Source organism: Streptomyces sp. NPDC017943 (assembly GCF_044328425.1).
In the GTDB taxonomy this organism is placed as follows: Bacteria; Actinomycetota; Actinomycetes; order Streptomycetales; family Streptomycetaceae; genus Streptomyces; species Streptomyces djakartensis_A.
In genome coordinates, this window is sequence record NZ_JBIRHH010000003.1 from 82,978 (window position 1) to 126,572 (window position 43,595).

Below are 43,595 nucleotides of genomic sequence, written 5' to 3' on the forward strand. Positions count from 1 at the left end.
GCTCAAGTCCGCCCCCGGCAGGCTGTTCCGCGCCCTGGACCGTCTGCTGCGCACAGCCGAAGGCCAGGACGAGCGGGACGTGGTGGTCGCCGCCGCGGTGGAGATCGCCCCCCAGGTCTCCGGCCGGGTCCTGCTGTCCGTGCGCGAGCACTTCCAGAACCGGGGGCGGGACGGCGGACGGCTGCGGCTCTTCGTCAACAGCCGGGGCCGGGGCTGGGTCGCTCCGGATCTGCGGCCCCCGGTACCGGCCGCCGACCGCGCCCGCCTGATCGGCGCCCTCGACGCCGAGATACGCCGCAGACTTCCCGCCACGGGCCGGCTGCTGGTCGATCCCGACGTACTCGACGTGGCCCTCCCCATCAGCGGCAAGGCGTCCGCGGCCGGGCTCGGAGTGCTGCCCCGCGGTTCGCTCTCGGCGGTCGACGGTGAGCGTCTGCGCTTCTTCGTGTACTGGAAGCAGACCCGGCAGCGCACCGACTACGACCTCTCGGCCCTGCTGCTCAACAGCGACTACAGCACGGGTTCCTGGCTGTCGTACACGTCCCTGCGGGCTGTCGGGGGCAGGCACTCGGGCGATGTGACCGAGGCGCCCGAGGGGGCGTCGGAGTTCATCGACCTGTCGCTGGGCCGGGTGCGCGGCGCCTTCGTCGTGCCGCAGGTCAACATCTACGCAGGAGAGGGTTTCGAGGAGGCCGAGGAGTCGTTCTTCGGCTTCATGGTGCGCGACGGCGAGCAGAAGGGCCGGCCGTTCGAGCCGCGCACGGTGCGGGCGAAGTCGGAGCTGCGCGGGGTGGGACGGGTGGCGTTGCCGCTGGTGTTCCGGCGCGAGGACGACGGCCGGTGGTCCGCGAAGTGGCTGCACCTGTACCTGAAGGGCATCTCGGCGGCCAACCGCGTCGAGGAGAACCAGGTGTCGGTGTCCAAGGTGGTGCGCTCCCTGGTGGAGCGTGAGTACCTGACGGTGCGCTATCTGGCCGGTCTGCTGTCCGACGGCGCCACGACCGTGGAGCTGTGGGACGAGGGGGCGGTCCCGGACGAGCCCGTGACGTACATCGGTCCGGAGCGTCCCGAGGGGCTGCCCGCGGGCTCCCGGGTCGTCACCCTCGAGAACCTGGGGGACCTGATCCCGGACTGAGTGCTAGCGTTGCCTTCGGCGAGGCCATGAAGGGGCTTCCTTCTCACATTCCTTTGCAGCAAGTTCCTTCGCTCTCCTCGCCCTCGACGTCGCCCCGGGCGGTGTCCGCGTCCACCGCGCGGGCACCGCCCGAGCCGTTCCACGGCCTCCGGTGGAGGCGGGGCACCTGGCCGGCCCCAGGAACGCGTCAGGGGCCCGGCTGGTGCCGGGCCCCTGATGTGCGCTTTGCGAGATGCAGACCTGCGGCCTCTGGGGTGTGAGCCTCACGGTTGCCGAGCGGCTCCCCGACACGTCGGTGGTGTCACTCCGCGACGGGGCTCCAGGGGCCGGCCGGGGCGTCAGCCGCGGACGATGTTCTCGGCCTGGGGGCCCTTCTGGCCCTGGGTGACGTCGAACGTGACCTGCTCGCCCTCGACCAGCTCGCGGTATCCGTTGCCGGCGATGTTCGAGTAGTGAGCGAAGACGTCCGGTCCGCCGCCGTCCTGGGCGATGAATCCGAAGCCCTTTTCGGAGTTGAACCACTTAACGGTGCCGCTGGCCATACAGAATCCTTCGATCTCGCCGGGAGTACCGGCCTGGTGAGTGGCGGGTCCCTCCGCTCCGGGAACAGACCCGTGATCCGTTCTACCCCGAAGTCGGCTCGACTATTCGATCATCGACACAAAAGTCGCCACTTTCATGCTCCCGGTGCCTCCGCGCCCTCCCACACCGCCTCGGTGACACCGCATCCTGGCGGGCCGCCGCCCCGAAGCCGGCCGGACGGGCCGGGGCTCGAGGTGGCCGACCGGGCCGCCGTTCCCCGCGCCGTCCTACGAGCGGCGGCGTCCCGCCTGCCGCTCGCGGCCCTCGTCGCGGGCCTGCTGGAAGGCGTCGGCGATGGTCTCCGCGGCGCCGGACAAGGCACCCTTCGTCTTGCCGCGGGCACCGGACTCCGTGACCTTGCCCGCCAGTTCCGTGAGGCCGGCCGGCTTGCGCGGTCCCGCTTCCAGGTCGAGGCGGTTGCACGCCTCGGCGAAGCGCAGATAGGTGTCCACGCTGGCCACCACGATCCGTATGTCGATCTTGAGGATCTCGATGCCGACGAGGGAGACGCGCACGAAGGCGTCGATCACCAGGCCGCGGTCGAGGATGAGCTCGAGAACGTCGTAGAGGCCGCTGGAACCGCCCCCGCCACCCTGCTGTGTCGCGACGGTCATCGCGTCTCACCCCTCGTCTGCGTGGTCTCTCGGCGTGGTCCTGTCCGGGCCGCCCCGCTGGGAGGCGGGCATGGCATGCGAATGACCCCTATTCGCCGCATCAAACGCGCGTACGACTCAGGGAGCGGTGGCCGGGACGGGTGCGCCAACCTCGCGCCGAGGTCATCCGGGACGGCTTCGGAACGGATCGAGAAGATCGATCGATCAACCCCGGGGCCTCGCACCCGACGGCGGGCTCTTCGATCAACCACCTGGCCGTGCGCCGTGCGGGTGGCACGGTCGGTGCGGCGGCGTCCGAACGGGGGACGCGGGCGGCCGGTCGCATCCGGCACCGCCCCGGGTGCCGAACCCTGAGTGGGTGATCCCCACGGGGCGGGGACGGTGGCGGCGGGCGCAGCGCCGGACCTCACCGCCCGCATGCAGGCCCCGGCCCCTCACGGAAAGCCACGCCATGCCCACCTCACACTGGATCTTCGGTGACCAGCTCGGCCCGCATTTCCTGTCCCCCGCCGGTGCGCAGGGCCCCGAGCGCGGGGCGCCCGTCGTCATGATCGAGGCGCGGTCCGTCTTCCGGCGCCGGCGCTTCCACCGCGCCAAGGCCCACCTGGTGCTCTCGGCGATGCGCCACCGCGCGGCGGAGCTGGGTGAGCGGGTGACGTACGTGAGGGCGGAGACCTACCGCGAGGGCCTGCGCCGCGCGGTGGGGGACGCGCCGGCGACGGTGTGCCACCCCACCTCCTACGCGGCGCTGCGGCTGGTGCGGTCCCTGCCGGCGGTGCGGGTGCTGCCCGCACGCGGATTCCTGGTCGCGCACGAGGAGTTCGCGCGGTGGGCCGAGGGGCTCGGCGGACGGCGGCTGCTGCAGGAGAACTTCTACCACTGGGTGCGTGAACGGCACGACCTGCTGATGGACGGCGGCCACCCGGCGGGGGGCCGGTTCAACCACGACCACGCCAACCGCGAGCCCCCGCCGCGCGGCGCCACCACGCTCGACGTGGCGGCGCCGTACCGGCCGCGGGAGGACGACATCGACGCCGAGGTGCGTGAGGACCTCGACCGGTGGGAGCGCGAGGACGGTGTGCGGTTCGTCGGCCGGGACGGACCCCGCCGCTTCCCCGCCACCCGGCGCGAGGCGCTGTCCGCGCTGCGGCGCTTCGTGGCGCACCGGCTGGCCGCCTTCGGGCCGTACGAGGACGCGATGCTGGCCGGGGACCCGGTGATGGCCCACAGTCTGCTGTCGTCCTCGATGAACCTGGGGCTGCTGCACCCGGCCGAGTGCGTCGAGCACGCCGAGCGCGCCTGGCGGGAGGGTGCCGTCGCCGTGAACAGCGCCGAGGGGTTCGTCCGCCAGGTCGCGGGGTGGCGGGAGTACGTCTGGCAGCTGTACTGGCATTTCGGCGAGGACTACCGGCACGGGAACGCCCTGGGGCACACCGGGCCGCTGCCGGCCTACTTCGCCGAGCTCGACGCCGACGCGGTCACCGCCCGGTGCCTGTCCGGAGTGCTCGCGCAGGTCCGCGACACGGGCTGGACGCACCACATCCCGCGTCTGATGGTGCTGGGCAGCCACGCGCTCCAGCGCGGCTGGGACCCGGCGGCCGTCACCGACTGGTTCCACCGCTGCTTCGTCGACGGCTACGACTGGGTGATGCTGCCCAACGTGGTCGGCATGTCCCAGTACGCCGACGGGGGCCGGATGACGACCAAGCCGTACACCTCCGGGGGCGCCTACATCCACCGCATGAGCGACCTGTGCGGCGGCTGCGCCTTCCGGCCCACCGATCGCACCGGCCCGCGGGCCTGCCCGTACACCGCCGGGTACTGGGCGTTCCTGCACCGGCACCGCGACCGGTTGTCCGGGAACGCGCGGATGCGGCGCGCGGTGCAGGGGCTGGACCGGCTGGGCGATCTGGAGGAGGTGCTGCGCCAGGAGGCGGACCGGGGCGACGAGGCACCGTGACGGCGGGCGGCGGCCCGGCCGCCGGCCCCCTGCACGGGAACCCGGCGACCGGGGCTGAGCCCGGTCAGGCGGCGGGGAAGGCGTCCGGCGTCCTGATGCGTTCGCGGATCCAGACGCCGGCCGGCTTCAGCGGCGCGGTGCCCGTCCAGGGCCCGGACCGGTCGCACGTGCCGGTCTTGAAGACGGCCCCCGAGCGGTGGTCGTCGGAGAAGTTCCAGTTCACCCAGCTGATCTTCTTGGCGGCCATGAGGTCGAGGTAGCGCTGCGACATGGCGAAGTCGTCGGCGCCCTCGCCGGCGTAGTTCTGCGTGCCGAACTCGGTGACGAAGACGGGCAGCCTGTCCGCGGCCCGGGAGAGGGTCGCCAGGTACTCGTCGCGGTGCGAGGAGGCGTAGAAGTGGAACGTGTACATGATGTTGGACGCCTTGACCGGGTTGTTCACGACCTCCGTCTCGTTGCCGCCCTCGGAGACGCCGAACGAGGACCAGGCGCGGGTGCCGACCAGGACGGGGGCGTCGTGGTCCACGGCACGGATCGTCGGGATGATCTGCTCCGCGTAGCTCTTGATCCGCGACCAGCTCACCCCGCTGGGCTCGTTGGCGATCTCGTAGAGGATGTTGTTCCTGTCCTTGTTGCGGGTGGCGATGTCGGTGAAGAACTGCCGCGCCCGGCCGAGGTTGGCGTGGGGGTCGCCCGGGGTGAGCATGTGCCAGTCGACGATCACGTACAAACCGCGGTCGCTCGCCTGCCGGATGAGGGAGTTCGCCAGCTCGGTGAAGTGCTGGGGGTCGGTCTCGTATCCGTCCTCCTGCACATAGGTGGAGACACGCAGGACGTCGGCCTTCCAGTCGTCGGCCAGGGCGTTGAGCGAGCCGCTCGTCAGGCAGTGCGGGTACCACTGGGTGCCGTGGGTGCTCATGCCCCGCAACTGGACGGGGTTGCCACGGCTGTTGCACAACTTGGTGCCACAGACCTTGAGCTGGCCGTTGGCGGAGACCGGGGTGGTGGCCGCGGTACGGGGAGCGACGGCCGCGCGCGCGTTGCCGGTCGGCACGAGAGCGAGCAGGAGCAGCAGGACACTGCCGAGTGCGGCGGTTGCGACTCCTCGGCGGAGCGACGGGTGTGGGGCCCTCATATGAACTCCGTTCAGGCGCGTGACTAGTAGGAAACTTTCCTAACAAGAGAGAAGCAGAGGCCCTCCCAGGCATCAAGAGGCCGCGGGCGTCCACACAACGAGCCGTGTTCACAAGGGTGTTCGGATACGTGGAAGGGGAGGAGCAGCGGCGGCCGCGCTCCCGGGAACCCTCACCCGAAAGGGTCAAAGCCGGGGCGGTGGGAGGGTTCCGTGCATGACACGCCGAGGGCAGGGTGAGACATTCGGCATGACCGAACCCTTACCGGCTCGCCCGGCCACCGCACCGGTCGTCTTCACGGCCGACTTCACGTCCACCGCTCAATGGGTCGCCGGGCGTTCGTGGGCGTATCCGGACGGAGGCCCGATCAATCCGCGCGACGACAAGCTGGATCACCTGGTGTCCGATGCCGCGTACAGCCGGTCGGGGGTGCTGCGCGCCCGGCGGCGGCGCGACGGACGGTGGAACACCGGGCTGCTGACCACCGAGGGGAGCCAGGAGGAGTTCACCGTCCGGGCCGGGGACGTGCTGGAGGCCCGGGTCAGGCTGCCCGAGGAGATCGGCGCCTGGCCGGCCATCTGGACCTGGCGCGACGGCGACCAGGAGATCGACGTCTTCGAGTACCACCCGGACAACCCGGATCTGCTCGAGTTCACCAACCACGTGCGCGGCACGAACCGTTACCACCGCGACGAGGCGGTCCGTCCGGGCGCGTGGGTGGACCTGTGCACCGAGTTCGGCGCCCGCTCGGTGCGTTGGTGGCTCAACGGCAGGCAGGTCTTCGCCGACGGCCGGGGGGTGGGGCGGAGCTGGCACGCCTACCTCATCGTCAACCTGTCGGTCTGCGCGGGCCGTTACCACCCTCCCCCGCAACCGGGGACGACCGAGATGTCGTACGAGGTGAGCCGGCTGACCGTACGGCGGCCCGGCACCGTCGCCGCCGCTCCGGCCGACGCGGAACCCGCCTAGCCGGTGGTGGACACGCCTGAGCGCTCCGGCCGGCCGGGAGGGGCCGACCGGAGCGCTCCGAGGGAAGTGCCGCCGGGGGCGGCCGCCCCCGTGGGCGCGCCGCCCCGGCGTGGGATCAGCGCCCGGCGAGCAGTTCGAGCGTGTCGATCACGCGGTTCGAGAAGCCCCACTCGTTGTCGTACCAGGCGACGACCTTGACGTGGCGGCCGTCGACGCGCGTGAGGGCGGAGTCGAAGATCGAGGACGCCGGGTTGCCCACGATGTCGGTCGACACCAGCGGGTCCTCCGAGTACTCGAGGACGCCGGCGAGCGGCCCCTGCGCCGCCTTGCGGTAGGCCTCCAGCACGTCCTCGCGCGACACGTCGCGGGCGACGGTCGTGTTCAGCTCGACGATCGAGCCGACCGGCACCGGCACGCGGATCGAGTCACCGGACAGCTTTCCGTCGAGGCCGGGCAGCACCAGGCCGATCGCCTTGGCGGCGCCGGTCGTGGTGGGCACGATGTTGACGCCGGCGGCCCGGGCGCGACGGGCGTCGCGGTGCGGTCCGTCCTGCAGGTTCTGCTCCTGCGTGTAGGCGTGCACCGTCGTCATGAACCCGTGCTCGATGCCGGCGAGGTCGTCGAGCACCTGGGCCAGCGGCGCGAGCGCGTTGGTCGTGCAGGAGGCGTTCGAGACGACCGTGTGCAGCTCGGGGTCGTAGGCGTCGGTGTTGACCCCGAACGCCAGGGTGACGTCGGCGCCGTCGGAGGGCGCGCTGACCAGCACCTTCTTGGCGCCGGCGTCGAGGTGGGCGCGGGCGGCCTTGGCCGCGGTGAAGCGTCCGGTGGCCTCCAGGACGATGTCCACGCCGAGCTCGGCCCAGGGCAGCTGCGCCGGCTCGCGCTCGGCCAGCACCTTGATCCGGCGCCCGTCGACGACGAGGAAGTCCCCGTCGGCGGTCACCGGCCGCCCGAGCCGGCCGGCCGTGCTGTCGTAGGCGAGCAGCCGGGCGAGGGCGGCGGGCTCCGTGAGGTCGTTGACGGCGACGACCTCCAGGGCGCTGTCGCGCTCCAGCAGTGCGCGCAGCACGTTGCGTCCGATGCGGCCGAAACCGTTGATGGCGATGCGAGTCATGAGTGGTGTCCCTTCCCTTCGCCCACCAGGCTCGCTCGCCGGCGGCCGCTCGGACAGTGGCGGTATCGCCACGGTTCAAAAGGATCCCGCCACGGGGGGTGTCCTGGCCTGCAGCGACGGAGCGAGGAGCGGGGTGGGGACGGGGCTACTCGCCCCGGGTGAAGGTGCGCCGGTACTCGCTCGGGGTGGTGCCGAGGATGCGCTGGAAGTGCAGACGCAGGTTCGCACCGGTGCCCAGGCCGATGTCGGCGGCGATCTGCTCCACGCTGCGCTCCGAACGCTCCAGCAGTTCGCGGGCCAGGTCGATGCGGGCGCGCATCACCCACTGCATCGGCGTGTAGCCGGTCTCCTCGACGAAGCGCCGGGAGAACGTCCGCGCCGACACGCCCGCCTGGCGCGCCAGGATGTCGAGGGTGAGGGGCTCCCCCAGCCGGTGCAGCGCCCACTCGCGGGTGTCGGCGAACCGCTCGCCGAGCGGTTCGGGCACGCTGCGGGGCACGTACTGGGCCTGGCCTCCGCTGCGGTAGGGCGCGGCGACCAGTCGCCGGGCGGCGTGGTTGGAGGCGGCCACGCCCAGGTCACCGCGCAGGATGTGCAGACAGAGGTCGATGCCGGAGGCGGCGCCGGCCGAGGTGAGCACGCGGCCCTCGTCGACGAACAGCACGTTCTCGTCCACGCGGACGTCCGGGTGCTTGGCCACGAGGGCGCGGGTGTAGTGCCAGTGCGTCGTGGCGCGCCTGCCGTCGAGCAGACCCGTGGCGGCGAGGGCGAAGGCACCGGTGGAGATCGCCGCGAGCCGCGCCCCGCGCTCGTGGGCGGCCACCAGCGCGTCGACGACGGCCTGCGGCGGGTCGTCACGGTCGGGGTGGCGGTATCCGGGGACGAAGACGATGTCGGCCCACTCCAGCGCGTCCAGTCCGTGGGCGACGTGGTAGGCGAGTCCGTCGCCGCCGGTCACGAGCCCGGGCGTCGCCCCGCACACCCGCACCTCGTACGGCATGCTCGCGCGGGTCGTGAAGACCTGGGCGGGGATGCCGACGTCGAGCGGCTTCGCACCTTCGAGCACGAGAACGGCGACACGGTGCAGACGGGAGGCAGACGACACAGGTCGAAGGCTACGCGGGGTGTGCGGGCGAGCGGCGCAGCGGCCGGGGTGCCGGCTGGGCCGGGACGGTGCCCCGCCCGCCTGGACGGACGCAGGCGGGCGGGACACCGGCCGGGCAGGTCACCGGCCGGGCAGGTCACCGGCCGGGCAGGTCAGGTCACCGAGCCACCCGGCCGCCGGGCCGCCGGGCCGCCGGGCGGTGCTCCTTCAGGTGGCGGTCGAAGAACCGGGTCCCGTCCTCCAGCTCGAACCAGGGTGTGCCGGTGTGGCCGCCCAGGTTGGCGTGCAGCGTCTTCTCCTTGGTGCCGAACGCGTCGAACAGGTCCAGGGCCCGCTGCCGGGGATTGCCTTCGTCGTCCCACTGCAGGAGCAGCAGCAGCGGGACGGTGACCTGCCGGGCCTCCTCGCGCTGGCTCCGGGGCACGAACCCGCCCGCGAAGAGGCCGGCGGCGGCGATGCGCGGCTCCGTCACCATGAGCCGGATGCCGAGGGCTGTCCAGCCCGAGTATCCGACCGGGCCGTCGATCCCGGGCAGCGCGAGGAGCGCGTCCAGGGTGGTCCGCCACTCCGGGGCGGCCTTCTCGACCAGCGGGCCGATGAACGACTCGAAGATCTCGTCGACCGGCTCGCCGGCCCGCATCGCCCTGCGCAGTTCGGCGCGGGCCTGCTCCTCGGCGGCGGAGCGGGGGCGGTCGCCGCAGCCGGCGGCGTCGACGGAGGCCACCGCGTAGCCGCGCGCCGCGGTGTGACGGGCCCGGGCGACCAGCCGGGGCTCCGCCTTGGGCAGGCCGTTGTTGTGGGCCATCAGGATCAGCGGCACGGACGCCGGTCCGGGCGGCGTCCACAGGGTGCCGGGGATGTCGCCCAGGGCGAACTCGCGCGCGAGGACGCCGTCGTCGAGACGGGTTTCCGAGGTGAACTGCATGGTCGTGTCCTTCGGGAGTGCTGAGGAACGGCGCTCCCGGGCGACCTACCGCCCGACCGTGACCCCGCAGGAGAGCACCCATGTCGATACGTTCACGGGTACCACCTCCTCGGTCTGTCGCACGGCCTCCGGAAACGTAGCAGTGGCCGCCGCGGCCCGCCAACGGGTTTTCCGGAGCGGGGTGTCCACGCCGTACCCCCGACGGCACCGGCTCCTTGTGCCGCCGATCCGCGCGCTACGGGGACCGGATGCCGCGCAGCCGGTCGAGGCGGGTGATGACCGGGCCCGCCGTGACACCGTGCAGCACCACGGAGACCAGCACGGTGAACACCACCACCGACCACAGCTCTCGCTCGGGGACACCGAAGCCGTGCTGCCCCAGGCCGTAGGCGAGGTAGTAGAGCGAGCCGATCCCCCGCACCCCGTACGCCGCGACGACCCAGCGCTCCCGCTTCCCCAGGGGTGCCCGCAGCAGTCCGAGCCACCCGGTCAGCGGCCGGACCAGCAGCAGCACCGCGAGCGCGGCGACCGCGCCCTGCCAGGTCAGGGCGGACAGCCCGCCCGAGGCGATGAAGGCGCCCAGCAGGAACAGCACCGCGGCGGTGAGCAGGCGTTCCACCTGCTCGATGAAGTCGTGCAGGACGTTGTGGTAGCCGTGGGCCCGCTCTGCGGCGCGGATGGCGCACGCGGTGACGAACACCGCCAGGAAGCCGTAGCCCCCGGCGAGTTCGGTCAGCCCGAAGGACAGGAAGGTGGCGCCCAGGGCGACGAACCCCTCGCGGTGCTGGGACAGCCGCAGCGACCTGGACCGGGCCCGGAAGAACAGCCAGCCGAGCAGCCGGCCCACCAGGAATCCCCCCAGCACACCGACGGCACACTTGTAGGCCACGTCCTGCGCCGCCCACGAACCGATCCACTCGGTCGACCAGCCGGTGCCCGCGACGGCGGCCAGCCCCACGGCGGCGTACGTCAACGGGAAGGCGAGCCCGTCGTTCAGGCCGGCCTCGCTGGTGAGGGCGAACCGGGCCTCGTCCTCGTCGTGTTCGTCGTCCGTGGGCTCCCCCACCCGCACCTCCGAGGCGAGCACCGGATCCGTCGGGGAGAGCACCGCGCCGAGCAGGAGGGCCGCGGCCGGCGGCCAGTCCAGCAGCCACCACGCCAGGCCCGCGGTGATGAGGAAGGCCAGCGGCATGGTGATGCCCAGCAGACGCCAGGTCACCAGCCAGCGACGTCGGCCCACCGGCCGGTTGAGCGCCAGCCCCGCGCCCATCAGCGAGATGATGACGACGACCTCGGTGATGTGCTCGGTCACCAGCCGGTCCGTCACCGGGTCGACCGTGGGCAGCGGCAGGGGCAGCAGATAGACGCCGATGCCGCACAGCAGGAAGATCAGGGGCAGTGACAGCGGCCGCCCGGCCAGGACCCGCGGCAGTACCGACGCGAGCAACGCGCCCACTCCCAGCGAAGCGAAGACCGCGTCGGGATTCGTCACCTGTCGTAACCGCCCTTTCCTCACATGCCACCCGGCGCGGTGGTCACCCACCGGTACCCCGCGTCACGCAGGTCATGAACGCCGATGTGCGGCCGGCAGCCGGGACATGTGCGCGGGTCCGGGCGGGCCGGCCCCGCAGCGGTGGTGACGGCGTTCCGTTTTGTCCTCTGGCGGACGCGCGTAGACCCCGGGCATCATCGGTCCGCACCGCCTGCACCGCCGCCCCACAGGAAGCATGGCCCCCCGCAGGAAGGTCTCCCCATGAAGGCATTCCAGGTTCCGAAGCTCCGTTCCCTGCTGACCGCTCTGGCGCTCGTCGTCGCACCCGGCGCGGCCGTCGTCGGCACCGCCGGCAAGGCGTTCGCCGTCACCAAGATCAGTCACGCCACCGCGACCTCCATGTTCCGGGAGGTCGGCATCACCTGGTCGTCGTCCGGCAACTGCTCCAACCGCAACAACGCCACCTGTACGTCCTTCGAGCAGCTCAACCTCGCCACCGCACAGGGCGCGCAGACCCTCAAGCGGGCCAGCGGCTGCGCCCTGAACATCACGGGCGGCACCGAGACCGGGCACGCCTCGGGCACCTACTCGCACTGGAACGGCTACAAGCTCGACTTCAGCAAGTACACCTGCCTCGGCACCTACATCAAGAACACGTTCACCTACATCGGTGTGCGCGGTGACGGTGCCCCGCAGTGGCGCTCCGGCTCCGGCAACATCTACGCCGACGAGGGCAACCACTGGGACGTCCTGTACTACAACTGCGGCGGCTGCTGAGCCTGCTCGCCGCGAAGCCCGACACCGTCCCCGGCGGCCGGCACGGTCCGGCCGCCGGGGCGGTGCGGACGGGGGCCGCTTCGCCGGCTGCCACTCAGGCGGAGAGCTCCAGCAGCCGGAGCATCAACTGCTGCTCCTTGTCCGCCGCCTCATGCACGATCTTCGAGGCGCTGTTGAGGGATTCCCGGGACGACGACGCCCCCGCTTCGTTCACGAGGGCGGCCACCTCGGTCCATTTCTGCGACACGTCACGGTAGGCGTCCGCGGTCTCCTGGTATTCGTCGACCTCGGTGATCTCGGCGGTTTCCGCGAGGAATTCCGCCCACATCGTGCGGAAGAGGCCTCCACCGGTCCCGGCGTCCTCCATGATCGTGGCAATTTCCGCGAGACCTTCGGCGGGCGATTCGAGGTCGTCCAGCCACTGTGGCATCAGGTCGGCGACTTTGTGCATTCCCTTGTATCCGAAATTGGAGATCGGCGGGTCGAGGAAGGTCTCCGCCGCCGTCCTGATGCCTTCGCGGGCCGCTTTTCCGAGATCGGGGAGGCCGCCTTTCGGAAGGTCGAGGGTGAAGGCGCGATTGCGGGAACTCATCGGGCCGCGCGGGTTGCGCGCCGTCGCGAGGGATGCGCCGGACGCCCACTGCAGACCGAGCGGCCGGGTCTCGACCAGGGCGAACCGGTCGTCGTCGTCATGCCCGACACAGGCCACGTAGTGGGCCGCGAAGCGGAAGTCGTCGGTGGAGTAGTCGAGGCAGTAGCGGTCGAGCTTGAGTCCCACCAGGGAGCCGGACTCGAGCTCGGCCAGCAGATGGTCCCTCGCCCGCTTCGCCGACGACGTCTCGTGCACGGACAGCCGCAGTCCCAGGGCCTGCGCGAGGTTGTCCGTCAGGGTGTCGGGTTTGATGCGGCCCCCGACGAACGGCGTCGGCATCTGCTTCGTCCGCCAGTAGATGAACGACAGGCCGCCTGCGACTCCGAAGACGAACGGCTCCGACACATCCACTTCTCGCTGCCGCAGCAAATTCACGAGTGTGGTCGACTCGCAATGTCGACCGACGTACGGTTCTGCTTCCAAGAGCGCCACCTGGCCACGTCTCCCTTCCGTCGCGTAGAGCGTAGCGCAACCCCGGAAAGTACGATTGCGGACGCCGGAATCAGGAAGGTGTTCGCCGCGTCAGATGCGGGACACCAGGTAGGTGCCGAGGAACAGGTGATCCATTTCTGTTTTGAGGAAGCAGGACAGGGCGTCCGCGGGCGAGCAGACGATGGGTTCGCCGGCGACGTTGAACGAGGTGTTGATCAGGCAGGGAATGCCCGTCAGTTCGTTGAACTCGCTCAGCAGCCGGGCGAGCAGCGGGTTGCTCTCCTCGGTGACCGTCTGGATCCGTGAGGTGCCGTCGACGTGGCAGGCGCCCTGGATCCTCTCCTGGTACTCGGGCCGCACCGGGACCACGAACGTCATGTAGGGCGACGACGTCTTCTTCCCGAGTTCGAAGACCTCCGGCGCCAGGTGCTCCAGCACGACGGGGGCGAAGGGCCGGAACTGCTCACGGTGCTTGATGCGTTCGTTGATGATGTCCTTGATGTCGGGGAACCTCGGGTTGGCCAGGATGCTGCGGTTGCCCAGGGCGCGCGGGCCGTACTCCATACGTCCCTGGAACCATCCGATCACGCACCGCTCCTGCATCAGGGTCGCCGCCTCACGCGGCAGATCGGTGGGGTCCAGCTCCCGCCAGACGACCCGGTCGGCGAACTGCCGGAGCGCCGCCCGGATCTCCTCATCGCCGTAAGCGGGGCCCAGGTAGGGCGAGGTGCTGATCCTGGGGGGTGTGCCCGCCTGCCCGGAGGCGAACAGAGCCGCCCCGATGGCCACACCGACGTCGCTCGCGCCGAAGCTGACGTCCATCTCGGTGAAACGTGAACGCTCCAGCAGTTTGCTGTTGTTGACGCAGTTCAGGGCCAGCCCGCCCTCGAAGACCATGCGGGGCAGGTCGCTGCGGGCTTCGAGTGTGCGCACCTGCCCGGCGGTCACCGTCTCGAGCATGTGCTGCGCGGCGCCGGCCACGCGGACCCGGTAGTCGAACTGTTCCCGGCTGTTCTCGTCCCCGCCGAAGATGCGGTCGAAGAGTGCGTAGTAGGCGGGCACGGCGTTGGCCGGGTAAGGGATCTTGTAGGTGCCGTCCGGGCACATCTCGACCACGTGCTCGAGGAAGGGGTTGGGCTCGGGTGGCGCGCCGTAGCCGGCCAGGCCCATCACCTTGTACTCGTCGTTGTTCGGGACGAATCCGAGGTAGCGGGTCACCACGGAGAAGAGCATCGCCAGCGAGTGCCGGGAGTCGATGGTCATGTCGTCGAAGACCTTGACCTCTCCGTCCCGCACCTCCCCCATGATCGCGGACAGCCATTCGGCACGGCCGTCGCTGACCAGGAAGGCCGCGTCCCGGCCGCCCGCCAGGTGGTGTCCCGTCATCAGGTGTGCGAGGTGGTGCGGCACCCGGACGAGCTTGTCCGGGTCCAGCCGGTGTCCCGTGTGCTCCAGGAAGTCCGCCTCGGTCGCGGCCTGGCTGAACAGGGCCGCGTGCGTCTCGGCCAGGCGTTGCAGCCGCGCGAACTTCTGATCGACGGACGCCGCCAAATCCTCGGTGATCTCGGCGATCATCTTGTTCAGCACGTCCTCGGAGAACTGCCAGGAGAACGCGAACACGTCGACGTCGTCGAACGACAGCCCGGCCGAGTCCAGGCACCAGCGCATCGCGTTGACCGGGAAACTCGACGTCTTCTTCTCCCGGTTGAGCCGTTCCTCCTCCACGGCGGCGACCAGCTCCCCGTCGACGAGGAGGGCGGCGGCGGAGTCGTGCCCGTACAGCAGATGGCGGTCGATGCCGGTGGCGCGAAAGAGGCGTCCGAAGATTTCCGCAGACCTGCCGAACCCGTTGTAGCCCAGAACGATCACGAGGAGCTCCTTTCGCTATGGCCAGATCGTGAGGTAGTCCGAGATCACGGCGGACCGCCGGAAGTCCGGGTCGAGGACCGCGCCGCTCAGATCGGCACCGCTGAGGTCGGCGCCGTCCAGGTTCGCGCCCACCAGGCGGCAGCCGTTCAGCTCGGCCAGGATGAGGTACGCCTCGCACAGGTCGGCGCCCTCCAGATTCGCGCCCCTGAGGTCCGCGGACATCAGGTACGACTCGGTCAGCACCGCGTCGGTGAGGTCCGCGTCGGCGAGTTCGGCACCCTGGAGATCGGCGCCGTGCAGCCCCGCCTTGCGCAGATCGGGTTGGAAGGCGCCCTGTGCCCGTCGCCGGCGCGCGTGCTCGTTCCAGTGCCGGGGTCCCTGGAGCAGTATGGTCTCGTCCTCGGTGGGCATGTCTCGACCTCGCGTCTACAGAGGGGTGAGGGCGGTCAGCGCCCGCTTCTCGACGTCCATCGCGGACCGCGCCGTGTCCGACACGGCGTCCACGAGCGCCTTGAGATCGCCGCGGGCCGTGACGGTCCCCGCCGTCAGCAGCGCGGATCCGAGGGTCGACCACAGCCGGCCGCTGTCGAGGAACCGCTCGGCCGCCTCGGCGTAGCGCGCCTCGCCGGTGCTATCGGCGACCCTGTGCAGGTAGCGGCCGATCATCGGGCGGAACAGGCCTCCGCCGGTGCCGAAGGACTCGATCTGACGGCCCAGGTGCAGCAGTTGGCGCGCCAGGGCGTCGGTGCGGATCACCCGGCCGGTCAGGTCCACGTCCTCGACCTCGCCGCGTTTGGAATCCGGCCAGGACGGCGCGGTCGCGGCCAGTTGCCTCATCCCGGGTATGCCGAGGTTGCGGTTGCCCGGTTTGAGGACCTCACGGCACAGGGTGCGTACGGCCACCGGGCCGACGCGGTCGAGCTGCGGGGTGCGCCGGGGCGCGCCGAGGACGTAGACCTTCCAGTCCGGGTTGAGGGGCGGGGAGTTGCGGCTGGAGCGGGCGGCCTGCAGATCGGCCGTGCTCACGGTGACGGGTTCGTCGAACGCCGGGTCCGACACCTCGAACGCGTCGGCCCCGAGGGGGCGGACCACGTTGACGAAGTACCCGCCGAAGGAGGAGCGCCCCTCCAGTCCCCAGTGCGGCAGCAGCCCGAGGTCGACCCGGGTCATGACGGCCGGCGCCGACTCCAGCAGCTTGGCCAGGCCCGCCCCGGACCTGGGGGTGTGCATGACGACCTCCACACCCATCAGCCGGGAGGCCCTGAGCGGCATGACCGCCTGCTTGCCGACGACGATGTCCGGAGCCTGTCCGGCCGCCGGGAAGAAGGAGAACCCGAAGCCCCCGTCCAGCCCGAACACGGTCTCCTCGTCCGCCTCGTGTCCGGCGGCCGCGAGGAGGGCGCACTGGCAGGCGGACTCGCAGTGGATGCCGCGCCGGTGGACGTAGCGGCCGGTCGCGTTCATGACGTCACCCCTGTCCCCGTTCCATCAAGGACCGGCGCAGCCGCGGGTCCATCTTCTCCACCGCGTACCGGAACGTGTCGCGGGGCATCTCCTCGCGCCAGGTGCGCAGGAACGCGGCCACCTCGTCGGGGTGGACCTCGGCGGTCACCTTCAGCAGCCAGCCCGAGCCCTTCTGGACGTACACGTCTCGGTCGTGCATGAGCCGCGCGCAGTTGTCGAAGACGTGCGACGTCGGCAGTTCGAACACGGTGCGGCCCACCTTGCGCCGCACGAACTTCACGACGGCCACGTTCGCGGCGCGCCGGGCCCACGGGGAGGCCGACCCCACCCAGTCCCGGGTCCGCGGGATCAGCTCCAGGTGCCCGAGGAAGAACGGGTACAGCAGCTTCAGGCAGAGGTCGTCGCACTGCGCCCAGTTGGACACGTACGTCCGCAGCCAGTGCTCACAGCGGTCGAGCAGTTCGGCGCCGAGGCCGGTCCTGGCGACCTTGTGCAGGACGGCGAAGCCCAGCAGCACCTCCTCGTGGTACTCGGCCCGCGCCAGCAGTTCCTCGGCCAGGTGCAGCCGGGTCGCGGCGGGGACGGCGGGCCGTTCGCGGAAGTACTGGCCGGCGATCTCGGCCACGGCGGCGTTGCCGACCCCGAGGGCCCGGATCTCGTGCGGGAAGTAGCGCTGCATGCGTACCGCGAAGTCCGGGTCGGCGCGGGCCGCGAGGGCCTTCGCCAGTTCGTCCGCGGCGGCGGGGACAGGGGTCACGGGGTGCCGATCGTGAGTTTCAGGGGCTGGGCCGGCAGCGGCTTCGGTGCGCGTTCCAGCCGGGGTTTGCCTTGCATGACGTACTCGTACTCCTGTTGCATGTCGGCCACGGCCTGGACGGTCTCCCTCGAACGGTCCGTCAGGTTCTGCCCGCCCAGGCCCCACCACAGGTACCAGTTCTTGTGGCTCAGGTAGGCATTGCGGACGAAGTCCAGCGTGTCCCGGTCGGCGAGGATCGCCGGCTCGACGTAGAAGGCCGGGACGAACGTGCCCTGGCCCTCGCGCAGGATGCCCGCCTTGACGGCCTGCCGCTGGAGTTTGGTGCCGCTGAGGATGCGGATGCCGAGGTTGGCGTAGATCTGGGCCGGGTTGAGGTGGCGCTCGGTGAAGCGGATGGACTCCCTGAGCGCCTGCGGCGTCTCCCCCGGCCCGCCGAGGAAGATGCAGTGGGTGTGCTCGATGGGGCTGGCCGTGAACAGGCGGTCGATCTCCAGGACCCGGGCCATGTCGAAGCCCTTCATCAGGTCAGACAGGGCCTCGTCGGTGAGCGCGTCGGTGCCGAGGTCGACCCGGATGCAGCCCGCCGCGTGCAGGAGCTTCACGAACTCCGGTGTGACCGCGTTGGGCGTCAGCTGGCAGTACCAGGGCACGTCGAGCTTGGCGCGGATCATCTCCTCGCACACCTCGGCGGCGTACTCCATCGGGTAGTTGAAGGTCGCGTCGACGATCTCGAACTCCCGCACGGCCGGGTTCTCCGCCATGGCCCGCTGGATCTCGCCGACGACCTCGGCGGGTTCCTTGAACCGGTCGCCCTTGCCCTCGGTCTTGCGGATGATGCAGTACGAGCAGAACAGCTTGCAGCCCCGCTTGGTCTGCAACGTCTCGATGGCCGGCTGGTGGTCGCGGGTGAGGTCGGAGGCCGCCGAGACGCCCTCCTCGAAGTACCGCGGGTCGTACACGGACCGGTCGGGCTCCAGCGCTCCGAGGTCGAACGCCTGACTCGACTGGTTCTGGCAGAACTTGCCGTCCTCGTCGAGGTAGCAGAGCCCGGAGATCGACTCCAGCCGCCCGCCGTTCTCCAGGTGGTCCAGTAGCTGGACGATGCCGGCCTCGCCCTCACCGGCGATGCCGTAGTCGGGCTGGGCGTACTCGAAGAACGACAGCGGTTCGACCGAGAAGCCCGATCCGCCGAGGACGACGGTGGCGCTGGTGTACTTGCGGACGCACTGGACGATCTTCTCGGTCATCGGGCCGAAGAAGACCGGGTCGATGAACGTCAGGTTGTCCAGGTTGCGCACGGCGATGCCGACCACGTCGTACGTCCCGGTGGTCAGCTTCTCGCGGACCGCCTTCAGCTCGCGCGACTCCCAGAGCAGGTCGAGGACGTCGACGTGGTGCCCGGCGTGTTTGAGGGCGGCGCTGATGTAGGCCATGCCGATGGGCAGCGCCGGCCTCGGTACCCGGATCTTGTTGGTGGAGATGAGCAGTACGCGCATGGGCCTTCACTCTCGTCAGGACTGCCAGTACGTCGCCGGCTGCAGATCGCCGCTCAGGGTGGCCTTGGTGCGGTAGCGCCGCATGCGGTCCAGGTCGACCTCGACGACGCCGACTCCGGGCTCCTTGCCGAGGTCCACCATCCGTTCGTCGCCGTCGACGAAGTCGAACCGCTCGGCCTCCAGGAACAGCGGGTCCGCCAGGACCTGGCTGCGCCCCATGTAGCCGAATCCGGCGTACAGGTTGTTGCCGATCCCGGACGCGAACGCCACGACGCACTCGGCGTCCACGGCCCGGACCGGCAGGCGCATGTTCGCCACGTAGGCGAACATCTCCGGTACGAGCGCGGAGCACACGATGACGTCGACCCCGCGGCGGCAGTACTCCCGCGCGACCTCCGGGAAGTTGATGTCGTAGCCCTGCATCAGGCCGATGCGCCCGAACTCGACGTCGAAGACCGGGTATTCCGATCCTCCGGTGAGGTAGCGGGCCTCCAGTTCGTGGCAGTGCACGCGCCGGTAGCGGCCGAGCACGGTTCCCTCGGGGCCGCACAGGACCGAGGTGCTGTAGTACCTGCCGTCGTCGCCGCGCTCCAGCAGGCCGGCCACGAGGTGCACGCCGGCCTGCTTCGCCTGCTCGCACAGGAACGCGGTCTCCGGTCCCGGGACGGGCACCGACACGTCGGCGACCTCGAGGATGTTGCCCGAGGTGGAGAACGCCTCGGGCAGGCAGATCAGGTCGGCTCCCTGCGCGGCGGCCTCACCGATGTAGTGCTCGGCACGGCGCAGGTTCTGGGCCGGCTTGCCGAGCTTGGACTCCATCTGGACCACCGCGATCCTCGTCCCGGGCATCACATGCTCACCGGTTCGAGGGGGCGCGAGGAGATCACCAGGCCGAGGTCCTCCTCGACCACCTGCCAGTCCGACAGGCCCGCCTCCCGCAGCAGTCCGGCCGCCTCGTCCCGGGTGTAGGCGGCCTGCAGCGAGCGCATGAACTCGTCGCCGCCCTCCTTCACGAACTGCAGGATGAAGGTGATGTGCCCCTCCTCCGCGTGGCGGTTCATGTCCTCGATGATCACGACACCGTCGGGCTTGCAGATACGGGCGCACTCCTTCAGCGTCTCCACGGGCCGGCGCCAGCGGTGCAGCGAGGAGAACGAGAAGACGACGTCGGCGGAGTCGTCCGGGAAGGGCAGCCGGTTCAGCTTGGCCATCTCGAACTCCACGTCGCCGGCGCTGTTGGCCCACACGGCCAGCGTCAGGTTGTCCTCGGCGACGTCGACCAGGTTCTGGTTCTCCTCCACGCCGGACACGGCCAGGTCGGGCAGCTTGCCCGCGACGTGCAGCGACAGCAGGCCGGTGTTGAAGCCGACCTCGACCAGGTCGGTCATGCCCTCGCGGACGTTGGCCAGGATGCGGTCGCTCGGCCGCTTGTAGGCCATCAGCGCGGAGCGTCGCATGCCCAGGTCGTAGAAGCGCACCTGGTCGATGTCGTCGTGCGGCGAGGCCTGCGGTACGCGCTCGCCGAGGTTCAGCAGTCGGGTGTCAGCAGTGGTCACAGCCGGCCTCCTCGTCCTTGGGGCGCGTGGTGAGCTGGAGGGGGATCGGCTGGCGCGAGATGAAGTTGGAGATGTCCGCTCCCAGGTGCTGCGGGTAGCGCCGGTACTCCGGCGAGTAGAACGCCTTGGAGATGTTGTCCAGGTAGTACCAGCCCTTGGGGCCGGTCACCTCGATGCCGTTCTCGTCGGCGGTGATGAGTTCCTTCTCGATCAGGTCGTCGATCTCGGCGCGGAACATCTCCATGAAGTCCACGCCGTGGATGCGCCGGAAGCGTTCGCGGTCGACCCGTCCGGCCTTGACGCCGAGCACCATCGACCGTCGGATCGACTCCGACTTGGTGATGTGCTTGCCCATGGAGATGGGCAGCCGGCCCTCCCGCACCGTCTGGATGTAGCGGCCGATGTCGGGCTCGTTGAAGTACCAGTGGTCGCGCAGGTGCCCGGTGGCTGTGGGGCCGAGCGGGATGATGGGGATGTCCTCGCTCCAGGACGTCTCGCCGTACTTGGGCTGGTAGCCGGGCTTGGCGAAGCAGTCGCCGTAGTAGCCCAGGAACCCGTTCTTCGCCAGTTTCTCCGCGGCGAACAGGAACATGTCGTCGACCACGGCCTTCTCCGGCACCGGCGGTAGTTTCCTGCGCTTGGTGGAGACCTGGGCGAACTCCATGTAGGTGTAGAACGAGATGCAGGTGACCCCGAGGTCGATGGCGACGTCGAGGCTGTGCTCCCAGCTCTCCATCGTCTGGCCGTTGATGCCGTGCATCAGGTCGATGTTGATGTTCTCGAAGCCGCACCGGCGCAGCAGCCTGATGCTCTCCTTGAGCATCTCGGGGTCGTTGGGCCGGCCGATGTTCTTCAGTTCCTCCGGCACGAAGGTCTGCACACCCAGGCTGATGCGCCGGATCCCGCGCTCCAGCAGGACGGTGGCCTTGCGCTCGGAGATGTCGACCGGGGTGGTCTCGATGGAGAAGTCCGCGCCCTCCTCGATGTCGAAGCTGCTGTACATGTGGCCCAGCAGGTCGTCGAGTTGGGGCGCGGTCAGCGCGGTCGGGGTGCCGCCGCCGATGTAGCCGAGGGTGATGACGTGGTCCTGGATGTAGGGCCGCTCGGCGTAGTTGGTGATCTCCGCCTTCAGCGCGTCGAGATAGGTGCGGGTCAGGTCGCGGTCCGTCTGGTGCTTGATGTAGGGGCAGCTGAAGCACAGGCGGTTGCAGAACGGGATGTGGACGTAGACGCCCATGGGCTTGCGGGCGAACACCTCGTCCTCGTTCACCGGCACGTGCTTGGTCGGGTACTGCCGCACCCACTCGCTGTCGCGCTCCGGGTACTCCTTCCAGAACGGCATGCTCGTGGTCGTGGTGGTGATGCTCATGCGATGTCCTCCGGTTCGACTCGGTCGACGATGGAACGGACGACGTCCGCCAGAGTGGGCTGGAAGTAGGACGCGGAGCGCAGTGCGAGGCCGGCTGCGTGGGCCCGGGCGACCACCTCGGCCAGGGTGCCCTGGTGGTCGCCGTCGGCCAGGTCGAGCCGCACGCCCTGATCCGCGGGGCCGGCGCTGCGGATCGGGCCGTCCCCGGCCTGCGCCTGCTGCCCGGCCCAGTCGCGCAGCCGGGCGAGATGGGTGTCGGTGAAGGCCTCCAGGATCAGGCTGGAGCGCTCGCCCCATCGGGTCACGGCGTCGAGCGAGGCGTCCTGGACCTGCCGTCCCTGGTGGAGCACGACGACGGAGTCGGCCAGGGCGACCAGTTCGTCGCGGTGGTGGCTGGCGAAGAGCACGCCGACGCCGTCCTTCTTCAGGCCGCCCAGCAGCTCCAGCAGCGTCTCGCGCGCCGCGGGGTCCAGGCCCGTGGTCGGCTCGTCCAGGATGAGCAGGTCGGGCCGGTGCGCCACGGCGCAGATGACGTGCAGCTTGCGCTGGCTGCCGCCGGACAGACTGCGCACGTACTGGTGCCGGTACTGCTCCAGGCCGGCCAGGGCGATCAGCTCCTCGTAGCGGCCGGGGTCCGCCCGCCGGAGCTTGAGCTGGTGCTTGACGTAGGTCTCCACGCTGACGCCGTCCGGGAGGTCCTTGGCCTGCTGGACGTAGCCGATGTGACGGCCGATCTGGCCCCAGCGGCGGGGCGGGGTGCCGCAGACGCGCACCTCGCCGCCGGAGGGGCGCAGCAGGCCGGCGACGAGCCGGATCAGCGTGGTCTTGCCGGCGCCGTTGGTGCCGATGACGGCCACGCCTTCGCCCGCGTGCACGGAGAAGGTGAGGGAGCGCAGGGCGAAGCCGGGGCTCACCCGGTGGTCGAGGCGGGTGACCGACAGGACCGGTGCTGCGGCGCTCGTGGTGTCAGCCATGGCCGATCCTCCTGCGGAAGGCCCAGGCGGCGACGGACAGGGCCAGGACCGAGTAGGCCACCGCCAGCACCGACGCCCCGGTGGCCGAGACGTCCGGCGAGGTGGCGGCGCGGAACATGTCGACGTGCACCGCGAGGGGCAGCTTGTCGAAGACCTCGCCCAGGGTGCCGAGGTTGCCGAGGGGGAAGAAGATCCCGGCGAAGTACATGAGCGGGATCACGATGATGTTGACCACCGCCGGGAAGGAGATCTCGTTGGTGTAGGTCGCGATGAGGATGCCGAGCCCGGCGAAGGCCGTGCAGGCGGTGAAGAAGCCCAGGGTGAACATCGGGACGGACTCGATGCGGGCGTCGAAGACGCCGACGCCGAGCAGGAGCACCAGCACGAACTGGAACAGGCACTTGAGGACGACGCCGATGATCCGGGCCAGCAGGAACCCCGAGTACGACAGCGGGGAGAGGATGAGGTCCTCGATGGTGCGGCGGTTGCGGTCGATGATGACCGTGTAGCCGACGGTGTAGGTGCAGCTGAACATGATGCCGGCGCCGATGATGCCGGGGAAGACGAAACCGAAGTAGGTGGCGGCCGTCGGGGCCGGGCTCACCATCTGGTCGGTCGCCGCCCCGAAGGCCAGCACCATCGAGACCGACGTCAGCAGCGTGGACACCGCGAAGAGGCGGTTGTCGAAGAACTGCCGCATGTCCATCGCGACGAGGCCCAGGACGTCGCCGAGCCAGCCGGACTCCGGCTGCATACGCGTGGCCCTCATCAGGCGCGCCCCCCGTGGATCGTGGTCCAGGTCGAGCGCAGGTCGTCGTGGAAGGGCAGTCCGGCGCGGACCTTGCGCCGCTGCCGCCAGTGCACGTCCGCGTGGATCACCGTCTCCCCGCTGCCCGGGGCGGCCTCGGCGAGGATGTCCGCGTCGCGGTCCTCGCGGGCGTCCTGCACCAGACCGTCCACGATCATGCTGCGACCGACGTAGGTCATGTTCGCGAAGCGGTTCTCCCCCACCCCGCTGGCGAGCACCAGCGCGCACTCGTTGTCGGCGGCCCGGGCCCGGCACAGGGAGCGCAGCGGGTGGGAGAACGGCCCGAAGAGGTTCGCCACGCAGACGACGAGGTCGGCGTCCTGGGCGAGGTACTGCCGGCTCGCCTCGGGGAACCGCAGGTCGTAGCTGACCTGGAGGCCGATGCGCCCGACGGGGGTGTCGATCACCTCGCCGGGTGAGCCGGTGGAGATGTACGCGGACTCGCCCGCCCACACGCAGGCGCGGTGGTACCAGCCGAGCGTGTTCCCGTCCGGGCCGACCAGGACGGCGGCGTCGTAGACGTCCCGCCCCGCGCCGAGCAGGACGCCCGCGGCGATGTGGAGGCCGAGGGTGCGGGCCTGCTCGGCGAGGAACTCGACGACCGGACCGTCCTCGCCGGTCGCGTCGGTGCGCAGGGTGGGGAAGTTCAGGCCGGTGGCGAAGGTGGCCGGCAGGCACGCCAGGTCGGCCTCCCGCTCGCGGGCGGTGGACAGCAGCTTCGCGGCCCGCGCCAGGTTGTCGTCCCGCTGCCCGGGCTCGATCCGCATCTGCAGGGCGGCGAGCCGGGTCCGGGCGCCACGGAAGAGGCTCATCGCGGCGCCACCTCGGCGGCGGCGTCCCGGCAGGCCCGTTCCAGCTCGGGGAGGAACTCGTCCACCGTCTTCGGTGTCACGTGGCGGGTGACGACCAGCCGCAGCGTCTCGCCGAACCGCTTCGACGTGGAGACGATCCAGCCCCGCGTCTCCAGCAGCTGCGAGATCCGCACGGCGTGCGGCATGGTGACGACGACGATGTTCAGCTGCGGTTCGGCGAACAGCTCGTGTCCGGCCGCCCGCAGTCCGTCCACCAGGTGGCGCGTCACCTCGTAGTTGGTGCGGGTGAGGTCGAGGAAGCCGTCGCGCCCGAGGTGTTCCAGCACGGCGTAGGTCGAGACGGCTGCCGAGCCGGGGCGGGTGCCCAGCAGGGTGTGGTGGACCGGTGTGTCGATGAAGAAGGAGTCGACGGCGAAGCGTCCGGCGTCCTGTGCGCCGCGGAACAGGATCGCCCCGGCCGGGACGTTGGCCAGTCCGTACTTGTGCGGGTCGATGGTGATCGAGTCGACGCCCTCGACGGTGAAGTCGAACTGCGGCAGGTCGTGCCCGAGTTCACGGGCGAAGGGGATGATGAACCCGCCGGTGGCCGCGTCGACGTGCAGGTGCACGCCCCGCCCGGCCACGACCGGCCCGATCTCGTCGACCGCGTCGACCACCCCGAACTCGCTGCTGCCCGCGGTCGCGACGACCGCGACCGTGTGCTCGCCGATGCTGCGGGCCACCTCGGTGGCCGGCAGCCGCAGCGACTCGTCGACCGGCACGACGACCGGTGTGAGCCCCAGGAGGGAGAAGACCTTGGTGAAGGAGAAGTGCACGGTGCTGCTGACGACCACCTCGGGCCGGTCGGTCAACCGCCCCCGGGCGCGGGCCGACTCGCGGGCCACCAGCATGGCGATCAGGTTCGCCTCGGTCCCTCCGGACACCAGGCTGCCGGATCCGCCCGGATTGCCGACCAGGTCGAGCAGCAGCGCGACGACCTTGCGCTCGATGCGCTTGGTGCCGCGGAAGATGCGCACGTCACCGAGGTTGGTGTGCGCGGCGGCGGAGGCCATCTCCACCCCCAGGGGATGGGGTTCGGTGCAGATGGAGTTGAGCACTCTCTCCCACGGCACGTCGTCCGCCATCTCGGCGGCGATGCGCCGCCGGACGTCGGCGGCGGGGGAACCGGCTGCGCGCATCTCAACTCACCCGCGCCGTCAGGTCCGTGTACAGCTCGGTGCGCCGTGCCCACAGCCCGAACCAGAGGGTCTGCTGGAACCGCAGGTCGGGTTCGCGCAAGCGCCGGATCCTCGCCACGTCCCAGGGTGCCTCGACGACGTCCTCGCCGGTGCCCGCCTCGGTGAGGAACCCCTCGGGCACCGCCACGGCACTGCCCCCGCCGCACCGTTCGCTCAGCGACCCGGCGAAGGCGACGGCGACGGTGTTGAGGGTCGCGATGCCCCACACCGCGGCCCGCTGCGACTCCTGCTGCGTGCCGTCGAGCGAGCCGGCCACCAGCAGCAGTTCGGCGCCGGTGAGGCAGGCGATGCGGGGCGGTTCGATGAGCCAGAAGTCCGGGCCCAGGAGCAACCCGACCCGGCCGAAGGGCGTGTCGACGACCGGGAAGTCGTCGCCGGTGCCGGTCGTCCCGTCGGCGAGGACGGGTCGTTCGAGTCGGGCGCGTTCCGATCCGTCCGGATCCAGCAGCCGGGCCACCTGCACCAGGTCGCCGCCGGGCCCCTCCTCAGGCCAGGAGCCGGTGAGGACGTAGGTGCCGCGGGTGCGTGCCAGTGCCGACAGCCGGTCCAGGCACCGCTCGCGCAGCGCCGGGGGCAGCGCCCGGACGTCGTCGCCGGTGGTGAAGACGTTCTCGGGCAGGACGACGAACGTCGCCTGGTCGGTCACCCGGCCGTCCAGATCGTCGAGTACGGCGGAGGCCGTCGCCTCCGGTGTGGCCCGGCGGGCGTGCTGCGCTACGAAGATGGTCACGAACGGGTCCCCTCCTGTGTGCTGGTCGCGGTGACGGGCCCGCCCCGCTGCGGGCCGCCGCCCCCGGTCAGGGACGCCCGCAGTTCGGCAGCCAGGTCCCGGTCCGCTCCGACGTACGGGGTCAGCAGCGCCCGGTACGCCTCGGGCCTGCGCAGGTGCTGCCAGCGGCGGCCGTCGCCGGCCGCCGGCTCCTCGATGTCGACGACGAGGGTCTCCGGCTCGTCGCTGCCGGCCTGCGCGATCACACCCTGCGGACCGGCCACCAGACTGGTGCCGGCGAAGTGGATCTCCACGAGCCGGTCCCCGCGCCTGCCGCGCACGACGCCGACGGAGCTGGCGTAGACGATGTTGACGTCGTTCAGGTAGGCCGCCGTGCGCAGGGCGTTCACCATGAGCGGCTGGTTCTGCCCGAGGGTGCCGCCGGGGACGAAGACCGTCCGTGCCCCGGCGAGCGCCAGCATCCGGACGACCTCGGGGATCCAGAAGTCCGAGCACACGGCGATGCCGATCTGCCCGAACTCGGTCGACAGGACCCCGAGGGAGTCGGTCTGGCGGCACACCACCATCTCGTTGCCGAAGGCGTGTGCCTTGACCGCGCGCCCGGTGATGACGCCCTGCCGGCCGATCAGCAGGGACGTGTTGCGGTACATGCCGTCCTGCATGTCCTCGACGAGGGAACCGAGCAGGATGTGTGTGTCGAGCTTGCGGGCCAGGGACTGGAACCCGTCGACGACCGGCCCCGGGATGGGGGTGTCGGTCAGCCCCCTGCGCCCGTCCTGCCCCGGCATGTACCACGGCGGGCCGAGCAGGAACTCGGGAAAGCACACCAGGTCGATGCCGCCGGCACCGCAGACGTCCTCGATCGCCTGGTAGGCGTTGCGCAGGCCGTCCTCGTGATCGTCGACCCACTGGGTCTGTACTACCGCTACCCTCATGCGTCTTGTCTCCTCGGGATGCCACCGGTGGATCGGCCGCGGCGGCTGCCTGCCGCGACCGGGTGCGGGTCATGACGTGGCGGTACTCCAGTCCTGTGCGGCGACGACGGTGACCTCGGCCTCGACTCCGAGCGCCTCGTGGATGCCGCCGCGGACGGCCCGTCGCATCGCGTCCGGGTCGACGGCGCGGGGGTCGGCCACGGCGCAGGTCACGTGGAAGGTGCCGTCCCGGAGGTCGCAGGCGAAGTGCGGTGCGAGCCGCCGGTGCCCGAACACGATCCGTTCCACGTCCAGCGCCGTGACCAGCCCGTCCGGTCCGCGGACCGCCGAGGCCACGCTGCCGAGCGGCACCAGGACGGGGCTGGCCGAGCCGCAGACGCAGCGGTGGTCCGCCCGCCGCAGCTCGACGGCCTCGCCCGTCGGGGCACCGTCCAGGAGCAGTTCACCGCGCCGTCCGCCGCGCACCTGCGCCCGCAGCCGGTGGTCGCACAGGTGCAGGGCGCCCTCCGCGCAGGTCACGGCGACGGTCGGTGCCGACGGTGTGCCGTAGAGGGCGGAGGTCCGCGCCGCCCAGGTGGCGCCGATGCGCTCGAGGCGCTCGGCGGAGCAGGGCTCCCCCACGCAGACGATCGTCCGGACCGTCGAGTCCGTCGGACGCTTCCCGAGGGACACCGCGAGGCCCGCCAGCTCCGCGGCGAAACGCGGGGAGCACACCAGGGCCGTCACGCCGTACTGCTCGATCAGCCCGAGCAGACGGCCCATCGGGCAGATGGTGCCGCTGGTCCCCACGCTGATCACCGAGGCGCCGACCATCTCGACCACACGGTCCACCTCGGCGCCGATGAACGACAGTTCGTACGGCACCGCCGAGACCACGACGTCGTCCTCGGTGAGCAGCCGGCCCAGCGCCAGCGTGAGGTCGATCTGGTGGTGGATCCACTCGTCGCGGGTCAGCAGGATCGGCTGGGATCCGCCGGAGGCGTCGACCCGTTCGCCGTAGCGGGCCCGGACGGCGGCCCGGCCGTCCGCCGCGGCGGGGGGACGCAGCGGGTCGCGGGCGTCGCGGTCGAGGAGGTCCAGAAACTGCTCGTAGTGCGTCGTGAGGGACGCGGCCGTCGTCACCGGGCCTCCGCTTCCCGGGCGAACCGGCGCCACCCGTAGTCGTCGAGAGCGCTGTCGCCCCGTGCGGGCCGCAGCAGGGGCCGGCGTCCGGTGCCGGTCTCCATGTCGGCGCTGACGACCGTCGCCAGCACGAACTCGTGGTCGCGGATCCGGTAGGACGACTTCAGGCTGCAGTCGATGGTGCCGAGCGCGTCGGACAGCCGCGGGCAGCCGTTGGCCGAGGGCGTCCAGGCCAGGGCGTCGAAGCGGCTGTCCGGCCTGCCCTGCGAGAAGGCCTCGGAGACGGCGTGCTGGTCCTCGCCGAGGATGTTGACGCAGAAGCGGCCGGTGTCCGCGATGGCGTTCCAGCTGGTGCTGCCCGAGCGCACCAGGAAGCCGATCAGGGCGAGCTCGTCCGAGACGACGGTGAGCGAGCCGATGACCAGGCCGTAGGGTGTCGGCCCCTGCCGTTCGGACTGCCGGGTCGTGCCGGCGACCACCGTGACGGCCCGGGGCAGGAGTTCGCCGAGCACCCCGAGGTCCGGTGGCGCGCCGACCCGCGGTTCCTGCTCGGTCACGGGCGCCGGCATCGCCGCGGGGCCCTCGTCGCGCAGCCGGCGCACGAACCGGCCGGTCACGCTGTCCGGGTCGGCGGCGAGTTCGCCGGGCGTCCCGCTGTGCACCACACGGCCGCCCTCGCGGCCGGCGCCGGGGCCGAGGTCGATGACCCAGTCGGCCAGGGCGATCACCTTCACGTTGTGCTCGATGACGACGATCGTGTTGCCGCTGGAGATCAGCCGCTCGAAGAGCGCCAGCAGATGGCGGATGTCGGCGGTGTGCAGACCGCGGGTCGGCTCGTCGAAGATGAACAGCGTGCGGCTGCGGCGCTGCTTGAGCAGTTCGCCCGCCAGGTTGAGCCGCTGCGCCTCGCCCCCGGAGAGGGTGGTGGTCGAGCAGCCGAGTTGCAGGTAGCCCAGGCCGAACTCGCTGAGGACGCCGAGCGCCTGGACGACCTTGGGACTGTGCTCGGCGTCGAACCAGGCGAGGGCGTCCTCGACGGTCATCGAGAGCACGTCGTGGATGTTCCTGCCGTCCAGCCGCACGTCGAGGACGTGTTCCTGGAAGCGGCGGCCCTCGCACTCGGGGCAGACGATGAACTCGCTCTTGAACAGGGTCATCTCGATCTCGGCCAGCCCGAGTCCCTTGCACGACTCGCACCGCCCGCCGGCCACGTTCGGGCTGAACTCACCGCGCCCGAGGCCGCGTTCCACCGCTTCGGCGCTTGCGGCGAAGGCGTCGCGGATGTGGTCGCTGATGCCGATGTAGGTGACGAGGGTGCTCCGGCTGGAGCGGCCGATCGGCCGCTGCTCGACGTGGATGACGTCGTCGAGGGCCTCGGCGCCCTCGATGCCCGCGTTCTCCCCCGCCGCGCCGGCCGACCGGTGGGCGAGGGCCCGGGAGACGGCGGTGTGGATGCCGGCCACCAGCGAGCTCTTGCCCGCGCCGGACACCCCGGAGACACACGTGAGTGCGCCGAGCGGGAACCTGGCCGTCTGGTCGAGCACGTTGTTGCGGGTGATGCCCCGAACCTCCAGCCACGGCGCTCCCGACAGGTCCGTCGTGGTGCGGGCCGGCCCGTCCGAGGCCAGGGCGGCCGCCGTCGGGGAGGCGGCGCACCTCAGCAGGTCGGCGTAGCGGCCCTCGAAGACGATCTCACCGCCGCGGGATCCGGCGCCGGGCCCGAGTTCGACGATCCAGTCGGCGGCGCGGATCACCGACTCGTCGTGCTCGATGACGATGACGGTGTTGCCGAGGTCGCGCAGCCGCCGCAGCGAGTCGAGGATCCTGCCGGTGTCGGCCTCGTGCAGACCGGCGGTCGGCTCGTCCAGGACGTACATGACGCCGGTCAGGTCGCTGGCCAGGTGCTGGGCGAGCAGCAGCCGTTGCAGTTCGCCGCCGGAGAGGGTGGTCACCGGCCGCCGCAGTTGCAGGTGTCCCAGGCCGACGTCCTCGATGTCGGTGCTCTGCTTGACGATCGCGGCGGCCAGTTCGCGGACCTGAGCCGGTACCGCGCCGGAGGCGAGTCCGGCGCGCAGCCGGGCGATCGAGCGGGACAGCTCGTCGCTCTGGAAGTCGGGGAAGGTGTGGCCGGCCACCGTCGCCCTGAGCGATTCCGGGCGCAGCCTGCCGCCGTGGCACGCCGGGCACACCTCCCGCCCGAGGTAGTTGGTGAAGGCGTTCTTGCGGGCGGCGGACGACGCGTTGCGGTACGCCCGCTCCAGGAATCCCAGGATGCCCTCGAAGCGGACGTCGTTGGTGACCTTGCGGATCTTGAGCGTGTAGACGGTGTCCGAGCCGTGCAGTACCCGCTCCGTCTGCTCCGGGCTCAGCTTCTCGAACGGCACGTCGAGGTCGAGGCCGATGTCCGCGGCCATCGCCTCGAAGGCCTTGCGCACGTTGGGGACGGCGAAGGTGCCGGGGTCGGCCCCGTCCCAGATCTCGGTGAGGGTCTTCGACCGGTCCGGGACGATCCGGTCCAGGGAGAAGCCGACGAGTTCGCCGATGCCGTCGCACTGGAGGCACTTGCCCTCCTTGCGGTTGGGGCTGAAGTGCTTGGCGGAGTGCGGTTCGGCGAAGCAGCCGCAGTCGTCGCAGAACAGGTCCGCGCCGGTCGGGCCGAGACAGGCCGGGCAGACCGGGCGCGAGCCGGCGCCGAACAGCAGCCGGTACAGGCCGTCGAGTCCGGTGAGCGTGCCCACGGTCGAACGGGGGTTGGAGGTGCCGCCGTCGCGCTGGCGCAGGGCCACCGGCGGCTGCGTCCCCGCGATCCGGTCGACGTGGTAGTCGCCGTCGCCCATGTCGAGGGACTTGCTGGACAGGGCCCCCAGGTAGAGCGTCTTGGAGTGCTCGAAGAGGGTGTCGATGACCAGGGACGACTTGCCCGATCCGGACACGCCCGCGGCGACGACCAGTTTCCCCTTGGGGAAGGAGACGTCGACCGACTTGAGGTTGTGGGTGGTGACTCCCTCGAGCCGGATGCTGTCGAGACTCATGTGATGTCGTTCCGCCCTTCGGCCAGGTCGCGGGCCCGGCCCTCGCAGCGCCGCAGGTCGGGATAGCGGGTGTAGAGCATCGAGCGGACCCGGGCGGGGTCGCCGCGGTTCCAGGTCTCGTACAGCTCCTGGCGCATGCCGAACCGGTCGACGGCCAGGTCGGCGGCGAGCCGGAAGATCCGCGACTTCTCGTCCACGCCCATGTCGCGTCCGCACATGTAGGTGTCCAGCACCGCCCGCAGCCCGGACGTCCCCAGATCGGCCTCCGAGGGCTGCATGATCAGGCCCGAGGCCCCGATCTGCCGGATGATCTCCGAGGCGCGGGTGGAGAAGCGGCCGGCTACGGCGTCGAGCGCGGCCGTGGAGCCGGGGGCGAGCAGTCCCGAGGCGGTGGGACGGCTCTCGGCGTCGACGGCGGCCAGGCCGAGCCGGACGATCTCCACGTACGAGGTGAGTTCCCCGAGCAGGTCGGTGACCTGCCGGAACGTGTCGACGCCGATCGCCTGCGCCAGCAGTGAGGCGACCCCGAGCATGGTGCGCAGCCGGTGGTAGTAGCGCACCTGGCCGGTGTAGAGGGACCACTTGTTCAGCTCGCCGAAGCCCCGGACGGCCGTCGGGGAGTCGTCGAGCAGGAACACCCGGTCCATCGGGACGAACACGTCGTCGAACACCAGCATGGCGTCCTGCTCGTCGTAGCGGGCCGAGAGGCCGCCGGAGCCGTCGGCGTAGGACGTGCGGCACAGGACGCGCAGGCCGGGACTGGCCAGGGGTGCGGCGAACCAGCAGACGTAACGGGGATCCTCACGCAGGTAGTTGGCGGGCGAGAGGTAGATGAGCACCTCGTGGGCGTACGGCGCGAGCGTGGCGATCTGCTTCGCGCCCCGGACGACGATGCCGTCGGCGCCGCGCCGCACCACCCGCAGGCCCAGCTCGGGCCGGTCGGCGGGGGTGGAGGAGCGGTCGATCTGCGGGTCGCCCAGGCCGTGCGTGAGGGTGAGGTCGCCCTCCCGGCAGCGGTGGTAGAAGTTCTCCGCGTTGCGCCCGAACTCGGGGTCCACCTTGGCCAGTTCGAACCGGAAGTCGTACAGGCCGACCACGACGTTCGACATGAAGTCGGGAATCCGGGACAGCTGGCCGTAGGAGGCCTCGGCCCACCGGTGGGAGTTGGCCCACTTGCGGTCGAGTCCCTCCCGGTCGGCCGGCGCCAGGTACGACAGGCTGACGGGGTTCCCGGACGTCTCCGACCGGTACAGCATCTCGTCCGCCCGGCCGGGCAGGTGCTGGGCGTCGTACAGGCCGGCCAGCGTGTGGAGCATGGGGGTGAAGCCCGGATCGCCGGTCACGTCGATCCGGCACCCGTCGCTCCAGACCTCCCGTTCGTCCTTGAGGCTGGCGATGTACTCGGCTCCCCGCCAGGCCCCGGTGAGGGGACCCGGCGCGGAGGCCGTCTCGTCGGTGGGCATGACGCTGTCAGAGGCCGTGGGTCCTGTGGTGGTCACCGTCCGCGCTCCTACGGGTTCCGCTCGGCCGCACCCGACCGGAAGGGCTGGTAGCTCTGCTCCTGCACCTGCGGGAAGTACTCGCGTGTCGCCTCGCCCACGACCCGCATCAGCTCGGAGTCGAGGGAGCTGGGGTCCGTGATCAGCTTGGCCAGGGGCGAGTCCGGCACGGCGTTGGTCAGGGGCGTGCGGCGTGCCCGGTGGATCGTGGCCAGCGCGTGCTGGGCGTTGGCCGCGTCCCGCATCTTGTAGACGGCCTGGGGGCCGTCCGGAATGCCGATCATGGACTTGGTGCCGCCGCTGCCCAGGCAGTTGCGGGGCATGTGCAGGTGCTCGTGCCGCCACTGCTGGTGGGCGGTGTGCAGTTTGAACGCCTGGTCGACCACGGTGTGCCGCAGCCATGCCTCCGGGTCGTCGTGGCGGCGCGCGTCGATGTCCCGGAGGGTCTCCTCGAGCGTGGACCCGCCGAGCGAGTCGAGCCATGCCCCCAGGTCGTTCCACAGGTGTTTGAACAGGTCCCGGAACATGTGCTGCTTGATCGACAGGGAGTGGGTGCCGCTCGCGGGGCCCAGGTTGGTGCGGAAGCCGTGGTACTCCCCCGTCGCCAGGTGTTCGGCCATCACCCGTTGTGCCTCGACCACCGGGTCGAGCAGTTCCCGGCAGGCCGTCAGGTGCTGCGCCGCCCGGCTCAGGGCCTGGGCGCGGATCGCCCTGATCGCGACCTCCAGATGGTCGTTCGCCTCGGCGCACAGGATCTCCGGGACCTGGTGCAGGGCGACGAACTCGCCGTGCAGGGTGCCCGGGTCCAGTTCCGTCGCGGCGACGGCGCGGGCCAGCGTCTCGGCGGAGATCAGCTCGTCGGTGCTCCGGCTCACCCCGACGGGGACCGCGGTGAGGTCGCTCTCCCACTTGGTCGCGTCGTGGCACGCGGTCCGGATGCCGTGCAGCACGCGGTACAGCGAGTCGTCGATGCTCCTGGTGGCGATGGTGGTGCGGGTCAACTCGGGCGCACCGGCCAGCAGCGTGCCCTTGGCGACGTCCTCCAGTCCCCGCAGGGACTCCACGTAGGCCGCGTAGCCGGCGGACTCGGAGATGCTCACGGCCGCCGGCCCCGCCGCCGCGCCGGCCCCGAACACGCTGCGGACGTCGAACACCACGGTGCCGAGCCGGCGCAGCAGCCGGTGGAAGCCGACGGCCCACTGCACGTACCGGGAGGCGGCCGGGATGTCGTCGGCCAGCAGGCACGCTTGCGTCCTGCCCGCCAGCCGGGCGAGGTTGAGCAGACACACCTCCGACGCCTGCAGGACGGCGCACACCGTCGAGTCGTAGGTGCCCTCCGGCACCCCCCGTGCGGCCCGTGCCTCGCCCAGCAGGTCGATGCGGTGCAGCTGGTCGTAGCTCTCGGCCACCGGGCCGAGTTCGGTCGTCCTCCGTCCGGCGGGGCACATGTCGGCTGTCACCGGATCGTCCAGGCTTGCCATTGCGCCATCACTCCTCGCTGGGTGCCGCTGAGTACCGGATCGATTCGGTGGGACATGAGTCGAAGGCGTCGAGGACCCGTTCGAGTTCGTCGGGTGTGTCGGGCTGTTTGCACACGTAGTGCACGTCGTTGTCGAGGTCCGCGTCGAAGTTGTCGGGCGCCAGGTCGTTGCAGAGCTTGCAGTCGATGCAGGTGTCGTCGATCTCGAAACGCCCGTCGATCGGGACGCGTGTGGGAAGCGGCAGTTCAACTCGCACCGGCGGCTCCTCCTCCCCCGTAGGCACTGAAGTTGCGCATCGTCGGTTTGGCCGAGGTCCGCAGGGCCGTCTCGAACCGCTCGGTGTCCAGCGGGCCGAAGCGGGTGGACGCGCCGAGACGGGCACGGACCCCGGCCGCCACGGCTGCCCGGGTCGCGTCGTCGGCACTGGAGGGCGGCAGGGCGATCCGCAGCTCGTCGCCGTCGACGTCGAAGGCGAAGTAGTAGGGCCCGGTGGTCATGGCGCCCAGGACGATGTCCTCGATCTCCAGCTGGGACGTCCAGCGGTCACCGACGGGGATCCGGTCGCCCATGCGGCCGCGGTGCTGCAACCGGCGCAGCGGGGAGCCGCACGCGCAGGGCGCCGCCTCGATCCGGCACACGTCGCCGGTGCGGTAGCGCAGCAGCGGCATGGCCCGGCTCGCCAGCGTGGTCACGGCCAGCTCCCCGACGGAGCCGTCCGGCAGCCGCCGGCCGGACTCCGGGTCGACCACCTCGAAGTACGTCCGCGTCTCGACCAGGTGCAGTTCCCGCTCGCGGCAGAACATGGCGAGCGTGTTGGTCTCGGTCATGCCGAACATGGAGTACGCGACGGCGCCCCACTGGTCGGCGAGCCGCCGCTTCTTGGCGGGCGAAGCGCCCTCACCCGCCATGAGGATCTTCGAAACCCCCAGGTCGACCCGCGGGTCGATGCCGCGGCGGCGGGCGATCTCGCCGAGGAAGAGGGCGCGCGTGCCGGAGCACACCAGGGTCGTGGCGCCCGAGCGCTGGAGGGCCTCGACCATGCGGTCGGGTGTGCAGGAGGGTGAGGCCGCGCCGAGGGGCACGATCGTGCAGCCGAGGATCTCGATCGCCCGGTCGAGGTCCTGGCCCACTCCGGCCAGTTCGTACGGGACCGCGATGGCCGCGACGTCCCGCTCGTCGAGCACGGTGGACAGCAGCCCGGCGACGGTGAGGTTGTTCTCCAGCCAGTCCGCCATCGTGAAGAACGCCGCGATCGGGCGCCCGTCTCCGGTGCCGGAGCTCTCGTCGAAGCGGATCACCTCGCGCCGCGGCACCGCAAGCATGCCCAGCGGGTAGGCGGCGGAGAGGTGCTCACGCCGGGTGAAGGGGAGGGTCTCGAAGGCGCCCGGGCGGCCCTGCGCCGCCGCCCGGGCGATGTCGGCGGGGACGAAGGCGGCGTAGAACGGTGAGTTGCGGCAGGCGTGCTCCACGGTCGCCGCGCGTGCCTGAGCCGCCCAGGTGTCGAGTGCCGCACGGTCCAGTGCGGTGACCGCGGCGACCTTCCGGGCGATGTCGAGGCGGGAGGCGAGGGTGTCGCGCAGCCTGGTGCGCGGGTCGTGGCCGGCCGGCCGGGCGAGCGTGGTCATCGGGAGGCCTCCTCCAGCCGCGCCATGGCCGTCCGCTCCTCGGCCGCCAGGCCGGCCACGAGGGACGCCGCCTCGTCCAGGGCCTGCCGGGCGCCGGCGTCGTCGGTCTCGCGGAGCAGGTTCGCGACCTCCGTCCAGCGCCGGGCGATGCGGCGGTACTCGACGGCCAGGTCGTCGTAGGCCGCGACGCCGGTCAGTTCGTGCGCCTCCTCCAGGAACTGCGCCCACAGGGTGCGGAAGAGTCCACCCCCGGTTCCGCCCTCCTCCATGCTGGTGCCGACGGCGGCCATCGCCTCGACGGGACGGTCGAGCCGGTCGTGCCATCCCCGCATCAGCGAGCCGGCCTTGGCGATGCCCTTGAAGCCCATGTTGGTGATCGGCGGGGCCAGGAACTCCCGTGCGGTGGCCAGGATCGACGCCTGGCAGGCCTTGGGGAGGACCGACTCGTCGTAGCCGCGCGGGTCGACCCGCACCGACAGGTTGCGCGAGGACATCGGCCCCTTGGCGGCCCTGGCCCGGGCGAGGCTCTCCCGGGAGGTCGACCGGACGCCGAGCGACCGGGTCTCGACGACGACGAACCGGTCGCCCTCGTAGCCGATGCAGGCGAGGTAGTGCGCGGCGAAGTGGTGGTTCTCCCGCGCGTAGTCGAGGTGGTAGCGGTCGAGCTTGAGTCCCACCACGTCGCCCTCGTCGAGGGCCTGGACGAGCGTGGCCTCGGCCTTCGCCGAGGAGGCCGTCTCCTGTGTGCGCAGTTCGAGGCAGAGCGCGTCGGCCACGTTGCGCATGAGGTGGTCGGGTTTGACCCGGCCGGCGAGGAACGGGCTGGGCATCTGCTTGGAGTGCCAGTACAGGAACGACAGGCCCTGCCCGAGGCCGAAGATCAGCGGCTCGCTCAGCTCGATGTCGTGGTTGCGCAGCATGTTGAGCAGCGCGGTGGACTCGCAGTGCTCGCCGGAGTACGGGGAGATCTCAATGACCGCCATCGCCGTGCCCCGTCCCGTCGCGCGGCGCCTCGAAGACGATCTCGAGCACGGAGCCGCTGTCGTTGTTGCGCAGGTGCCCGTAGGTGTGGCCCAGTTCGTCGGCCTCGGTGAACGCGATGTTCTCCAGGTGGTCGACGTCCCGGTCGAGGACGTCCAGGAGGTAGCGCACGTCGTCGTCGGTGTGCACGTCGATGGCGACGTGCGACATGAGCCTCCCGCGTTCACCGGCGGGGCGTTCCGCCCAGGGGCCGAACCGGCGGCAGGCGAACATCTCGATGACGCGCCCGTCGGCGAGCGCGATCGAGTTCCACCATCCCGGCGTGCCGTACTGGCGGGGCGAGATGTACGACGGGCCCATCTCGACGGTGGTGACGAGGCCGGAGGCCCGGTGCTCGTTCAGGTAGGCGTTCCAGCCGAAGACCTGCTCGTCGTCGTCGTAGTCGCCCATGTAGATGCCGACGTGGTTGACCCCGGCGAGCTTCTCCACGACGTGGTCCGGCGCGTACCCGCACCAGACCGACAGGTACCGGCCGCAGTCGAGGTCCCGCCACCTGCTCGACGTCCGGAGGATCTCCTCCCAGGACCGGTCGAAGCCGGCGCGGTCGGGAAAGCGGCCCTCGCGCGTGGCGGTGATGGCCGGCGAACTTCCCGCGAGTGCGTTCATGGCGCTTCCTTCCTGCCCGTGATGACGATCCCCATTTGCACTTCCGTCACGACGGCCGTGCCGAGCGCGGTGCCCTCCAGCAGCTCCTCGATCTCGCTCTTGACGTACGAGGACCGGATGGAGGTGCGAAAGCCCGGGCGCATGTCGGCCGCGATGTTCGCCTTCATGAACTGGAACGTCGTGCGGTCGACGTCCCGGCGCAGGTCGGAGACGCAGTAGCGGCCGCCCGGCTTGAGCACCCGGTGCAGCTCCGCCAGGGCGGTCACCGGATCCGCCCACTCGTGCAGCGAGGAGGCGCTGACGACGTGGTCGAAGCGGTCGTCCTCGAACGGCAGGGCCAGGACCGTGCCGCACTCGTAGGCGCAGCGTCCCGCGACGCCGTACCCGTCGGCGTTGGTGCGCGCCCGGCGCAGCATCGCCGGTGAGATGTCGAGGCCGACGAGCCGGGCGGAGTCGTCCGCGCGGGTGAGCCACTCCAGACCCAGGTAGCCGGGGCCGCATCCCAGTTCCAGTACCTCGCCGGAGTCGATTCCCGCCGCCAGGATGTCGTCGATCTTTTCCCGGAGCCAGCCGTTGTCCCGGATGTGGCGCTGCATCTCGTCGTACTTGAGGGCCAGTTCGTCGCCCTGGAGGCCCTCGTCGGTCTCCGGCACCCGGGCCGCCACGGTGCCCCGCGCGCTAGCCACGGTCCTGCCCCGGCCGCCGTATGCCCACTGCTACACCTCTCATCGTGGCGCTCCCCATGTGCACGTCGGAACGGTCGTCGGTCGTCAGGAGATTGACCGAGGATCTGAGTGACTGGTCGATCGAGGGCTCGTCCGGATACCACCAGCCGGCGTCCGCCACCACGACGTCGGGTGCGACGGCGTCGGAGATCTTGACCGTCATGAACACCCCGGGCGCACCGGCCCGGCTGAACAGTTCCACCTCCTCGCCGTCCGCCAGCCCTTCCCGCCGGGCGGTGTCCGGGTGGACGGTCACCCGCGCCGAGCTCTGGCCGCGTGAGGTGGTCGGCAGCTGGTGGAACTCGGTGTTGTAGAACTGGCGCGGATGTGCGCTGGTCATCACGTACGGCAGGGCCGGGTCCGCCCGCGGGGCGTGCCGGTGGACGGGGAACGGCTCGTACCCCATGGCCCGCAGCCCGGGGTGCATCAGGTTCACGCGCCCGGACCGGGTGCGGAAGCCGCCGTCGCGGTACTTGCGGTACCGCTTCTCGTTGCGGAGGTATCCGATCTTCGTGAACTGCTCCCAGGTGAGGTCGAGTCCGGCGAGTTTGGCGTCGAGAGCGGCTTCGACGGAGGGGTAGAAGTGTTCGCTCAGACCCAGCCGTTCGGCCAGCGCGAGAATGATCTCCTCGTCCGAGCGGCACCCTTCGACCGTGGCGATCTTGCGCCGGGCCGCGATGTAGGAGTTGAACTCGACGACCTGGTCCCGCTCCAGCCAGCTGGAGGCCGGCAGGACGACGTCGGCGTACCGGGCGGTGGGGGTCATGAACAGGTCGCACACGACGACCAGGTCCAGCTTGCCGAGCGCGGCGCGGACCAGTCCGGTGTTCTCGTGCGAGGCCAGGATGTTGCTGCCGAAGACCAGCAGGGAGGTGACCGGGTACGGCGATCCGGTCAGGACGGCCCGGTGCAGGTCTCCCGGCGCGACCCAGCCGGACATCGACAGGATCTTGTGCGTGTCGCCGCCGATCCGCTTCCCGGCCTGTTCCTCGGGCAGCAGGTCGGAGCGGGGGAAGGCCCGCCGGCCCTCGATGGGCATCGGCTCCCAGATCACGTCGCCGCCGGGGGCGTCGATGTTGCCGCAGATCGCGGCGAGCAGCGCGAGGGCGCGGTGGGTGTCGAAGGAGTTCTCGTTCTGCGACAGCCCGGTGCCGGCCTCGATGCAAGCTCGGGAGGCGAGGGCGTAGGAGCGGGTCGCCTCGCGGATGAGCCCGGGCGCCAGCCCGGTGATGCGTGCGACCCGGTCGACGTCGTACGCCTCGACGTGCGCGGCGAGTTCGTCGAAACCGGAGGTGTGCGCGGCGACGAAGTCGTGGTCGTACCAGCCCTCGTCGATGACGATCCTGATCATGCCGAGGGCGAGGGCGCAGTCGGTGCCCGGCCGGACGGCCAGGTGGAGGCCGGCCCGGGCTGCGGTCGGGGTCCGTCGGGGATCGACGGCGATGACGCGGCTGCCGCGTTCCACCGCGCGCAGGAACTTGATGCCGATCACGCCGTCGGAGTGGGTGTTCGGCTTGTTGCTGCCCCACAGCAGGATGACCTCGGGGTCGCCGTCGTAGTCGCAGAAGGTGAAGGCGCCGTAGGTCATGATCGAGGCCATGACGCGCGGGTAGAAGCACACGTGTGCCGGGCCGACGACGTTGGGTGTGCCGATCGCGTTGGCGAGCCGGAACACCCACTCCTGGTAGTTGCGGTCGGTCCCCTGGCCGAGGACGACGGACTCGGGCCCGTGCCGGTCGATGGTGGCGGTGAGTTCGGCGGCGATGCGGTCGAGGGCGGTGTCCCAGTCGACCGGTTCGAACGTCCCCGAGCCGCGGGGGCCGGTCCGTACCAGTGGTGTCGTCAGCCGGTCCGGGCTCTTCAGCAGGTCCAGTGACGCCTTGCCCTTGATGCAGAAGTAGCCCTCGCTGGTGGGGTTGTCGGGGTCGCCGTGGATGTCGGTGGGCACTCCGTCCACGAGTTCCACGACGGCGCCGCATCCGCCGTGGCACATGCGGCAGACGGATGTCACACGGGTGACCGTCACACCGGTTCACCTGCCCGCTTCGCCGCCGCCACCGCAAGCTTCTCGAAGAGGGCCTGTTCGGCGTCGGCGATGGCCTCCAGCAGGGCCGCGACCTCGTGCAGCTGCCGGGGCCCGTGTGCACCGGGGTAGGCCATCAGCATCTCGATCGCCCGGTCCCATTGCCGCTCGATGTCACCGAACCCCTCGGCGAACGGGGCGAGTCCGTCGTCGCGGCACACCTGCCGGGCCTCTTGCAGGAACGCGCGGTAGAGGGTGCGGAAGTTGGCTCCTCCGGTCCCGGCGTAGCGCCAGAAGCGTCCGACGCCCGGCACGGTCTCCTCGGGGGAGGTGAGGGTCTCGTGCCATCCGGCGACCTCCGCGGCGGCGCGGCGCAGTGCGGGAACGCCGTGGCGCGGTCCGCGACGTTCGGTCATCCGTTCCGCGGTCAGCCGGACGGCGTTCCAGATCTGCTCGCGCAGCACCGATGCGGGGTCGGTGATGAGCCGCTCCGGGACCTGCTCGACGTACAGGTACAGGTGGGGTGACGGCATGAAGCCCTCGTCGGAGGCGCGGGCGCGGCGCAGTGCTCGTGCCGGAAGCGACCGGGCTCCGCCCTGCTGTTCGGTGTCGACGACGTGCGCGAGGGTGTCGTCGAGTCCGTACAGCGCGATGTGGTGCGCGGCGAAGTGGCTGCGGGAGGTGAAGTAGTCGAGGTGGAAGATGTCGACGGACACCCCCACGACATGGTCGGACTCCAGCAGTTCCCTGGCGACGGCGTGTGCCGTGTCGGCGTCGGGCGCCCGTGACTCGCGCAGCTCCACGCCCAGGGCCGAGCAGGCGTTGCGGGACACCTGCACGGGCTCGATCCGGCCGGTCAGCATCGGCGGGACGCGTCCGGGCGCGGGGGTGTCCCAGTACTGGAAGTCGATCCCCTGGCCGAGGCCGAACAGCATGGCTTCGGACACACCGACGCCGGCGTGGTGGAGCATGTTGCGCAGGGTGGTCGTCTCGCAGTGAACGCCGTGCTGGGGCTGAAATGTCGCCAAGCGCATGTGGCTTCCCAATCGCAGGGTGCGGAGAACGCCGTGCAGGTGGAGGGGTCCGGCTATGCGTCGAGCAGGACGTCGTCGTATCCGCGCAGGTCCAGGAAGCCGGAGCCGCTGGCCAGGATCACGATGACCGGCCGGAGGTGCTCGGCGTCGGCCTTGGCCACGACGTCCAGGGCCGCGGCGACCGCGTGTCCGGCTTCGGGGGCGAGGAGCAGGCCTTCGGTCCGCAGCAGCAGCCGTCCGGCCTCCAGTGCGGTCCGCTGGTCGAAGGCGACGGCGTCCAGCACGCCCTTGTGCCGCAACAGGCTGACCAGGGCGGAGCTGTGGTGGTTGCGCAGGCCGCCGACATGCGTGGGCGGTGGGATGAAGCTTTCTCCCATGGTGTAGCCGAGCACCTCGGGTGTGAAGCCACCGAGGTCGGTGCGGGCGTACGCGTAGACACCCTGGGTGAGCCGGGGCGCCGCCGTAGATTCGGCGGCGAGGAAGTGGAGGTCCGCTCCCTCGGCCCTGGCCCGCAGATGGGGACCGATGAGGCCGCAGAGGTTGCTGCCGCCGCCCGAGCACGCGACGAGGTGGTCGCCGCGCCCGTCCACGCCCAGTTCCTCGCCGTGGACGTCCTTGAGCTGCCGGGCGACTTCGAGCCCGAGCAGGGTCTGGTGCAGGTACACGTGCGGCATCCCGCTGCCGGCGAGATACGCGGCGGACGGGTTGTCCAGCGCGTGCTCGATGGCGTCGCTGATGGCGGTGCCGAGGCTGCCCGGATGCTCGGGGTTGTCCGCGAGGATCTTCCGTCCGACCGCTGTGTGGGGCGACGGCGAGGGCCGCACCTCGGCGCCCAGCAGTTCCATGTAATGACGCCGGTAGGGCTTCTGCTCCAGCGAGCACTTCACCATGTGGATCTCGGCCCGCAGACCGAACATCTGGGCCGCGAGGGCGACACTCATCCCCCACTGGCCCGCCCCCGTCTCGGTGACGAGGGTGGTCCGCCCTTCCTCGGCCGCGTAGTAGGCCTGCGCTATCGCGGTGTTCAGCTTGAAACTGCCGCTGGGGAGGACGTCCTCACGCTTCAGGTAGATCCTCGCCCCCGTGCCGAGATGCTTCTCGAGACGGTGTGCCCGGTGCAGCGGTGTGGGCCGGCCGCACTGCACGAGCCGTTCCGCGACGGGTTCCGGAATCGTGACCCATTGCTCACCGGGGGCATTCTGTTCGATGAGGGCCCGGGGCCGGATCCGCGCGGATATCTCCGCGGCGGTGGGACTTCCGGAGTCCCTGACCTCGGGCAGCGGGCCGGGCAGATCCGGCAGGAAGTTGTACCACTGGGTGGGCATCCCCGGTAAGGGACGCTCGCCGGGAACTGCGGGTCGATCATCAGGCGTTTCCGCATGCCCCGATCGGCCTGGGCTGTACGACGTCACATTCCCCCCGCTCCCCCGCTCCGGAAATTTGTGGAAGTCAGCGTACGTAGCGGCATTGGGCCGCGCAACCATGTGAACGTGAGATGGAAATTCAACCATCGCGCACCTGAATTCACCCTCGCCGAGGCGTCATTCACCGGGCGGTACTGCAGATTCCGGAATCATCTCGCCGGCCATCATCGGCCCGCTTCCCGGGAAAGGGCAAGGGTCCATCGAAAAGCAGCGGAAGATCCGAGAAGACCGGGAAATGCACCGGCTCCGTCACGGCCGATTGGAGAGCCGTCATCGATCCGGGGCGCCGGCGAGGGTGCTGTGCCGGACGGGTCCGGCACTTATGCGCCAGTGTCCCGGGAATTGATCCGTTCCGTCAATGAATCGGCCAGGAGCCGCCAGTTCTCGGCGTGGTGCCGCGCCAGTTCCGCGATCAGTGGCGCGCAGTGGATCGGCAGACTGCTCGCCATCGCGGCGAAGTCGTGCGGCTGGGTGGCCGAGGGATCCAGGGTCCGCAGCAGCTTGCGGCCGACCTCGGTGAACCGGAGCGAGGGATCGGCCCGCAGGCGCCTGACCGCCGACGATACGTCCGCGCACGGCGGGTGCGCCCGGGGGCGCTCCGCGAGCGCGGGGCCGTGGCCGGCCCCCTTCTCCCGGGCCGGCGCCTCCCCGGCCCGCACCTCGGCCTGCGGTCGTCCTTCGCCCAGGGGTTGCGCCTTGCCGGCCCGTACCTCGCCCTGCGGTCGTCCTTCGCCCCGGGGTTGCGCCTCCCCGGCCCGTATCTCGCCGTCCTGGGCTTCGCGTGCGCGCCGCCGGGCGTCCTTGGCCGTGGTGAGCGAGATGCCCGCGGCGCGCGCCACCTCGCGCGCGGTCGCGCCGGGGTTCTCGGCGAGGTACCCCAGGGCGCGGCTTCGGCCCTCGCCCGCAGCCAGCGGGTAGGCCACCCCGTCACGGCCCAGCCGTACGGGGGTGGGGGGGGGGGGAAAACCCCCCCCCCCCCCCCCCCCCCCCCCGGGGGGGGGGGGGCCCCCCCCGCCCCCCCCCCCCCCCCCCCGGCCGTATCCGCATCTTTTCCTGCGGCATTCGAGTGAATTACCCGGTGCGAC

39 protein-coding genes (1 of these 39 running past the window's edge) are annotated in these 43,595 nt (G+C 70.9%); 4 read left to right on the forward strand and 35 right to left on the reverse strand.

The features are described 5' to 3' along the window. On the forward strand, nucleotides 1-1,135 hold the 3' portion of the coding sequence (locus ACH4C6_RS09665; RefSeq protein ID WP_398108006.1) for a hypothetical protein. 1,037 nt of this gene lie to the left of the window's left edge; 1,135 of the gene's 2,172 nt are visible here — the last part of the coding sequence; its start codon lies off the left edge, out of view; it ends in the stop codon at nucleotides 1,133-1,135. A 338-nt stretch (nucleotides 1,136-1,473) separates the two neighbouring features. Here ACH4C6_RS09665 and ACH4C6_RS09670 read toward each other — a convergent pair whose 3' ends face one another. Together ACH4C6_RS09670 and ACH4C6_RS09675 are read right to left on the reverse strand one after the other, a co-directional pair. After that, nucleotides 1,474-1,677 carry a cold-shock protein gene (locus ACH4C6_RS09670; protein WP_333930472.1) on the reverse strand — a complete coding sequence of 68 codons (204 nt, stop codon included), beginning with the start codon at nucleotides 1,675-1,677 and terminating at the stop codon, nucleotides 1,474-1,476. Nucleotides 1,678-1,944: 267 nt separating this feature from the next. Then, a complete protein-coding gene (locus ACH4C6_RS09675; protein ID WP_369198257.1) occupies nucleotides 1,945-2,331 on the reverse strand; it encodes a gas vesicle structural protein GvpA in 387 nt (128 codons plus the stop codon). 451 nt (nucleotides 2,332-2,782) lie between these two features. On the opposite strand from ACH4C6_RS09675, the gene ACH4C6_RS09680 reads away from it, so the two are divergent. Continuing rightward, nucleotides 2,783-4,291 (forward strand): cryptochrome/photolyase family protein, encoded by a 1,509-nt coding sequence (locus ACH4C6_RS09680; protein ID WP_398108007.1) that lies wholly within the window; start codon nucleotides 2,783-2,785, stop codon nucleotides 4,289-4,291. 64 nt (nucleotides 4,292-4,355) lie between these two features. Here the strand turns inward: ACH4C6_RS09680 and ACH4C6_RS09685 are convergent, their stop codons facing one another. Beyond that, nucleotides 4,356-5,426, reverse strand: coding sequence for a glycoside hydrolase family 5 protein (locus ACH4C6_RS09685; protein WP_398108008.1), 1,071 nt, complete (start codon nucleotides 5,424-5,426; stop codon nucleotides 4,356-4,358). A gap of 247 nt (nucleotides 5,427-5,673) precedes the next feature. Here ACH4C6_RS09685 and ACH4C6_RS09690 point away from each other — a divergent pair, with 247 nt between their 5' ends. Next, the gene (locus ACH4C6_RS09690) at nucleotides 5,674-6,393 is read left to right on the forward strand and encodes a beta-glucanase (protein WP_398108009.1); all 720 of its coding nucleotides are present in this window, start codon (nucleotides 5,674-5,676) and stop codon (nucleotides 6,391-6,393) included. A gap of 115 nt (nucleotides 6,394-6,508) precedes the next feature. Here ACH4C6_RS09690 and gap read toward each other — a convergent pair whose 3' ends face one another. From gap to ACH4C6_RS09710, 4 genes are all read right to left on the reverse strand, one after another. Then, entirely contained in the window at nucleotides 6,509-7,507 is a 999-nt protein-coding gene (gene gap / locus ACH4C6_RS09695; protein ID WP_398108010.1) for a type I glyceraldehyde-3-phosphate dehydrogenase, read from the reverse strand. 145 nt (nucleotides 7,508-7,652) lie between these two features. After that, nucleotides 7,653-8,612, reverse strand: coding sequence for a GlxA family transcriptional regulator (locus ACH4C6_RS09700; RefSeq protein WP_398108011.1), 960 nt, complete (start codon nucleotides 8,610-8,612; stop codon nucleotides 7,653-7,655). Between the two features lie 157 nt (nucleotides 8,613-8,769). Beyond that, nucleotides 8,770-9,537 (reverse strand): dienelactone hydrolase family protein, encoded by a 768-nt coding sequence (locus tag ACH4C6_RS09705; RefSeq protein ID WP_398108012.1) that lies wholly within the window; start codon nucleotides 9,535-9,537, stop codon nucleotides 8,770-8,772. Nucleotides 9,538-9,772: 235 nt separating this feature from the next. Continuing rightward, entirely contained in the window at nucleotides 9,773-11,029 is a 1,257-nt protein-coding gene (locus tag ACH4C6_RS09710) for a cation:proton antiporter (RefSeq protein ID WP_398108013.1), read from the reverse strand. 261 nt (nucleotides 11,030-11,290) lie between these two features. Here ACH4C6_RS09710 and ACH4C6_RS09715 point away from each other — a divergent pair, with 261 nt between their 5' ends. Beyond that, entirely contained in the window at nucleotides 11,291-11,806 is a 516-nt protein-coding gene (locus tag ACH4C6_RS09715) for a hypothetical protein (protein WP_398108014.1), read from the forward strand. A 94-nt stretch (nucleotides 11,807-11,900) separates the two neighbouring features. On the opposite strand, the gene ACH4C6_RS09720 is transcribed toward ACH4C6_RS09715, so the two are convergent. From ACH4C6_RS09720 to ACH4C6_RS09855, 28 genes are all read right to left on the reverse strand, one after another. After that, nucleotides 11,901-12,890, reverse strand: coding sequence for a BtrH N-terminal domain-containing protein (locus tag ACH4C6_RS09720; RefSeq protein WP_398108015.1), 990 nt, complete (start codon nucleotides 12,888-12,890; stop codon nucleotides 11,901-11,903). A 90-nt stretch (nucleotides 12,891-12,980) separates the two neighbouring features. Continuing rightward, a complete protein-coding gene (locus tag ACH4C6_RS09725) occupies nucleotides 12,981-14,759 on the reverse strand; it encodes a carbamoyltransferase (RefSeq protein WP_398108016.1) in 1,779 nt (592 codons plus the stop codon). Between the two features lie 15 nt (nucleotides 14,760-14,774). After that, the gene (locus ACH4C6_RS09730) at nucleotides 14,775-15,170 is read right to left on the reverse strand and encodes a pentapeptide repeat-containing protein (protein ID WP_398108017.1); all 396 of its coding nucleotides are present in this window, start codon (nucleotides 15,168-15,170) and stop codon (nucleotides 14,775-14,777) included. Between the two features lie 15 nt (nucleotides 15,171-15,185). Then, entirely contained in the window at nucleotides 15,186-16,223 is a 1,038-nt protein-coding gene (locus tag ACH4C6_RS09735) for a DUF4872 domain-containing protein (RefSeq protein WP_398108018.1), read from the reverse strand. 4 nt (nucleotides 16,224-16,227) lie between these two features. Beyond that, a complete protein-coding gene (locus tag ACH4C6_RS09740; RefSeq protein WP_398108019.1) occupies nucleotides 16,228-16,980 on the reverse strand; it encodes a DNA alkylation repair protein in 753 nt (250 codons plus the stop codon). After that, nucleotides 16,977-18,476, reverse strand: coding sequence for a B12-binding domain-containing radical SAM protein (locus ACH4C6_RS09745; RefSeq protein ID WP_398108020.1), 1,500 nt, complete (start codon nucleotides 18,474-18,476; stop codon nucleotides 16,977-16,979). The genes ACH4C6_RS09740 and ACH4C6_RS09745 overlap by 4 nt, the downstream gene beginning before the upstream one ends. Nucleotides 18,477-18,491: 15 nt before the next feature. Beyond that, the gene (locus ACH4C6_RS09750) at nucleotides 18,492-19,325 is read right to left on the reverse strand and encodes a carbon-nitrogen hydrolase family protein (protein ID WP_398108021.1); all 834 of its coding nucleotides are present in this window, start codon (nucleotides 19,323-19,325) and stop codon (nucleotides 18,492-18,494) included. Further along, nucleotides 19,325-20,032 carry a class I SAM-dependent methyltransferase gene (locus tag ACH4C6_RS09755; RefSeq protein WP_398108022.1) on the reverse strand — a complete coding sequence of 236 codons (708 nt, stop codon included), beginning with the start codon at nucleotides 20,030-20,032 and terminating at the stop codon, nucleotides 19,325-19,327. The genes ACH4C6_RS09750 and ACH4C6_RS09755 overlap by 1 nt, the downstream gene beginning before the upstream one ends. Continuing rightward, on the reverse strand, nucleotides 20,019-21,401 hold the full coding sequence (locus ACH4C6_RS09760) for a coproporphyrinogen-III oxidase family protein (RefSeq protein ID WP_398108023.1): 1,383 nt from the start codon (nucleotides 21,399-21,401) through the stop codon (nucleotides 20,019-20,021). The genes ACH4C6_RS09755 and ACH4C6_RS09760 overlap by 14 nt, the downstream gene beginning before the upstream one ends. Further along, nucleotides 21,398-22,375, reverse strand: a complete 978-nt coding sequence (locus tag ACH4C6_RS09765) for an ABC transporter ATP-binding protein (RefSeq protein WP_398108024.1) — start codon at nucleotides 22,373-22,375, stop codon at nucleotides 21,398-21,400. Before ACH4C6_RS09765 ends, ACH4C6_RS09760 begins: the two co-directional genes overlap by 4 nt. Then, nucleotides 22,368-23,144 (reverse strand): ABC transporter permease, encoded by a 777-nt coding sequence (locus ACH4C6_RS09770; RefSeq protein ID WP_398108025.1) that lies wholly within the window; start codon nucleotides 23,142-23,144, stop codon nucleotides 22,368-22,370. The genes ACH4C6_RS09765 and ACH4C6_RS09770 overlap by 8 nt, the downstream gene beginning before the upstream one ends. Continuing rightward, nucleotides 23,144-23,995 carry a carbon-nitrogen hydrolase family protein gene (locus tag ACH4C6_RS09775; protein ID WP_398108026.1) on the reverse strand — a complete coding sequence of 284 codons (852 nt, stop codon included), beginning with the start codon at nucleotides 23,993-23,995 and terminating at the stop codon, nucleotides 23,144-23,146. The genes ACH4C6_RS09770 and ACH4C6_RS09775 overlap by 1 nt, the downstream gene beginning before the upstream one ends. After that, nucleotides 23,992-25,173 (reverse strand): tyrosine decarboxylase MfnA, encoded by a 1,182-nt coding sequence (gene mfnA, locus ACH4C6_RS09780; RefSeq protein ID WP_398108027.1) that lies wholly within the window; start codon nucleotides 25,171-25,173, stop codon nucleotides 23,992-23,994. The genes ACH4C6_RS09775 and mfnA overlap by 4 nt, the downstream gene beginning before the upstream one ends. Before the next feature lies 1 nt (nucleotide 25,174). Next, nucleotides 25,175-25,963, reverse strand: a complete 789-nt coding sequence (locus ACH4C6_RS09785; RefSeq protein ID WP_398108028.1) for a carbon-nitrogen hydrolase family protein — start codon at nucleotides 25,961-25,963, stop codon at nucleotides 25,175-25,177. Beyond that, nucleotides 25,960-26,898: a carbon-nitrogen hydrolase family protein gene (locus ACH4C6_RS09790; RefSeq protein ID WP_398108029.1), complete on the reverse strand. Its 939-nt coding sequence runs from the start codon at nucleotides 26,896-26,898 to the stop codon at nucleotides 25,960-25,962. Before ACH4C6_RS09790 ends, ACH4C6_RS09785 begins: the two co-directional genes overlap by 4 nt. Before the next feature lie 69 nt (nucleotides 26,899-26,967). Further along, nucleotides 26,968-28,020 carry an AMP-binding protein gene (locus tag ACH4C6_RS09795; protein ID WP_398108030.1) on the reverse strand — a complete coding sequence of 351 codons (1,053 nt, stop codon included), beginning with the start codon at nucleotides 28,018-28,020 and terminating at the stop codon, nucleotides 26,968-26,970. Continuing rightward, nucleotides 28,017-31,052, reverse strand: a complete 3,036-nt coding sequence (locus ACH4C6_RS09800; RefSeq protein WP_398108031.1) for a flavin reductase — start codon at nucleotides 31,050-31,052, stop codon at nucleotides 28,017-28,019. Before ACH4C6_RS09800 ends, ACH4C6_RS09795 begins: the two co-directional genes overlap by 4 nt. Next, the gene (locus tag ACH4C6_RS09805; RefSeq protein ID WP_398108032.1) at nucleotides 31,049-32,551 is read right to left on the reverse strand and encodes a 4-hydroxyphenylacetate 3-hydroxylase N-terminal domain-containing protein; all 1,503 of its coding nucleotides are present in this window, start codon (nucleotides 32,549-32,551) and stop codon (nucleotides 31,049-31,051) included. The genes ACH4C6_RS09800 and ACH4C6_RS09805 overlap by 4 nt, the downstream gene beginning before the upstream one ends. A gap of 11 nt (nucleotides 32,552-32,562) precedes the next feature. Further along, nucleotides 32,563-34,032: a hypothetical protein gene (locus ACH4C6_RS09810; RefSeq protein ID WP_398108033.1), complete on the reverse strand. Its 1,470-nt coding sequence runs from the start codon at nucleotides 34,030-34,032 to the stop codon at nucleotides 32,563-32,565. Between the two features lie 7 nt (nucleotides 34,033-34,039). Continuing rightward, nucleotides 34,040-34,288 (reverse strand): ferredoxin, encoded by a 249-nt coding sequence (locus ACH4C6_RS09815; protein ID WP_391836229.1) that lies wholly within the window; start codon nucleotides 34,286-34,288, stop codon nucleotides 34,040-34,042. Further along, nucleotides 34,278-35,657: a phenylacetate--CoA ligase family protein gene (locus ACH4C6_RS09820; protein ID WP_398108034.1), complete on the reverse strand. Its 1,380-nt coding sequence runs from the start codon at nucleotides 35,655-35,657 to the stop codon at nucleotides 34,278-34,280. Before ACH4C6_RS09820 ends, ACH4C6_RS09815 begins: the two co-directional genes overlap by 11 nt. Continuing rightward, on the reverse strand, nucleotides 35,654-36,640 hold the full coding sequence (locus ACH4C6_RS09825; protein WP_398108035.1) for a BtrH N-terminal domain-containing protein: 987 nt from the start codon (nucleotides 36,638-36,640) through the stop codon (nucleotides 35,654-35,656). The genes ACH4C6_RS09820 and ACH4C6_RS09825 overlap by 4 nt, the downstream gene beginning before the upstream one ends. Next, nucleotides 36,627-37,304 carry a hypothetical protein gene (locus ACH4C6_RS09830; protein ID WP_398108036.1) on the reverse strand — a complete coding sequence of 226 codons (678 nt, stop codon included), beginning with the start codon at nucleotides 37,302-37,304 and terminating at the stop codon, nucleotides 36,627-36,629. The genes ACH4C6_RS09825 and ACH4C6_RS09830 overlap by 14 nt, the downstream gene beginning before the upstream one ends. Then, nucleotides 37,301-37,990, reverse strand: coding sequence for a class I SAM-dependent methyltransferase (locus ACH4C6_RS09835; protein ID WP_398108037.1), 690 nt, complete (start codon nucleotides 37,988-37,990; stop codon nucleotides 37,301-37,303). The genes ACH4C6_RS09830 and ACH4C6_RS09835 overlap by 4 nt, the downstream gene beginning before the upstream one ends. After that, the gene (locus ACH4C6_RS09840; RefSeq protein WP_398108038.1) at nucleotides 37,983-40,040 is read right to left on the reverse strand and encodes a molybdopterin-dependent oxidoreductase; all 2,058 of its coding nucleotides are present in this window, start codon (nucleotides 40,038-40,040) and stop codon (nucleotides 37,983-37,985) included. The genes ACH4C6_RS09835 and ACH4C6_RS09840 overlap by 8 nt, the downstream gene beginning before the upstream one ends. An 11-nt stretch (nucleotides 40,041-40,051) precedes the next feature. Beyond that, nucleotides 40,052-41,086: a BtrH N-terminal domain-containing protein gene (locus tag ACH4C6_RS09845; RefSeq protein ID WP_398108039.1), complete on the reverse strand. Its 1,035-nt coding sequence runs from the start codon at nucleotides 41,084-41,086 to the stop codon at nucleotides 40,052-40,054. Between the two features lie 53 nt (nucleotides 41,087-41,139). Next, nucleotides 41,140-42,411 carry a TrpB-like pyridoxal phosphate-dependent enzyme gene (locus ACH4C6_RS09850; RefSeq protein WP_398108040.1) on the reverse strand — a complete coding sequence of 424 codons (1,272 nt, stop codon included), beginning with the start codon at nucleotides 42,409-42,411 and terminating at the stop codon, nucleotides 41,140-41,142. A gap of 419 nt (nucleotides 42,412-42,830) precedes the next feature. Then, nucleotides 42,831-43,433: a winged helix-turn-helix domain-containing protein gene (locus tag ACH4C6_RS09855; RefSeq protein ID WP_398108041.1), complete on the reverse strand. Its 603-nt coding sequence runs from the start codon at nucleotides 43,431-43,433 to the stop codon at nucleotides 42,831-42,833. Nucleotides 43,434-43,595: the final 162 nt, after the last annotated feature.

Coding starts and splice junctions, on each gene's coding strand:
- ACH4C6_RS09685 (WP_398108008.1), bottom strand. CDS start 5,426: ATGAGGGCCCCACACCCGTCGCTCCGCCGAGGAGTCGCAACCGCCGCA.
- ACH4C6_RS09775 (WP_398108026.1), bottom strand. CDS start 23,995: ATGAGCCTCTTCCGTGGCGCCCGGACCCGGCTCGCCGCCCTGCAGATG.
- ACH4C6_RS09765 (WP_398108024.1), bottom strand. CDS start 22,375: ATGGCTGACACCACGAGCGCCGCAGCACCGGTCCTGTCGGTCACCCGC.
- ACH4C6_RS09730 (WP_398108017.1), bottom strand. CDS start 15,170: ATGCCCACCGAGGACGAGACCATACTGCTCCAGGGACCCCGGCACTGG.
- ACH4C6_RS09830 (WP_398108036.1), bottom strand. CDS start 37,304: ATGAACGCACTCGCGGGAAGTTCGCCGGCCATCACCGCCACGCGCGAG.
- ACH4C6_RS09670 (WP_333930472.1), bottom strand. CDS start 1,677: ATGGCCAGCGGCACCGTTAAGTGGTTCAACTCCGAAAAGGGCTTCGGA.
- ACH4C6_RS09850 (WP_398108040.1), bottom strand. CDS start 42,411: ATGCCCACCCAGTGGTACAACTTCCTGCCGGATCTGCCCGGCCCGCTG.
- ACH4C6_RS09800 (WP_398108031.1), bottom strand. CDS start 31,052: ATGAGTCTCGACAGCATCCGGCTCGAGGGAGTCACCACCCACAACCTC.
- mfnA (WP_398108027.1), bottom strand. CDS start 25,173: ATGCGCGCAGCCGGTTCCCCCGCCGCCGACGTCCGGCGGCGCATCGCC.
- gap (WP_398108010.1), bottom strand. CDS start 7,507: ATGACTCGCATCGCCATCAACGGTTTCGGCCGCATCGGACGCAACGTG.
- ACH4C6_RS09750 (WP_398108021.1), bottom strand. CDS start 19,325: ATGCCCGGGACGAGGATCGCGGTGGTCCAGATGGAGTCCAAGCTCGGC.
- ACH4C6_RS09825 (WP_398108035.1), bottom strand. CDS start 36,640: ATGGCGGTCATTGAGATCTCCCCGTACTCCGGCGAGCACTGCGAGTCC.
- ACH4C6_RS09760 (WP_398108023.1), bottom strand. CDS start 21,401: ATGAGCATCACCACCACGACCACGAGCATGCCGTTCTGGAAGGAGTAC.
- ACH4C6_RS09675 (WP_369198257.1), bottom strand. CDS start 2,331: ATGACCGTCGCGACACAGCAGGGTGGCGGGGGCGGTTCCAGCGGCCTC.
- ACH4C6_RS09690 (WP_398108009.1), top strand. CDS start 5,674: ATGACCGAACCCTTACCGGCTCGCCCGGCCACCGCACCGGTCGTCTTC.
- ACH4C6_RS09735 (WP_398108018.1), bottom strand. CDS start 16,223: ATGAACGCGACCGGCCGCTACGTCCACCGGCGCGGCATCCACTGCGAG.
- ACH4C6_RS09790 (WP_398108029.1), bottom strand. CDS start 26,898: ATGAGGGTAGCGGTAGTACAGACCCAGTGGGTCGACGATCACGAGGAC.
- ACH4C6_RS09715 (WP_398108014.1), top strand. CDS start 11,291: ATGAAGGCATTCCAGGTTCCGAAGCTCCGTTCCCTGCTGACCGCTCTG.
- ACH4C6_RS09770 (WP_398108025.1), bottom strand. CDS start 23,144: ATGAGGGCCACGCGTATGCAGCCGGAGTCCGGCTGGCTCGGCGACGTC.
- ACH4C6_RS09745 (WP_398108020.1), bottom strand. CDS start 18,476: ATGCGCGTACTGCTCATCTCCACCAACAAGATCCGGGTACCGAGGCCG.
- ACH4C6_RS09820 (WP_398108034.1), bottom strand. CDS start 35,657: ATGACCACGCTCGCCCGGCCGGCCGGCCACGACCCGCGCACCAGGCTG.
- ACH4C6_RS09810 (WP_398108033.1), bottom strand. CDS start 34,032: ATGGCAAGCCTGGACGATCCGGTGACAGCCGACATGTGCCCCGCCGGA.
- ACH4C6_RS09705 (WP_398108012.1), bottom strand. CDS start 9,537: ATGCAGTTCACCTCGGAAACCCGTCTCGACGACGGCGTCCTCGCGCGC.
- ACH4C6_RS09680 (WP_398108007.1), top strand. CDS start 2,783: ATGCCCACCTCACACTGGATCTTCGGTGACCAGCTCGGCCCGCATTTC.
- ACH4C6_RS09845 (WP_398108039.1), bottom strand. CDS start 41,086: ATGCGCTTGGCGACATTTCAGCCCCAGCACGGCGTTCACTGCGAGACG.